Source organism: Stenotrophomonas sp. HMSC10F07 (genome assembly GCF_001807895.1).
GTDB lineage: Bacteria > Pseudomonadota > Gammaproteobacteria > Xanthomonadales > Xanthomonadaceae > Stenotrophomonas > Stenotrophomonas sepilia.
The window spans coordinates 1-56142 of sequence record NZ_KV791407.1; the positions used below are offsets into that span (position 1 = coordinate 1).

Genomic DNA, 56142 nt, shown 5'->3' on the forward strand with positions numbered 1-56142 from the left:
CACGGCGTGTCCTGCCAACCCACACCGCCCCGCCCAACCCTCAGAAAACCAGCGCCGGCTGTTGCGGTTGCTGTTGCTTCGGCGGTTGCCTTCGCCTTTAGCGGGTGCAGGGCTGCAAGCCCTGCCGGAATCCAACACCCCTCAGCAGGCTTCAGCCACCGCAGTGCGCGGACGCCCCAGCCATGCCAGCAGCAGGCCCGACGCGGCCAGCAGGCCACCGGCCACCGGAATCGCGGCGTAGCCCAGTCCCGAGCTGATCACCGCCCCCCCCAGCGCAGCACCTACCGCATTGCCCAGGTTGAATGCACCCACGTTGATCGACGACGCCAGGCCCGGCGCCTCGCTGGCCACCTGCATCACCCGGATCTGCAGCGGCGGCACGAGGGCGAAGGTCGCCGCACCGAACAGCAGTACACCCAGCGCCGCGGTGGCGTGGCTCATGAAGGCCAGCGGCAGCACGAACATCAGCACCGCCAGGACGGCCAGCAGGATCCGTGTGGCGCCATCGAGCGACCAGTCAGCCATCCGTCCACCGATGCCGTTGCCGAAGGTGAAGCCGATGCCGATCAGGGCCAGCGACATCGCGATGAAGGCATTGGAGGCGCCGGTCAATTCGGTCAGCACCGGTGCGACGTAGGTATAGAGGGTGAACATCGCACCCGCACCAAGCACGGTGGTGGCCATCGCCAGCAGCACCTGCGGCTGCAGGATCGCCTTCAGTTCGCGGCGCACGTCCGGGCGCGGCCCCGGTGCAGATGCCGGCAGCGCGAAGCCCAGCGCAGTGATCGCGATCAGGCCCAGCGCCGCAGTACCGGCGAAGGACAGGCGCCAGCCCAGCTGCTGGCCGACCCAGGTCGCCAGCGGCACACCGCCGATGTTGGCGATGGTCAGGCCCATGAACATGGTGGCCACGGCTGCGGCCTGCTTTTCCTTCGGCACCAGGCTGGCGGCGACCACCGCACCGATGCCGAAGAAGGCACCATGGTTGAGGCTGGTGACCAGGCGCGACAACAACAGCAGCCCGTAGTTCGGCGCCAGCGCAGACAACAGATTGCCGGCGACGAAGATCGACATCAGCAGCATCAGCGCGGTGCGCTTGCCGAAACGCCCCATCAGCAGGGTCATCACCGGCGCGCCCAGCATCACGCCCACGGCATAGGCGGTGATCAGCATGCCCGCAGTGGGGATGCCAACGCCGACGCCGTCGGCGATGACCGGCAACAGGCCCATCGGGGCAAACTCGGTGGTTCCGATGGCGAAGGCGCCAACGGCAAGCGCCAGCAAGGCGGCTCTGGAATTCATGGGGGGTCCTGGGGGCGGGAATCGGGAGTGCGTAGCCTGCGCGCTTTGCTGCGCCGGATTAAGCCTCGCCCCGGGAAAACACTGTTGATCCTGGTTCACAAGTGGAAGCCGGAACGCAGCCACAAGTGCAAAAACCGCGGTTCCGGTGTAGAGCCGAGCCCATGCTCGGCTGCTTCCGGCCGGTCAGCCGAGCACGGGCTCGGCTCTACAAGGCAGAACGCAGAACCCCCGGAATGCCGGGGGTTCTGAGGGACTCACACGCCAGTGGCGCACTTACCAGTTGCCGGCGCCCGGCACGTTGTGCTCGCGGGCGCGGCGGCGCATCAGCAGGTTCAGCCACTCCACCAGCACCGAGAAGCCCATCGCGGCGTAGATGTAGGGCTTGGGCACGTGCACGTCCAGGCCGTCCAGGATCAGCACCGCGCCGATCATCAGGATGAAGGCGAGCGCCAGCATCTTCACGGTCGGGTTGGCATCGATGAAGCGGCCCAGCGGGTTGGCGGCCAGCAGCATCACCATCACCGACAGCAGGATCGCGGCGACCATCACCGGAATGTGGTCGGCGATGCCGACGGCGGTGATCACCGAGTCCAGCGAAAACACGATGTCGATCACCGCGATCTGCGCGATCACGTAGCCGAACACGGCCGAGGCCTTGGTGGTGCTGGGATCTTCATCCTCGCCACCGCTGATCAGTTCCTTGATCTCCATGCAGCCCTTGATGATCAGGAACAGGCCGCCAACGATCAGCACCAGGTCGCGGATGGAGATGCCCATGCCGGCCACGGTGAACAGGTTTGCCGCCATGTGCGCCAGGTAGGCCAGCGATACCAGCAGGCCGATGCGGGTAATGCAGGCCACCGCGATGCCGAGCTTGCGGGCGAACGGGCGGCGCTCTTCCGGCAGCTTGCTGACAGCAATGGAAATGAACACCAGGTTGTCGATGCCGAGCACGATTTCCAGCGCGCTGAGCGTGAACAGGGTCACCCAGGCATTGGGGTCGGCGAGGAACTCAAAGGACATGGAAACTCTTCAAGGCAGTGGGGGAATGGGGTTTCAGCCGTAGTTGCCGGCCAGCGCGTGCGGAACCACGACCAGCGCCCAGCACAGCAACACGTTCATCATCAGCACGAACACCGCCGCCGAGCCCATGTCCTTGGCGCGGCCGGCCAGCTCGTGAATCTCACTGCCGTAGCGTTCGATCACCGCTTCGATGGCCGAGTTGGCCAGCTCCATCGCCAGCACCAGCAGCATCGAGCCGATCAGCAGCGCGCGTTCGACCGGCGTCTGGCCCAGCCAGATCGCAATCGGCGTCAGCAGGATCAGCAGGTAGACCTCAAGCCGGAACGAGGACTCGTGCAGCCAGGCAGCGCGCAGGCCCTGCCAGGACCAGCGGGCGGCCTGGAAGATGCGGCGCGGGCCGCGCGGCAGGTGGCCGAACTGATCAGCCACGGGTGGAACATCCAGCAACGGGGGCGCGGCGCAGCGACCGCTCAGACGCACGGCAGGGAATCATGGGTGCACAGGAATAGGCAGATGGCGGCCATTTTGCCACAAGGCCGCCAACCGCAGCCCGCGCCGGCCCGCTGAACGGCCTGCCAGGGGCAAGCAACGGCCCGGGCATGCTCCTATGATGGATGCCCCTTGCCTGCTGGAGCGCCTGATGTCCCGTCGCCGTACCTGCCTGTTGATGCTGGGCCTGCTGACTGCCGCACCGCTGGCCCAGGCGCTGAGCCCGGCCGAGTCGCCCCGGGTGCCAGAACAGGTCTCCAACGTGGCCTGGGCCGGCGACATGGCCCGCTTCGCCAGCGCCGACCAGTCCACCCCGCCGCCGCGCGGTGGTATCGAGTTCATCGGCAGCTCCTCGATCCGCTTCTGGGAGAGCCTGGCCACCGACTTCCCTGGCCAGCCAGTGTTCAACCGCGGCTTCGGCGGCTCGGAAGTGCGCGACAGCACCTGGTACGCCGACCGCATCGTGGTGCCGTATGCGCCATGCAAAGTGTTCTTCTACGCGGGCGACAACGACCTCAACAGTGGCCGCAGCGCCGTGCAGGTGCGCGACGACGTGGTTGCCTTCGTGCAGCGCGTGCACCGCGACCTGCCGAAGACCAAGGTGGAGTACCTGTCGATCAAGCCGAGCCCGTCGCGCGCGCACCTGCTGCCGGCGATCAACGAGGCCAACACGCTGATCAAGGCCGCGCTGGCCAAGCTGCCCAACACCGGTTTCACCGACATCTACACGCCGATGCTCGGCGCAGACGGCCAGCCGGATGCGACGCTGTTCCGCGAGGACATGCTGCACATGACCCCGGCCGGCTATGCGATCTGGACCAGGGCGCTGGCGCCGAAGGTCAACTGCAACTGAGGGACTGCGGACGCCGGGCATGGCCCGGCGCTACCGCAACCCCATCCACGCATGGCGTGGATCTACTGAATCACGGGCAATGGGGTCGGAGGATCAGCGGAAGATCACCGTGGCCTCGGTGCCCTGCCCCGGCTCGCTGGCCAGGCTGACCTTCCAGCCGAAGCGGTCGCACAGCCGGCGCACGATCGACAGGCCCAGGCCGGTGCCCTGCGGACGGCTCGGCTCGGCGCGGTAGAACGGTTCAAACGCGCGCGACAGCGCCTCGGCGGACATGCCGATGCCGGTATCGCGCACCACCACCCGGTCATTGAGCACGTGCACGTCGATACGCCCTTCGTCGGTGTAGCTGCAGGCATTGCGCACCAGGTTGCTGACCACCACCTGCAGCACCCGCGGCGGTGCGTGCAGCTGTACCGGGCCGTCGCCGTGCAGGTGCACCGATACGGGCCGGTTGCCCAGCAGCTCGTTGGCGTTGTCCACCTCGTAGCGGACGATGTCGTTGACGTCGAACAGCTCGATCTGCGGTTCGACATCGGCCTCGCGGGCCAGGATCAGGAACGCATCGATCACCGCCTCCATGTCACGGCCTGCACGCTGGATGCGCTGCAGGCTGCGGCGCAGGCGCGGTTGCAGGGTTTCATCGCCAAGCGCCATGTCGCTGGCCACGCGGATGACGGTCAACGGCGTGCGCAGCTCATGGCTGGCATCACGGGTGAAGTTGCGCTCGCGCGCCACGTGCGCGCTGACCCGGTTGGCCAGCGAATGCAGTGCGGCCGCCAGCTGGCGGGTCTCGCCCTGCATGTCCGCCGGCAGCTTGTTCGGCTCCAGATCGGCCGCTTCGGGGTGGCCCGGGTCCCAGCGCGAGACCCGCCGCGCCAGCCAGTTCACCGGCGACACCAGTCGCTTGGAGGCACGGTAGGTGACCCAGCTGGCACCATACACCGCCAACAGGGTCAGCAGCACCGGCACGATGCCGAACCAGAACGCCAGCATCTCCGCGCGCGAGCGCAGGAACACCAGGTACAGGCGACCGGCAGGGCGCACGTCGACCAGCACCAGCTGGTCGTCCTGGGGCAGCTCGTGGAAGCCAGGCTCCAGGGTGCGCAGGTTGGCCGGCAATGACAGTGCCGACTGCCCGCTTTCCAGCAGGTAGCCGCGGATGTTGTGGGTGTTGGGCGGCGGCTGCACCGGCGACGCCTCGTGCAGCGTCCAGTAATAGGCCGCTTCCTCGCGCAGGGCGGCGCCGACCAGGCTGTGCTTGATCACCAGCGAGACCAGCCAGGCACCGAGCAGGATGCCCAGGCTGGCCAGGACTGCCTGCAGGATGAAGGCGATACGGATCTTGCGCGGCAGGCCGTGCGGCATTGCGGGGTCCCGGTCAGAGCGCTGCGATTATAGGCAGCGCGCTGCGCCGTAGTCGTGCACGGACGCTGACCGGCGGCAGCGCCGGCCGGTCATCCGTGCCCGGTGCGGGGTCGTTGCCCGGCCAGGCCTGATGCTGCACAGGCCGGGCCCCGATCAGGCCATCGGCTGGGCAATATCGGCAATGCGATAGCCGGCGCTCTGCACGGTGTGCAGCAGCGGACGGTCGAACGGCTTGTCGATGATCTTGCGCAGGTTGTACAGATGGCTGCGCAGGGTGTCCGAATCCGGCAGGCCATTGCCCCAGATCTCGCGTTCGATCTCCTGGCGGGTGACCACGCGCGGCGATTCGCGCATCAGGATGGTCAGCAGGCGCAGGCCGATCGGCGACAGCTGCAGCTCGGTACCGGCACGGGTAGCCCGCATGCTGACCGGATCGAGCACCAGGTCGGCGACCTTCAGCACCTCCGAACCGACCTGGCGACGTTCGCGACGGATCAGCGCGCGCAGGCGGGCTTCCAGCTCCTGGATCGCGAACGGCTTGGTCAGGTAGTCATCGGCACCGAACCCGAGGCCGGTGAGCTTGTCGTCCAGCGTGTCGCGTGCCGTGAGCATCAGCACCGGCGTGGACTTGCGCGCATCGTTGCGCAGGCGACGGCACACTTCGATGCCATCCAGGCGCGGCAACATGAGATCGAGCACCACGACGTCATAGCTGTTCTCCGCCGCGAGGCGGTAGCCATCCAGGCCGTCCTGTGCATAGTCGACTTCGAAGCCGCGACCTTCCAGGTATTCCCCGATCATCTCGGAGATGTTGCGGTTGTCTTCGACCACCAGCACCAAGCCGGAGGTCTCCTTCGTCTGACGCATGTGATTCCCTCTAACTTCAGCTTTGTGAAACATGCCGGATCGACGGTGGACGCGATGTGAAGTTCCGTCAAGAGGTACACAAACGGTTCAGAGCAGCGGCCTGAGCAGCGGCCAGACGTTGTCCAGCACCTTCGGCTGCGCCTGCGCCGTGGGGTGCAGGCCGTCGCCCTGCATCATGCCCGGCTGCAGGGCCACGCCCTCCAGCAGGAACGGCAGCAGCGGCACCTTGTACTGCGTGGCCAGCGCCTTGTAGGCCGCGGCCAGGCGCTGGCGGTAGGCCGGTCCGTAGTTGGGCGGCACGTCGATGCCCAGCAGCAGCACCTTGGCACCGGCCTTCTGGCTGGCCTGCACCATTTTTTCCAGGTTGCCCTGCACCTGCGCCGGGGTCAGCCCGCGCAGCGCGTCATTGCCGCCCAGCGCGATCACCACCACGGTCGGCTTCTCCCTGGCCAGCAGGCCCGGCAGGCGGGTCAGCGCGCCGGCGGTGGTTTCCCCGCTCATGCTGGCGTTGACGATGCGCGCCGGGGTTTTCGACTGCTGCCTGACCCGCTGTTGCAGCAAGCTGACCCAGCCGGCGTCGGCAGGGATATTGTGGGCGGCACTGAGGCTGTCGCCGAGCACCAGCACGGTGCCAGCCGGACCTTTGGCACAGGCCAGCCCCGGCAACAGCAGGAACCCTAGCAGCAGCACCATCATCGCGCCGGCTCGCCGGCTCCATCCCGTCTTGCGCATTGGAGTCTCCTCATCGACAGCCTGTCCCCCCGCAGCGCGCCCGTCGCCATCGCCGTCGACCAGGTCGGCAAATCCGTGCAGGGCCCGGAGGGTGAAGTCCACATACTGGACAACATCACCCTGACCGTCCATGAAGGCACCAGCGCGGCCATCGTCGGCGCCTCCGGTTCGGGCAAGACCACCCTGCTCGGCCTGCTGGCCGGGCTGGACCTGCCCAGTCGGGGCCGCATTGCGCTGTCGGGCCAGGATCTGGGCGACCTCGATGAAGAAGCGCGGGCCCAGCTGCGCGCGCGCGAGGTTGGCTTCGTGTTCCAGAGCTTCCACCTGCTGCCGGCGCTGACCGCCGCCGAGAACGTCGCGTTGCCACTGGAACTCGCCGGGCGCGAGGATCGCACGCGGGTCGATGAAGTGCTGGCGCAGGTCGGCCTGGCCCATCGCGCCCGCCACTACCCGCGCCAGCTGTCCGGTGGCGAGCAGCAGCGCGTGGCACTGGCGCGTGCCTTCGTCACCCGGCCGCGCATCCTGTTCGCCGACGAACCGACGGGATCGCTGGACCATGCCACCGGCCAGCACGTCAGCGACCTGCTGTTCGAACTCAACGCCGGCAGCGGCACTACCCTGGTACTGGTCACCCACGACCTGCGCCTGGCGCAGCGTTGCCAGTACATCCATCGTATCGACGACGGCCGCCTGCTGCCGGTTGAGCGCGGAGCCCAGGCATGAACCTGCTGCGGCACGCGTGGCGCGCGCTGCGTCGCGAGGCGCTGGCCGGCGACCTGCTCACCGTGTTCGCCGCACTGGTGCTGGGCGTGGCGGTGATGACCGCGGTGGGCACGCTGGTGAACCGGGTCAACCTGGCGCTGACAGGCAGCGCGGCGGAAATGCTCGGTGGCGATCTCGGCATCGCCGGGCGTGATGACCCGCCGCAGGCATTCGCCGACGAGGCACAACGGCGTGGACTGGCCTACACCCGCATCGCCAGCTTCGGCAGCGTGCTGTTCCATGGCGAGGCCAGCCAGATGGCGAGCATCAAGGCGGTGCAGGCGGGCTATCCACTGCGCGGCGCGCTGCGGGTACGGGCCACGCCCGGCGGTACGTTGATCACCGATGCCGGCATGCCGCCCAAGGGCCAGGCCTATGCCGACCCACGCCTGCTGCAGGGGCTCGGGCTGAAGGCCGGCGATGATCTCGAGTTCGGCGCCGGCACGCTGCGCATCGCCGGCATCATCGAGGCCGAGCCGGACACCGGCGGCGACCTGCTGACGCTGTCCCCCACCCTGCTGGTCAACCGCGCCGATGTGGAAGGCACGGGACTGCTTGGCCCCGGCAGCCGCATCAACTACCGGCTGATGTTTGCAGGACCGCCCGGGCAGGTCGCGTCCCTGCGTGAGTGGCTGCTGCCACAGGTGAAGGGCCTGCGCCTGCTGAGCGTGGATGACACCCAGCGCGGCGTGCGCCAGGCCTTCGATCTGGCCGGGCGCTTCCTCGGCCTGAGCGCGCTGCTGGCCGTGCTGCTGGCCGGTGTGGCCACGGCGCTGGCGGCCAACCGCTTCGCGCTGCGCCGCATCGACCAGGTGGCGATCCTGCGCTGCCTGGGTGCGCGCCAGCGCGACATCCTGCTTGGCCTGGCACTGCAGTTGCTGATGCTGGCGGTGCCGGCCTGTGCGCTCGGCATCGGCCTGGGCATGGCCGCGCAGGAAGGCCTGGTGCAGGTACTGGGCAGCCTGGTGCCGCAGCGCCTGCCGTTGCCCGAGGCGATGCCTGCGCTGACCGGCGCCGGCATCGGCCTGTTGCTGCTGTTCGGCTTCGGCCTGCCACCGCTGCTGCGCCTGCGCGGGGTGCCGCCGATGCGGGTGCTCAACCGTTCCTTCGCTGCCCTGCCGCCGGCGTCACTGCTGGCCTATGTGGCAGCGCTGGCGGCCAGCCTGCTGCTGGCGGTGCAGGTCACCGGCGACCTGAAGCTGGCGTTGTGGGTGCTGGGCGGCCTGGCCACGCTGGCACTGGCCGCCGGGGTGGTCGGCTTCGTGCTGCTGCAGCTGCTGCGCGGCCTGCAGCACCGCCTGCACGGCCACTGGCGGCTGGGCCTGGCCGCGCTGACCCGGCGCCGGATGCTGGCGGTAATGCAGCTGGTCGGGCTGTCGCTGTCGCTGTGTGCGCTGTTGCTGCTGGCGGTCACTGGACCGGGCCTGCTGCAGCAATGGCGCGAGCGCCTGCCCGCTGATACGCCCAACTACTTCCTGATCAACATCCAGCCCGAGCAGCGCGACAGCGTGCTGGCCACGCTGCGTGGACTGGGCGCCGGTGACGCCAGCATCGAACCGATGGCCACCGGCCGCCTGATCGCGATCAATGGCAAGCCACCGCTGCGCGTGGACCGCGAGCCCGGTCAGGACGGACAAGCGGCACAAGGCGAAGGTCAGCGCGATGACGACGACGAGAACCGGCCGTTGAACTTCAGCTGGCGCAGCACCTTCCCCCCCGCCAACACGCTGGTCAACGGCACCTTCTGGAAGAACGACAGCACGGCGCCGGAGGCATCAGTGGAGATCGGCTGGGCCAAGCGTTACGGCGTGTACCCGGGCGACCGCATCACCATTGCAGTGGGCGAGCAGGAACGCGAGTTCACCGTCACCAGCGTGCGCAAGGCGGACTGGAACACCTTCCGGCCGAACTTCTTCGTGTTGCTGAACCCGAATGCGGTGGGCGAAACCCCGCACAACCTGCTGTCGGCCTTCCATCTGCCGGCCGGCAAGGCGGCGGGCCTGGGCGAACTGGTGCGCGCGCAGCCGAACCTGTCGCTGCTGGACGTGGATGCGGTGATTTCGCAGGTGCGCGATGTGATGGAGCGCGTGGCGCAGGCGGTGCAGCTGGTGATGGTGTTCAGCCTGCTGGCCGGCGTGCTGGTGCTGCTGGCCGCGCTGCAGGCCACCGCCGGCGAGCGCCGCTACGACAGCGCGGTACTACGCACCCTGGGTGCGACCCGGCGCCAGTTGCGTGGCGCGGTACTGGTGGAGTTCGGCGCGCTGGGCACGCTGGCGGCGATGCTGGCGGTGGGCGCGGCCGCTGCGATCGGCGTGGCGGTCTCGCAGAAGGTGTTCGAGCTGCCATTGCTGCCGCCGTGGCCGGGGCTGCTGATTGGCGGCGTAGTCGGCATCGGCTTGAGCCTGCTGGCGGGCTGGTGGGGCACGCGGGCGATCCTGCATACGCCGCCGGCATTGGCGTTGCGCGAGGCCTGACGCCGTTGTGAAAGCAAAGGCATCCACGCATGGCGTGGATGCAGTGCCGAGCAAGCTCGGCACCCACCGGTACAATGCACGTCCGGCACCCTACCGCGCCGATCAGCCTTCCTTCGGCGCCTTTTCCACGTACTTGGCGAAGACCTCGTCGATCTGCGCGTCCTTCACCTGTTTGCCGGACTGGATCTCTTCGGCCTGGGTGAACAGCGGGATGATCATCGCCATGCCATCGAGCTTGGTCTTCAGGTGCACGCCCGGGGCCTGGCCGAGGAAGCCGTCCCAGCGCTGGCGCACTTTGGCCCAGTAGCCGGCGGTGGCCTTCCAGTAGGCGCGGGCCGGGGTGAAGTCGACCTCGGTTGTCTTGACGTAGTCGTTGAAGCCGAACTCGCGGGCGATCTCCACCTGGCTGCCGTCGGCGTTGCGCTGCACCTTGGTATTGAACTGCTCGTGGGTCCAGCCATTGGGCGTGAGCGTGTGGCGGTTGACCACGGCCAGCGCGTTGTAGTCGCTGCGCTTTGTGTATTCACGACGCGGCAGCGGGCGCCAGCTCAGGTCGCTGGTCCAGCTCGGCACGTTGTTGGTGTACGTCCATTTGCCGGTGCCACAGTAGCGCGGTGCATCGCTCACTTCATACACGCACTGGGTCCAGGCGCCCTGGTTCACCGCTGCGGGAATGCGGCGTACCTGCCAGGTCTGGTCGGCGCTGAACTCGAAACGGCTGGGCGCTTCGTAGACCCAGTCCTGGCGCCAGTGCTTGGTGATGTGGCCGCTCTTCTCATCGAGCAACAGGTGCTGCAGCACGATGCGCTGCGGGGTGTCCTCGACCACGATGACCACTTCGCTGCCGCCGCTGCGCATCGCCGGCGCACGCTCGTAGCCGGGCTTGAGCAGCACGGTCTCGTCGAACGCGAAGTCGACGGTGTACTCGCCCTGCATGGCGAGGATGCTGTCGTGGTCGCGGGCGATGTCGGAGGGCTGCGCGCTGGCCACGCCGCTGGCAGCGAGCAACAGCATGACGCTGGCTGTCTGGAACTTCATCGGGTCTTCCTTCGGGGTTGCAGGTTCGTTGAGAGGCCTTCCAGGGCCGGCGGGCGTTCCATCAGGAAAGGATCACAGGCGGATCAGCGGCAGGTCGCCGGGAATACGGGGTGTCGGCCGGCGCGCGGCGTCGGCGCAGCAGCAATCGTCGATCGCCAGCTCGCCTTCGGCACCTTCCAACCGCGCGATGCGACGCGCGGTGGCCGCGCCCAGCGAGGACAACGTCGACAGGCTGGCTGCCAGCGTGCGGCCCTCGTCCGCGGCATGCAGGCGCAGCGTGCACAGGCGCCAGCGCTGGCCACCGAGGTGACCGGCCAGGCGACGCCACAGGCGTTCGCCGACACTGCCATCGCTGTCGTGCTCCGGGCCCGGCGGCAGCGCCGCGACCAGCCGGTCCCAGGCCAGGAAATCGCTGTCGGGCAGCAGGTACAGGCGCCACACGCAGCGGCCGCGGGTATCAAGGAAACACAGGCTTTCGCGTACGCCTTCGCTGTCCACGCCCTGGCAGGCGTGCACGCGCACCGCCTGGCGCCAGCCACCGAGCTCGTTGCCGTCGGCGCGGTACAGGCACAACACGGTGCCAAGCGTGGCCAGCTGTGCCGGGGTCGGCCAGGCCGCGCTGCCCTGCACGGTGATGGCGTCATTCCTGCGTGCGGACAAGGCGCGGCTCATGAGGTCACCAGGAAACGGCAAGGCTGGCGGAAAGGGTGCGGCCCGGGCTGGTGTAGCGATCCAGCACGCGGCTGGTCGCCGACAGCGTCGAACCCACGTTGGACCAATCGATGTAGCGCTTGTCGCCCAGGTTGAACACGCCGACGTTGAAGGTCGCGCCCGGGGCGAAGTTCCAGTGCGCCATCAGGTCGGCCACGCCGTAGCCGGCCGGGCGGTACACCGTCGCTGCAGTGACGCGGTCCTTGCGCTTGACGAAGGTACCGGCCAGTTCGACGCCCCAGGCGTCGGTGTCGTACATCAGGCCGACGGTGCCGCGCAGCGGGTCGACCGAATCCAGCGGAGCGTCCTCGGTCTTGTTGTCGCCGCGCGACCAGGCCACCGAGCTGCGCAGCGCCCAGCCCTGCAGCGCCGGGTTGATCTGGCCGAAGTCAACGCCAGCCTTCAGTTCGGCACCGTAGATGCGCGCATCGGCGATGTTGCGCGACTGGAACACCATCAGGCCCTGGGCGTTGGTGCCGACCAGCGACTGCGACTCGATGAAATCCTTGTACTCGTTGTAGTAGCCGCTGACGCTGACGTAGGCGGCAGGTGACAGGAAGCGCAGGCCCAGCTCCATGCCATCACTGGTTTCCGGCTTCAGGTCCGGATTGGGGATGGCGGTGTAACCGAAGGCGAAGTTGGTGAAGCCCAGGTTGACGTCGTTGTACGGCGGCGAGCGGAAACCATGCGAGTAGCCGGCGAACAGCGACCATTCGTCGGTGAAGCGATAGACCACGCCCAGCTTCGGCGAGACGCTGGTCTTGGTCAGCCTGGCCACCGCAACGCCGGGATTGTCGTCGGCGAAGATGCTGTCCACTTCCGGCTTCAGCTCGTAGCGATCCACGCGCACGCCCGGCACCAGCGACAGCTTGCCGCCGGCCATGCGCATTTCATCCTGCGCGTACAGGCCCAGCTCGGTGGTCTTGCTGATCGGGAAATCGCGTACCGGGAAGGCGTCGGGCAGGATGGTGGTGCTGGTCTGGCCATTGGCCAGAACCTGATAGCCGTCGCGCTTCTGGCGGATCTCGGTACGCGCACCTTCGAAGCCGTAGGTCAGCGCGTGTTCGACACTGCCGGTGCTGAACGCCTTGTTGAATTGTGCCTGCAGGCCGTACACGCGCTGGTCGAAGTTGAACTCGCGGTGGCGGCGGCTGCGGTTGGCGCGGTCTTCGTCGGTGATCTGGTGGGTCTCGCTGTGCTGGGTATACAGCTGCCAATGCAGGTTGTCGGCGAAGCCCTTGTCCAGCGCATCCATTTCATGGGCGAACGACACGCGGGTGCGGTTCTGCGTGTCGCGCGCCTTCATGCCGGTGGTGGTGGTGCGGTCGATCGAGGACAGCACGTTGGTATCGGTGTTGTCTTCGTTGCCTTCCACGGTCAGGCGGAAGCGCTGGTCCTCGCTCGGTGCATAGACCAGCTTGGCCAGGCCACTGCGACCGTCGCGGTCCTGCGGGTTGGGCGCGGTACGGGTGTTGTCGAGGCTGCGAACATCGCCCTTGTTACCGGTTTCCTGGCCCTGGCGATGGTTGATGTTGACCATGCCGCTCCAGTGTTCGCCGCCGAACGCGCTGGTCACGCCGCCGAGCAGGCCCTTCCACTCACCGTCGTAGCCGAACTTCAGGCCGACGTAGCTGTCCTTGCCATCCTTCAGGTAATCGGCCGGATCCTTGGTGACGAAGGCCACCACGCCCCCGAGCGCGTCGGAACCGTACAGCGAGCTGGCCGGGCCGCGCACGATCTCCACGCGCTTGAGCGTGTCCAGATCGGTGAAGTTGCGGTTGGCGTTGGAGAACGAGCCGATGTTGAAGCTGGTGGGCATGGCGATGCCATCGGTCTGCACGCGCACGCGGTTGCCGTCCAGGCCACGGATGCGGATGCTGCCAAGGCCGAAGCGCGCGGCGCTGCGGCTGACCGACAGGCCCGGCTCGTAGCGCAGCAGATCCTTGATGTCCTGCACCAGGTGCCGGTCCATCTGCTCGCGGTCGATGACATCCACGGTGGCCGCCACGTCACTCACTGCCCGCTCGGTGCGGGTGGCGGTGACCTGCACGCGGTCGAAGTCGCGCGCATCAGGCGCGGCGGTGGCCGCGGCAGCAGCATGGGCGGACAGCGGCAGGGCCATCCAGACGGCGAGGCAAAGGGCGGTAGGGCGGGTCATCGGGTTCGTTCGGTCAGGCAGGGGAACCCCCGGTTACCGGCACACCCGGGAGGTGCACGCGGTAGACCGAGGGGGAGAGAGCGGGCGCGGACGGGTCGCCCACCCTGCCGGCGCTGCCGGCAGGAGGGAGGGAGGCGGGCGACCAGGCCGCGATTACTTGGTCAGGATCAGCTTGTCGTTGCTGGTGTGCCGCAGGCGGTAGAAGCGGTCGCCGTGCTGGATCAGGATTTCACGACGGCCCTTGAGCAGGGCTTCGCTGTCGATGACCTCTTCCGGCGGAACGACACGGACCGGACGATCGCGGAGGGTCAGCGTTTCGGGGCGCAGCAGTACAGGTTGAGCATTCATGAGCATCTGGACTCGTGCGAGGGACGAGTCAAATGATAATGATTCTCAGTTGACAATCAACAACCATTCTCAATTTGATTGATGGGATTAATGATCGAATTCGAAAATTCGATAGTCACCATCAATCAAAAGACGGGCACAGCGCTTTTGTAGAGTCGAGCGATGCTCGACTGCTCCTGGCACCGTCGCCTGGAAACGCACGCGCTGCGCGCGGAGTCGAGCATGGCTCGACTCTACAAAGACCTGGTCAATCTGAAGTCCAGCATGGCTCGACTCCGCAAAGGGCTGTCAGGCGAAGGCGGCTTCGACCTGCGCCCAGCCAGCCGCATCGACCTGCTCCAGCACCTCCAGCGCCTGCAGGTTCTGCAGCAGCTGGCTGACCCGGCTGGCGCCAAGAATCACGCTGGAGACGTTCGGGTTGCGCAGGCACCAGGCAATCGCCAGCGCGGCCGGGGCGTGGCCCAGCTTACGCGCTGCTTCGCTGAAGCGGCGCACCTGGGCCAGGCGGGCCTCGGCGTCGTCACCCAGTACCAGCGCCTGCAGCCATTCCATGCCCTCGCGGCCCAGCCGCGCATCGGCCGGAATGCCCTGGTCGTACTTGCCGGTCAGCAGGCCCGAGGCCAGCGGCGAGAAGATGGTGGTGCCCAGGCCGGCACCGGCATACAGCGGCGCATACTCGACCTCGACGCGTTCGCGGTGCAGCAGGTTGTACTGCGGCTGCTCCATCGACGGGCCCTGCAGGTTGCGTGCTTCGGCGATGTCCAGCGCCTGCTGGATCTGCACCGCCGACCACTCCGAGGTCCCCCAGTAGAGGATCTTGCCCTGCCGCACCAGGGTATCCATGGCATGCACGGTCTCGGCGATCGGCGCGTCCGGATCCGGGCGATGGCAGTAATAAAGGTCCAGGTAGTCCACCCGCAGGCGCTTGAGCGCGGCATGGCAGGCGTCGGTCACATGCTTGCGCGACAGGCCGCGCTGGGTCGGCCGTGGGTCCTTGGCGCTGCCGAAGAACACCTTGCTGGAGACGCAGATGCCATCGCGCGGCAGGCGCAGGTCGGCGATCACATCGCCCATCACCTGTTCGGCGCGGCCGTTGGCATAGCCCTCGGCGTTGTCGAAGAAGTTGACGCCGTGGTCCCAGGCGGCCGCCACCAGGTTGCGGGCCTCGTCGCGCGGGATCTGGTCACCGAAGGTCACCCAGGCGCCGAAGGACAGGGCGGAAATCGGCAGGCCGGTGGAGCCCAGGCGACGGTATTGCATGCGAATCTCCTGCTGCGGGCCCGCATCCGGGCCGGGATCGAGCCCCATTCTACCTGCCGCCGCCGGCCGCAAGCCCTTGCCGTTGCTGGCCTGATCGGTACCGATGGGCGCGCGCACGCTGCTTTTTCTTGCCCCGGCCCCTGCCCTGCACTAGGCTTCCCGTTTTTCGCGACGCCCCAGGGGAGTCACTCACATGGTCGAAGGTTTGGGCAGGATCGGCTTCGGCCTGTTCGGGTTGGCGGTGCTGATCGGCATCACCTGGCTGTTTTCCAACAACAAGCGTGCGGTTGACTGGAAGCTGGTTGCCACCGGTATCACCCTGCAGATCGCCTTCGCGGCGCTGGTGATCCTGGTGCCGGGCGGGCGCGACGTGTTCGATGCGCTGGGCAAGGGCTTCGTCAAGGTCCTGAGCTTCGTCAACGAGGGTTCGGGCTTCATCTTCGGCTCGTTGATGGACACCAAGAACTACGGCTTCATCTTCGCCTTCCAGGTGCTGCCGACCATCATCTTCTTCTCGGCGCTGATGGGGGTCATGTACCACCTCAACGTCATGCAGGCGATCGTGCGCGTGATGGCCTGGTCGATCACCAAGGTGATGCGCGTGTCCGGCGCGGAAACCACCAGCGTCTGCGCCAGCGTCTTCATCGGCCAGACCGAGGCGCCGCTGACCGTGCGCCCGTACATCGCCAGGATGACCCAGTCCGAGCTGCTGACCATGATGATCGGCGGCATGGCGCACATCGCCGGCGGCGTGCTGGCGGCCTACGTGGGCATGCTCGGCGGTGGCGACCCGGCGCAGCAGGCCTTCTACGCCAAGCACCTGCTGGCGGCGAGCATCATGGCCGCACCGGCCACCCTGGTCGTGGCCAAGCTGCTGATTCCGGAAACCGGCACCCCGCTGACCCGCGGCACGGTGAAGATGGAGGTGGAGAAGACCTCCAGCAACATCATCGACGCGGCCGCTGCCGGTGCCGGTGACGGCCTGAAGCTGGCGCTGAACATCGGCGCGATGCTGCTGGCCTTCATCGCCCTGATCGCGCTGCTGAATGCACCGCTCACCTGGTTCGGCGAAGTGACCGGCCTGGCCGCTGCCATCGGCAAGCCGACCAACCTGTCGACCATCTTCGGTTACGTGCTGGCCCCGATCGCCTGGGTGATCGGTACCCCGTGGGCTGATGCCACCACCGTCGGTTCGCTGATCGGCCAGAAGGTCGTGATCAACGAGTTCGTGGCCTACACCGAGCTGTCGCAGATCGTGAACGGCCAGGTGGCGGGCGTGAGCCTGTCCGACGAAGGCCGCCTGATCGCCACCTACGCGCTGTGCGGCTTTGCCAACTTCAGCTCGATCGCGATCCAGATCGGCGGCATCGGCGGCCTGGCGCCGGAACGTCGCCACGATCTGGCCAAGTTCGGCCTGCGCGCGGTGTTGGGCGGTACCATTGCCACCTTCATGACGGCGACCATCGCCGGCGTGCTGACGCACTTCAGTTGAACCCCTGGTTGAGAAAAGATTTCCTATGAGCAGCAGTGTCGTTGTCGTCGGTTCCTTCAATGTCGATCACGTGTGGCGGTGCGAGTCGCTGCCGGCACCGGGTGCGACCATTGCCGGCCGCTACAGCACCGGCCCGGGAGGCAAGGGCTTCAACCAGGCCGTGGCCGCCTGCCGCGCCGGCGCCGAGACGCACTTCGTGTGCGCGCTGGGCGATGACGCCGGCGGCGCCACCGCACGCGAACTGGCCGCGCAGGATGGCTTCGGCCTGATTGCCGAAGCCAGCAGCGAGCCGACCGGCACTGCGGGCATCTACGTGGACGCGCGTGGCCGCAACACCATCGTGATCGGCCCGGGCGCCAACGCCGCGCTCAGCACCGACTTCCTGCAACAGCAGCAGGCATTGCTCACCAGCGCCAAGGTGGTGCTGGTGCAGCTGGAATCGCCGGTGCAGACCATTGAAGCGGCGCTGGCCACGGCCCGCGAGGCCGGTGTCACCACCGTGCTCAACACCGCACCGGCGGACGCGCCCTCGACCATCGGCCTGCTCAAGCTGGCCGATGTGATCACCCCGAACGAGACCGAGTTCGCCGCGCTGCTCGGCCGCCATGTCGGTGAGCGCGTGGATGCCAACGATGTCGCCGCGCTGGATGGCGCCAGCCTGCATGCGCTCTGCCGCAAGCTGGTCGGCAACGGTACCGTGGTGGTGACCCTGGGTTCGGTGGGCGTGTTCGTCTCGCATGCCGACGAGAACCTGCGCGGCGATACCCAGCCGTACTACCGCGTCGGCGCCGAGCAGGTGCAGGCCATCGACACCACCGGTGCCGGTGATGCCTTCAACGGTGCGCTGGCCGCGTCGCTGGCGCAGGTGGCCGACGCCCCGTTCGCCCGCCACGTGCGCTTTGCCAACCAGTTCGCCGGTCGCTCGACCGAGAAGGAAGGCGCTGCAGCGGCGATGCCGCGCTTCACCCCGGCCGAGGCCGAAGCCAAGTAATTCCACGCCACGCGTGGATGACAAGGCCCGGGTGCACAGGCACCTGGGCCTTTCTTTTGCCCATTGCCCAGCCCCTGCGACCGCCTGTCGCATTGCCCACACCCTGCCCCTCGCTCACGATCCGCGCAGCTTCCTTGCACGGGCAGGACATGGACGGATTCCCCTGGTTGCTGGTCGCGGCCGCAGGCAGTGCCGCTGCGGCGCTGCTGCATATCGGCTGCATCGCCTTCGGCGCCGCGTGGTACAGATACTTCGGTGCCGGCCAGCGCGTGGTCCGGCTCGCGCATGCGGGGCACTGGTGGCCACCGTTGATGACCGCCGGCATCACGGCCGTGCTGGTGGCCTGGACCCTGTACGCACTGGCCGCCGCGGGCTGGCATTCGCCGCTTCCGGCCAGCCGCCTGGTCCTGCCCGCCATCGCTGCCTTGCTGCTGCTGCGCGCCGCGACGGGCTTCGGCCTGGCGCTGTTCCGGCCGGGGTACAACGGCCGGCGCTTCTGGGTGGTCAGTTCGCTGGCCTGCCTGGGCCTGGGGCTGGCCTTCGCCCTGGGTACCCGCCAGGCCTGGCAGAGCCTGGGTTAGCCGCCCACCATCGCCCGCCCTTGGGGGCGACGGAAGCAACCGTCAAGCATCTGCTGATGCCGGTACGGCATGAGGTCGGTGCCGATCGGCCTGAACCGGACCGTACCCGACACGGCCGTACCGCCGCCCGCGCCCTACAATGGGCGCATGCAGATCGGCCCGTACACCATTGCCCCCAACGTCGTGCTGGCGCCCATGGCCGGCGTCACCGACAAGCCCTTCCGCCTGCTGTGCAAACGGCTGGGCGCGGGCCTGGCCGCCTCGGAAATGACCATCAGCGACCCGCGCTTCTGGAACACGCGCAAGTCGATCCACCGCATGGACCATGAGGGCGAACCGGCACCGATCAGCGTGCAGATCGCCGGCACCGAGCCGCAGCAGCTGGCCGAGGCGGCGCGCTACAACGTCGACCACGGCGCGCAGATCATCGACATCAACATGGGCTGCCCGGCCAAGAAGGTGTGCAACGCCTGGGCCGGCTCGGCGCTGATGCGCGACGAGCAGTTGGTGGCGCGCATCCTCGAAGCCGTGGTCAACGCGGTGGACGTGCCGGTCACGCTGAAGATCCGCACCGGTTGGGACTGTGACCACCGCAATGGCCCGCTGATCGCGCGCATCGCCGAGGACAGCGGTATCGCTGCACTGGCCGTGCACGGCCGCACCCGCGACCAGCATTACACCGGCCAGGCCGAGTACGCCACCATCGGTGAGATCAAGGCCGCCCTGCGCATTCCGGTCATCGCCAACGGCGATATCGATTCGCCGCAGAAGGCTGCCCACGTTTTGAAGGAAACCGGCGTGGACGCGGTGATGATCGGCCGTTCCGCACAGGGCCGGCCGTGGATCTTCCGCGAAGTGGCGCATTACCTGGCCACCGGGCAGGAACTGCCGCCACCGTCGCTGGCCGAAGTGCGCGACATCCTGCTTGGCCACCTGCACGCACTGCATGCCTTCTATGGCGAACCGCAGGGCGTGCGCATCGCGCGCAAGCACCTGGGCTGGTATGCCAAGGATCGGCCGGAGAACGCCGCCTTCCGTGCGGTGGTCAACCGTGCCGAAGACCCGCAGAGCCAGATCGCGCTGACCACCGAGTACTTCGACCGCTTGATTGACGGGGAACCGGCGCTGTCTTCGGCGGCCTGACCGCCCTGCCGCGTCACAACGTCGAGCCTGCTCGACCGAATTGAACTCCCAGAGCCCGCCTCCATGACCCCGCCGATTTCCTCCCCGACCTACCTGCACGGGTTCTCCGGCACCGAGCAGCAGCGCCTGATGACCCAGGCGCGCCTGCTGGAGTCGAGCATCTTCGGCCAGATCGACTACAGCGGCGCGCGGCGCCTGCTGGAAGTCGGCAGCGGCGTGGGTGCGCAGACCGAGATCCTGCTGCGCCGCTTCCCCGAGCTGCACGTGACCGGCGTGGACCTGAGCGAGACCCAGCTGGCCACCGCGCGCGAGAACCTGGCGCGCACCCCGTGGTGCAGCGACCGTTACACCCTGCAGCAGGCCGATGCCGGCGAACTGCCGTTCGAGGCGCGCAGCTTCGATTCGGCCTTCCTGTGCTGGGTGCTGGAACACGTTCCGTCACCGGCACGCGTGTTGAGTGAAGTGCGCCGCGTGCTGGCGCCGGGTTCACCGGTCTACATCACCGAGGTGATGAATGCCTCGTTCCTGCTTGATCCGTACTCGCCGCACCTCTGGCGCTACTGGATGGCCTTCAACGACTTCCAGTACGACCACGGTGGCGACCCGTTCGTCGGCGCCAAGCTGGGCAACCTGCTGCTGGCCGGCGGCTTCCGCGACGTGCACACCGAGATCAAGACCATCCACCTGGACAACCGCGAGCCTGCCCGTCGCAAGACCATGATCGCGTTCTGGGAGCAGCTGCTGCTGTCGGCGGCCGACCAGCTGCTGCAGGCCGGCTCGGTGGACGAGGAAACCGTGGAAGGCATGCGCCGCGAGTTCCGGCTGGTGCAGAACGACCCGAATGCGGTGTTCTTCTACTCGTTCGTGCAGGGCCGCGCGACGGTGTACTGAGCCGACGCGGCGCTGCTGATGTTCCCGCCATCCACGCAGGGCGTGGATCTACTCGGGCGCATGCCAGATCCGCTGCCACATGGCCGCCAGCCGGCGACTTGCGTCGGCGCGCGCGGCCGGGCTGCTGTAATCCGCCCGCACCTGCTCGGGCGTTATCGGCCGCCACTGCCCGTCGGCCTGCTCGGCGACGACGAAGTTGAAGGTGTAGTCCGGCTCCAGCCCCATGCGCAGGTCGCTCAGTACCAACTGGCCGTCCACGACCTGCGCACGCATGAAGCCACGGTTGAACCATTGCAGCTGCTGCACCGCCGGGATGGCCCGCGCTTCGCGCAAGGCCTGCAGGTTGGACGCATGACCTTCGAACCGCATCGGCCCATGGTCGGCCACCAGTGAGCGATCACCCACCACGTAGCCATTGGGCGTCATCGCTACCACCCGCCACAGCAGCGTATTGAACGGCATCGGCACCGAGAAGCGCGGCGCGTCACCCAGGCCCATCGCCGCCAGGCTCTGCTGGGCGGCCCAATCGACCTGCGCCTTGGCGATCAGCCCCCAGCCCAGGTAGCCACTGCTGAACAGCAACGCCGCGCCCAGCACCTTGCCCGCCCAGGGCCGCGCACGACCAAACCAGGCCAGCACGCAGCCCAGCAGCAGCCACACCGTGTAGCCAGGGTCGATGATGAAGACGCTGGAGCCCATGGTTGGGTGTGGCCGCAGCGGCCACCACAACTGGGTACCGTAGACGGTGAACGCATCCAGCAAGGGATGGGTAACCAGCGCCAGCTGGATCGCCCAGAACCAGCGCAGCGGTGACTGCGCGACGCGACCATTGCCGAAGCGCTTGAACAACCACCAGATCAGTGCGGCCACCCAGGGCAGCACCAGCAGCGAATGGCTGAAGCTGCGGTGTTCGGTCATGTTCGCCACCGGGTCGGCCGCAGTGAAGCCAAGCCACAGGGCGTCGAGGTCCGGCAGGGTGCCGAGCGCGGCACCGGCCAGCAGGGCCGCGCGGCGATGGCCGGGCGGAGCGATGGCAGCAGCGACGGCGCCACCGAGCACGATCTGGGTCAATGAATCCATGGGCCGATGCTAGCGGCTTGCGCGCGGTGTATGTAGAGCCGAGCCCATGCTCGGCTGCCGTTACACGCAATGAAGAGCAGCCGAGCATGGGCTCGGCTCTACAAGGGCACACGCGGGCTATGCCGCCTGCGACAACCGCGCGCCCGGCAGCTCCACCAGCGTCTGGCCGTTGTGGTCCAGCAGGCGCAGCGCGCCGTCGTGGTCTTCGACCAGCGCGGTCAGGCTTTCCACCCAGTCCCCATCGTTGGCATAGACCAGGCCATCGCGTTCGACCAGCGAGGCGCGGTGGATATGCCCGCAGACGATGCCGTCCAGGCCGCGCCGGCGCACGTCGTCCAGGCCGGCCTGCACGAAGCGCTCGATGTAGCGTTCAGCCGCACCACTGCGCTTCTTCAGGAACTCCGATAGCGACCAGTAGCGCATGCCAAGCTGGCGGCGCACCGCGTTCAATGCCTGGTTGCCGGTGAGGATGCGGTAATACAGCCAGTCACCGAACTTTTCCTGCAGGCCGCCGAAGTGGGTCACGCCGTCGTAGTCGTCGCCGTGCGCGACCAGCAGCCGGCGGCCATCGGCGGTCACGTGGATGGCGCGGCGGCGCACCTGCATCGCCGGCAGCATCAGCCCGCACACCTGGCGCAGCGATGCATCGTGGTTGCCGGGGATGTAGATGATCTCGGTGCCAGCGCGACGCAATGCGTGCAGCGCCTGGATGACCTCGCTGTGCGACTGCCGCCAGTTGGCACGGCGGTGCGCCATCCACCACAGGTCGATGATGTCGCCGACCAGGTACAGCCGTTCACAGCGCAGTTGCGAGAGAAAGCGCGCCAGCTCGGTGGCATGGCAGTGACGTGATCCCAGGTGCACGTCGGAGACGAACACTGCGCGCCGGTGCGGCGACAGGTTCGCCAGCGTGCTCATGCCGGCGTCCCCGCGTCGCGCAGGTAACGTTTGCGCTTGTTCGGCCGGATCGCACACAGGTCCACCTCGATCAGGCCGTCGATCGAATCGCTGAAGTCCGGATCCACCCCGAAGGCGAGGAAGCGCGCGCCGCCCGGTTCGCACAGATCGGTGTACTGGCGATACAGCGTGGGTACGCCGGTACCGAGTGCAGCCAGGTTGGCCTTGAGCACGTCGAACGCGGCGCCTGCATCCAGCTCACCGAAACTGGGCGGTGCGGCGAAGTACTGGAACGGCCGGTTCGATTCGGCCATGCCGGCGGTGCCGCTGTAATAGCGCTGGTAGTACGCCACCAGCTGCTCGCGCGCATCGCGCGGCAGCGCCGCACTGATCGACACCGCGCCGAACAGGTAGCGGATCCCCGGCCGGCACTGCAGGTAGGCACCGATGCCCTGCCACAGGTAATCCAGGCTGCGGCTGCCCCAGTAGTCGGGCACCACGAAGCTGCGGCCCAGTTCCAGGCCTTCGGCGATGTGGCTGATGGCGTCGTCGGAATAGCGGAACAACGACGCACTGTAGAGGCCGGACAGGCCGTGCCGGGCCAACGCGTGGGCACCACGCATGATCCGGTACGCGCCAGCGATGCGCTGCGCGGCGGCGTCCCAGATCACGATGTGCTCGTACTGCGGGTCGTAGTTGTCGAGGTCACGGCTGCGGCCGGTGCCCTCACCCACCTGGCGGAAGGTCAGTTCGCGCAGGCGGCCCAGTTCCAGCAGCAGTGGCGAATCGGCAGTGCAGGTGGCCAGCAGGATCTGCTTGCCGTCGGCGGTCTGGCCCAGCCGGGTGGCGGCTGCGATGCCAGCGGCGACCTGCGAAGGTGGCACCGGGGCGGCCAGCGGCTCAGGGCCTGCGCAGGCAGCGGCATTGCCGGCCGCGCCATTGCGGCCCAGCGCATAGAGTGCCCGGCGTACCGCCAGCAGTTGGGCACCCGGATCGCCGCCGTCGCCCAGCCGCATCGGCTCGCCGATGCTCAGCCGCAGTGGGCGGCCACGACGGGTGAACATCTCGCGCGCCAGCAGCGCGGTACCGGCCGGCTTGAACAGGGTCGAGGCGCCATAGAACAGTGCCGAGTTGCGCGCTTCCACCCGCACCGGCAGCACCGGCGCACCGGCCGCGCGGGCAAAGCGGACAAATCCCCGCTGCCAGCGGCCATCGCGGATGCCGCGCAGCGACAGGCGCGAGACCTCGCCAGCCGGGAACACAATCACGCACTGCTCGGCGGCCAATGCCTGCTCCACCGCATGCAGGCTGCCGCGCTGCGCCTTGCCGCCCAGGATGCGCACCGGCAACAGCAGATCCTGCAGCGGCGCGATCGCCCCCAGCAGGTCGTTGGCCACGATCCGCACATCGCGGCGGATACGGCCGACCGCGTCCAGCAAGGCCAATGCGTCCAGAGCCCCGGAAGGGTGGTTGGCGACGATCAGCAGGCGGCCGGTGGCCGGAATCTTCGCCAGCGCGGCCGGATCCACCTGGTACTGGCCGCCGATGAACTCCAGGCCGGCGGCGACGAAACCGAAGCCGCGCAGGCCTGAGCTGCGCTGCAGGAAGGCTTCGATCTGGTCCAGGCGCGACCAGCGGCCGACGCTGCGCAGCAACGGCCGCGCCAATTGGCCGCGACGGCCATGGAACCAATCGGGGAAACGTTGCTGGAGACGCTGTTCGAGTTCCTGCATGGCGGATCCACTGATGCCCGTCGGCCGGATTGGCCGACAGCCTGCGCCCGGCAGGCGGCAGCCAGATGGCGGTTTCGGGGCAGAACGATGACGGCCGGCCCGCCTTGACGGCCGGGTCGCGGACTGCGCGGTCGGGAGGGTTGGGCAGCCCCGTCTGTTGTCACGCTGGTGGAACACTGGGCCTCGAGGCTGGCCCCCAATCCCGTCATGACGGCCCCTGCCGGGCCTACGCGGGCTTAACCACCGGCAACCGGTACGGGTTCACAATGCACAGGCGGCGCACCCCGTGTATCATTCGCGCCCATCTTTCCATCCGAATCAAGGGATATTACGCCTGATGTCCAGCTATCTCTTCACCTCCGAGTCGGTCTCCGAAGGCCATCCGGACAAGGTTGCCGACCAGATCTCCGATGCGGTGCTGGACGCGATCCTGACCCAGGACCAGCGCGCCCGCGTGGCCTGCGAGACCATGGTCAAGACCGGCGTTGCAATCGTGGCCGGTGAAATCACCACCAGCGCCTGGATCGACCTGGAAGCGCTGACCCGCAAGGTCATCACGGACATCGGCTACGACAGCTCCGACGTCGGCTTCGACGGCGCCACCTGCGGCGTGCTGAACCTGATCGGCAAGCAGTCGCCGCACATCGCCCAGGGCGTGGACCGCAAGAAGCCGGAAGAAATGGGCGCTGGCGACCAGGGCCTGATGTTCGGCTATGCCACCAACGAGACCGACAGCTACATGCCGGCCGCGATCCACCTGTCGCACCGCCTGGTCGAGCAGCAGGCCAAGATCCGCAAGAAGAAGAACTCGCCGCTGTCGTGGCTGCGCCCGGACGCCAAGAGCCAGGTCACCCTGCGCTATGAAAACGGCGTGGTCTCGGCCATCGACGCCGTGGTCCTGTCGACCCAGCACGCCCCGGGCATCAAGCAGAAGGACCTCATCGAGGCCGTCCGCGAAGAGATCATCAAGCCGGTGCTGCCGGCCAAGTGGCTGCACAAGGGCACCAAGTTCCACATCAACCCGACCGGCAAGTTCGAGATCGGCGGCCCGGTGGGCGACTGCGGCCTGACCGGCCGCAAGATCATCGTCGACACCTACGGCGGCTGGGCCCGTCACGGTGGTGGCGCGTTCTCCGGCAAGGACCCGTCCAAGGTCGACCGTTCGGCCGCCTACGCGGCCCGCTACGTGGCCAAGAACGTGGTTGCCGCCGGCCTGGCCGACCGTTGCGAAGTGCAGGTCTCCTACGCCATCGGCGTGGCTGAGCCGACCTCGATCTCGGTCACCACCTTCGGCACCGGCAAGATCAGCGACGACAAGATCGAGAAGCTGATCCGCAAGCACTTCGACCTGCGCCCGTACGGCATCATCAAGATGCTGGACCTGATCCACCCGATGTACCAGCAGACCGCGGCCTATGGCCACTTCGGCCGCAAGCCGAAGGAGTTCAGCTACCTCAACGGCGAAGGCGAGACCGTCAACGCCACGGCCTTCTCCTGGGAGAAGACCGACCGCGCCGCCGCCCTGCGCGCCGATGCGAAGCTGAAGTAAGCAACACGAAGGGCCGCGCAAGCGGCCCTTCTCTTTTCTGGTAGAGCCGGCCGCTGGCCGGCTTTTTCATGACCTCCGGAAACAATCGCGTGGTTGCCGGCCGGCGGCCGGCACTACCGGTTGCCGATACAATCGCCGCATGTCGACCGAACTGAAAACCCACCAGCTGTCCATGACCGTGCTGATGTCGCCGGAAATGGCCAATTTCTCCGGCAAGGTCCATGGTGGCGCCATCCTGCGCCTGCTTGACCAGGTGGCCTACGCCTGCGCCAGCCGCTATGCCGGCAGCTACGTGGTCACCCTGTCGGTGGACCAGGTGATGTTCCGCCAGCCCATCGCGGTGGGCGAGCTGGTCACCTTCCTGGCCTCGGTGAACTACACCGGCACCTCATCGATGGAGATCGGCATCAAGGTGGTGGCTGAGGACATCCTCAAGCGCAGCGTGCGCCACGCCAACAGCTGCTTCTTCACGATGGTCGCAGTGGATGAAGAAGGCCGGCCGACGCCTGTCCCGCCCTTGCAGCCGGCAACGTCCGACGAAAAGCGCCGCCAGGCCGCAGCACAGATCCGCCGCCAGTTGCGCCAGGAAATGGAGCAGCGCCACCTGGAACTGCTGGCGTCGAACCCGCCGTCGCCGGAAGAATAAGGACGTGCGGGGCAAGCCCCGCCCCCACCGAGGCCGCAGTTGCCGGCCAGCGGCCGGCACTACCCTTTCGAGTTCGCCGGGCCATGCCCGGTGGATGCGGATCAACCGGTGTTCTGCACACCCTGCGAAACGCCGTTCACGCACGCCACCAGCGCGCGCAGCAGATCGTCATCCTCGCGCCCGCTGGCCCGCCAGCGCTGCAGCAGTTCCACCTGCAGCACGCTGATCGGATCGACGTAGGGATTGCGCAGGCGGATCGACAGCGCCAGCCGCGCGTCGTGGTCCAGCAGCGTCTTCTGGTCCATCAACCCCAGCAGCCAGCGCCGGGTGAGTTCCAGTTCGCGCTGCACCTGCGGGAAGAAACGCCCGTGCAGTTCACCCGACAACAGCGAGAACTGCTCGGCGATGGTGATATCGCCCTTGGACAGCACCATTGCGATATCGTCCAGGAACGTACGGAAGAACGGCCAGTCCCGCGCCATATCGCGCAGGGTCTGTTCGTGGCCGGCATCGACCGCGGCCTGCAGGCCACTGCCCACGCCGTACCAGCCGGGAATCACCGCACGCGCCTGGCTCCAGGCGAACACCCAGGGAATCGCACGCAGGTTGCCCAGCGCTGCGTCCTGGCCGAGCCGGCGCGACGGCCGCGAGCCCAGCGTCATCCGCTCGATCACGTCGATCGGCGTGGCGGTACGGAAATAATCCATGAAACCGGCCTGGCCAACGAACCGGCGATACACCTCGCTGCTGGCCGCAGCCACCGCATCCATCACCGGCCGCCACGCATCCTCGCGCGGTTCGGCCGCGCGCGGGCGCAGGCTGGCGCGCAGCACTGCACCGGTAGCCTGCTCCAGCGACCGCAGGGCCAGCGCACGGATGCCGTACTTGCGATGGATCACCTCGCCCTGCTCGGTCACCCGCAGGCGGCCATCGATGCTGCCGCGCGGCGATGCATCGACCGCGTGCGTGGTCTTGCCACCACCACGGCTGATCGAGCCGCCCCGGCCATGGAAGAAGGTCAGGCGGATGCCGGCTTCGGCCGCCACCTCCAGCAGTTCCACCTGTGCACGCTGCAGGCCCCAGCGCGAGGCGGCGATGCCTCCGTCCTTGCTGCTGTCCGAATAGCCCAGCATCACCATCTGAACATCATCGCGTGCACGCAGGTGCGCGCGGTACACCGGATCCTCCAGCAGGTCGCGCAGCGTGGCGGTGCCGCGCTTGAGGTCGTCCACAGTTTCAAACAGCGGCGCGATATCGAGCGGCACGCCGCCATCGGCATCGACCAGGCCACCACGCCGCGCCAGCGCCAGCACCGCCAGCACGTCGCTGCGGTCGTGCGCCATCGAAATGATGTAACTGCCCAGTGCATCGCCGCCATGCCGCGCACGGGCATCGGCCAATGCAGCGAACACGGCGTCCAGCCGCCGGTTGCCTTCGTCGTCGCCTTTCGGCAACGGCACCTCGCCACTGGCATGCGGTGCCAGCAGGCGCGCGCGGCCCAAGGCATCCAGGCCCTCCCACGCCGGGTCGCCGCCCAGCACCGCCGCCAGCGCGCGCGCATGCACGCTCGATTCCTGACGCACGTCCAACCGCGCCAGATGGAAGCCGAACGTCTTCACCCGCCACAACAGCCGCTGCACGGCGAAGCCGCCAGCGTGTTCGCCGCGATTGGCGCGCAAACTGTCGAGGATCAGCTGCAGGTCGTCGATCAGTTCATCCGGGCCGGCGTAAGCGCCCTCGCCGTCTTCCAGCGTGGCCTGCAGGCGCGCGCGCATGCGATCGTTGAGCAGGCGGTAGGGCATGTCGGCATGGCGCGGGCGCGACTGTACCTGCGGCAGCAGCTGCTGGTAGTGCGCCACGCGCGCCTGCAGCGCATCGCTCACGCCCACCCGCTCGGTGGACTGGCTGAGCAGGCTGGCCAGCTGCAGCAGTTCCTTCTGATAGCGCGCCAGTACCGCCTGCCGCTGCGCATCCAGCGTAGTGCGGATGGTGTGGGCATCCACGTTCGGGTTGCCGTCCATGTCTCCGCCCACCCACGTCCCGAAGCGCAGCAGGCGCGGCAGTGGCAGCTCTTCACCATAGGTATCGCGCAGCGCCTGCTGCAGCGATTCGTACAGCACGGGAATCACGCGGTACAGCACCTGCACCAGATAGAAGCCGACGTGCTCGCGCTCGTCATCGACGGTGGGCCGCACCGGCGAGGAATCAGTGGTCTGCCACGACGCGGTCAGCGCCATGCGGAAGCGCGCAGCATCGGCGGCCGCTTCCCCCGGCGTGCGCTGGCCGTCGAGGTTGTCGACCAGGCTGGCCACCATCAGCTGCTCTTTCTCCAGCAGCGCACGGCGCACCGCTTCGGTCGGGTGCGCGGTAAACACCGGTTCGATGTCGATGCGCGGCAGCCACTGCGCCAGCTCGTCCAGGCCCACGCCCTGCGCCTTCAGGTGCTGCAGCGCATCCTGCAGGCCGTCGGGCTGCGCCCCTGCGGTACCGGCACGCTGGTAGTCACGGCGGCGGCGGATGCGATGCACGCGCTCGGCAATGTTGACCACCTGGAAGTAGGTGCTGAAGGCCCGCACCATGGTCTCGGCCTGCTGCGGCGTGCGCCCGGCCAGCCCTTCGGCCAGCTCCGACAGCGGCGCCTGGTTCTCGCGACGGGCGATGGCGCGGGTGCGCACGTCCTCGACCTCGTCGAGGAAGGCCGCCGATACCTGCTCGACCAGCAGGTCACCGACCAGTGCGCCGAGCCGGCGCACGTCATCGCGAAGCGGAAGATCGGGGGAAGCAAACTCGATGCTGCTGCGGTACTCGTTCATCGGCGACGCACAGGCCTCGGTCAACGGATCCAGACCCCAAGCCTAAACCAGAACGGGCAGCGTGCTGCGATGCAAAAATGGTTTCATCTGCACGCATCCCTGGCGGACGCAGCCGAGCAGGGGCTCGGCTCTACAAGCGTCGTGGCGCGTGACACCGTGTAGCGCCCGAGCCCATGCTCGGGCGGCGGCGCAGCCGCACAGGCGGCCCCTGTTACAGGGGCCGCCCTCATGCAGGTATCAGCGCTTCTTCTTCGCCTTGCCCTGCTCGGCCGGGCCGATGGTCTGCTCCAGCCAGCGCTCGCTTTCAGCCAGCATGGTCATGATCGATTCGCGTGCCCGGTAGGCATGCGATTCGTTGGGCAGCATCACCAGCCGCGCGGTGCCACCCAGGCCCTTCACCGCGGCGAACATGCGCTCGCTCTGGATCGGGAACGTGCCGGAGTTGTTGTCGTCCACGCCGTGGATGAACAGGATCGGATCCTTGATCCTGTCGGCGTAATTGAACGGCGCCATCTTCTGGTAGACGTCCTGCGCCTGCCAGTAGTTGCGCTCCTCGGCCTGGAAACCAAACGGAGTAAGCGTGCGGTTGTAGGCACCGCTGCGCGCGATGCCGGCCTTGAACAGGCGGGTGTGTGCCAGCAGGTTGGCCGTCATGAACGCACCATAGGAGTGGCCACCGATGGCGATGTGATCGCGATCGGTCACGCCTCGGCGCACCACTTCATCCACCGCCGCCTGCGCATTGGCCACCAGCTGTTCGATGTAGGTGTCGTTCGGCTCCTTGTCACCCTCGCCGATGATCGGCATCGACGGGCTGGCCAGCACTACGTACCCCTTGGCCAGGAACGCCTGCGGGCCCCAGTAGCTGACCGCGTTGAAGCGGTACGGCGAATCGGTCACCTGGCTGGCTGCGGCCGCGCTCTTGAACTCGCCCGGGTAGGCCCACATCAGCAGCGGGCGCGGGCCGTCGCGCTTGGGATCGTAGCCCGGCGGCAGCAGCAGGGTCGCGGTCAGGTCGACGCCATCCTTGCGCTGGTAACGGATCTGCTCCTTCTGCACGCCCTTCAGCTGCGGCAGCGGATGGGCGAAACGGGTCAGCGCGCGCGGTGCGGCACCGGCATCGGCCAGCGACTGCACGTAGAAGTTGGCCGGTTCGTCCGGGCTCTCGCGGCTCAGCAGCAGCGAATTGCCCTGGTTGTCCAGCAATGCCACCGGCAGCGAATAGCTCGGCGCCTGCGAATGGAACAGGCGCGTCGCCTTGCCCGTGGCGATGTCGAAGCGGTCCACGAACGGGCGGTCGCCTTCCGGCGAAGCGCCGGCACCGGCCAGGTACAGGCTGCTGCCTTCCGGGCCGGTCTGCAGCAGCGAGCGACCACGTTCATCGCTGGCCAGCAGCGGCCGCCCCGGATCGGCATAACGGTCCTGCGCGTCACGATCCCACAGCAGGCGCGGCTCGGCACCGGCGTTGTCCGGGGCGATCAGCCAGGTCCTGGTCCTGCGGGTCTTCCACCACGACTCGGTCAGCAGGGCCAGGTCGCCACGGCCCCAGTTGATGCCGCTCAGGCGGCTGCCAAGCTGGGCCAGGGTCACCGGCGGCTTGTCGAACGGCGCAGCCTGCATCAGCACCGCATCGCGCACCTTGGCTTCCCGGTTCGGATCACCACCGTCCTGCGCTTCGGCCCAGACCAGGGTGGCATCGGCATCACCGCGCCAGCTGATGTCGCGCACGCCGGTCACTTCGGCATCGTTGCCGGTCGGCAGGCCTTCCACCAGCGGGCGCACCGCCACGGTATGCACCAGCTTGCCGGTGGCACGCTCGATCACTTCAATGCGGCGCGGAAAACTGCTTACCGGCACCACGTAGGAGTACGGACGCTGCACCGGCTGGCGCAGCACGAAGCGGCCGTCAGGCGACACCGAGAAGCCCATGAAGATGCCGGCCGCACCGATCGCGCGGGTACTGCCATCCAGGCCGACTTCCATCGGCTGGGTAGTCGCGTAGTAATCGAACTGGCGGGCGTCGGCTTCGTTCTTCAGCAGGTCCTGATAGGTACGGATCGACACCACGCCGCCACCCTGGCTGGTCTGCTGCACAGCAGGGCCGGTCGGGACGCCGTCGGCAGCCGGGGCCGGCCCCAGGTTGGCCGGGCGGGTGAACACCACCAGCCCGCGGCTGTCCGGCAGCCACTGGTAGCCGCTGCCGATCACCGTGTTCAAGCCGGCAACCAGGCGGCGGGCGCTGCCACCGGCCACATCCACCAGCCACAGTTCATTGGCGCCGCTGGCGGCGTCGACCTGGTTGAAGGCCAGCCACTTCTGGTCCGGCGACCACATCACACTGGCGATCGACAGCGTGGCCGGCAGGCCACTGATCTGCCGCTCCTTGCCATCGGCCACGTTCATCAGCCACAGCTTCTCACCGAAGCTGAAGCGGCTGTCGGAGAACGTGCGCGGGTTGATGCGCAGGCCGGCCAGCTTCAGTTCCGGCTGCGCCACCACCTGGATCGACGGCAGCGACGGCATCTGCATCATCGCGGCCACGTCGCGGCGCGGCGACAGGAACAGCGACGGCGCGCGCGGCGCGTCGACCACTGCCTGCAGTGCGGCCGATGGCAGTTCGTAGCCATTGACGCCCTGCGCCTGCGCCGGAGCTGGCTGCGAGGCGGCCGCCCAGGCCAGCGGGGCCACCGCCAGCAGCCCCATCGACAGGACCAGGCCGGTCCAGCGCCGTGTGCGGCGCGCGTGCATGCTCATCGTTCCACCTGTGTGATGCGTGAAAACTCCGACCTTAACAGGCCGTGCACGTGGCCCCATCTGCCGATGGTTGGGTCATGCCGATGTCACGCTGGGGCCGCGATATAATGGGGGTTCTCCCCTGCCGAGGGGCGCTGCGACCGGATCCCACGAGGCCCGGCCAGGCTCGGTAAGGTGGCTTTGTAACAACGGCGCCCGGCTAGATGCGAGCATCCGCTCGCCCACAACCGGAGCACACGAATGAACGCTGTTGCCAAGACCTTCTCCACCGAAGGTGATTACAAGATCCGCGATATCACGCTGGCCGACTGGGGCCGCAAGGAACTGGACATCGCCGAGCACGAAATGCCGGGCCTGATGTCGATCCGCCGCAAGTACCAGGCCGAGCTGCCGCTGAAGGGCGTGCGCGTGACCGGCTCGCTGCACATGACCATCCAGACCGCAGTGCTGATCGAGACCCTGAAGGACATCGGCGCCGATGTGCGCTGGGCCTCGTGCAACATCTTCTCGACCCAGGACCACGCGGCTGCCGCCATCGCCGCCACCGGCACCCCGGTGTTCGCCTGGAAGGGCGAGACCCTGGAAGAGTACTGGGACTGCACCCTGGACGCGCTGACCTTCACCCTGGCCGACGGCACCCTGACCGGCCCGGAACTGGTGGTCGACGACGGCGGTGACGTGACCCTGCTGATCCACAAGGGCTACGAGCTGGAAAACGGCAGCGACTGGGTCAACACCGCGTCCGCCTCGCACGAAGAACAGGTCATCAAGAACCTGCTCAAGCGCGTGGCCAAGGAGCGCCCGGGTTACTGGGGCCGCGTGGTCAAGGACTGGAAGGGCGTCTCCGAAGAGACCACCACCGGCGTGCACCGCCTGTACCAGCTGGCCCAGGCCGGCACCCTGCTGATCCCGGCGATCAACGTCAACGACTCGGTCACCAAGAGCAAGTTCGACAACCTGTACGGCTGCCGCGAGTCGCTGGCCGACGGCCTGAAGCGCGCGATGGACGTGATGCTGGCCGGCAAGGTGGCCGTGGTCTGCGGCTACGGCGACGTCGGCAAGGGCTGCGCGGCCTCGCTGCGTGCCTACGGCGCGCGCGTGATCGTCACCGAGATCGACCCGATCTGCGCCCTGCAGGCGGCGATGGAAGGCTATGAAGTCAACACCATCGAATCGACCCTGGGCCGTGCCGACCTGTACGTCACCACCACCGGCAACCGCGACATCATCCGCATCGAGCACCTGAGCGCGATGAAGGACCAGGCCATCGTCTGCAACATCGGCCACTTCGACAACGAGATCCAGGTCGACGCACTGGTGTCCTACCCGGGCATCAAGCACGTCAACATCAAGCCGCAGGTGGACAAGTACATCTTCCCGAACGGCAACGCGATCTTCCTGCTGGCCGAAGGCCGCCTGGTGAACCTGGGCTGCGCCACCGGCCACCCGAGCTTCGTGATGTCCAACAGCTTCGCCAACCAGACCCTGGCACAGATCGACCTGTGGGCGAACAAGGACAGCTACGAGAAGAAGGTCTACCTGCTGCCGAAGAAGCTGGACGAAGAAGTGGCCCGCCTGCATCTGGAGAAGATCGGCGTGAAGCTGACCACCCTGAGCCAGGAACAGGCCGACTACATCGGCGTGCCGGTGGAAGGCCCGTTCAAGCCGGACCACTACCGCTACTGATGCCTGTGGGGTGCCGGCCAGCGGCCGGCACTACCGGCGTACGCGGGGTCGGATCCCTTTCCGCATGAAAGGGCTCTGACCCCGGCAACGGATGCAGACAGGACGGGCGCCTTCGGGCGCCCGTTCTGCGTTGCGGCACCCGGCAACCGATCCGCGCACCCTGTCACGGAGCACTCAGAAGCCGCTTGCTAGGCTTTACGCCCGCGTGGGCTGCCAACGGCAGGCCATGCGCCGGGACGCAGACACCAAAGGACAGGACATGCCGCGCAACCGTGAACGACTGAACCGGGCCATGAAGCCCCTGATGACCCTGTGCTGGGTGGCCCTGCTGGCCGCCTGCACCCCACCTGCCGGCGACGCCGGCGCTACGGCTCCGGCTGCGGCCAGCGGACAGGCCAGCCCCGCAGGCAAGGCCGCCGACGCGCCCGCCACGGTTGCCGACACGAGCGCTGGTTGCGCCGATGCAGCGTCGCCGGCACAGACCCTGGTCTGCAAGGACCCGACCCTGACCGGCCTGGATGCGGACATGGGCAAGGCGGTCACTGCCGCACAGGCCACGCTCGATGCAGCAGGGCAGAGCAAGCTGCACGCCGAACAGCAGCGCTGGCAGGAGCACACCCGCGACCTGTGCACCGATGCACAGTGCCTGCGGCAGGTGTACGCCGATCGCCTCAAGGTGCTGTCCGCTACGCGTGACGGCCTGGTCGATCAGGATGCATGCGAAGCCCCTGACGGCCAGCAGCAGTGCGTGGACCTGCTGGTGCTGCGCGATCCCAACAGCCAGCTGGCTAACTTCAACACGCTGCTGGGTGAGAACGGCCAGGAAGGCCGCCTGCTGGGCTGCACGGCCGCCACGAACATGGGCGGCGGCGCCAACGCCCTGCTCGCAGCCAACTGCACCCAGGAAACCTCCGCCGGCAGGCGCACCGTACAGCTGTGCAGCAACCAGATGGTTGGCCAGTTCGCCCTCGAACCGGCGCCGGCTGCTTACGGCACCCAGGCTATCCGCCAGCTGCTCGGCTTCACCCAGCAGCACTGCGCCGGCTGACAATCGCCGGGCACGCCCGGCGCTTTTCTCTCATTGAAGGACGATGACCATGGCAACGGATTCCACCATTACGCGCGAACAGCTGTCCACGCTGTTCCTCAACACCGAGCTGGGCGGCGACACCCGCCACCTGGACCACTTCTCATACGCACAGAAAGGCGCAAGCACCTATTCGTTCGGGCTGGTGCAGTTCGATGTCGGCGGCAATCCGCAGGCCAGGCGCTTCCTGCGCGACAACGGCTTCACCGATGGTGACATCGCACTGTTGTCCCAGCAGGGCGGCTTGAGCACCCAGCAGCTGGCGGCGCTCGACGCCAAGTTGCAGGCCATTCCGCAGGCCAGGATGGACGAGCTCACCAACGCCAAGCTGGACAGCGCCATCGAGCGTGTCGATCAGGCCATCGCCAAGGTGCGTGCAACCAATCCGGCCGCGGCCGATGCCATCGCCGCCAACCCGGAGTTGCAGTTGGCCATGGCGGACTATGACAACCAGTTCGGCAGCATGGGCCCGCAGTTCATCAGCTATCTGGCCGGCAATGCGGAAAAGCTGCAGGGCGGCACGGTCCAGGCCGGCAATCCGCCGACGCGCGGCGACGTGCAGAACTTCGTCGATGCCACCAAGTACGGCATCCAGTCGCAGGCCGCCGTAGCCAGCCGCGATGAGCGCTTCGACCGGGCCATGGTCCAGATCGGCATCACCCCCACCCATGCTCCCTCGCACGGGTCACCGGGCACGCCTGCGGGCAACGGCGTGCTGGTCAACGGCAGCAAGGGCGATGAGGTGCAGGCCATGCAGCAGAAGCTGTCCGACCTGGGCTATCTGGGCAAGGACGGCAAGCCGCTGGTGGCCGATGGCGATTTCGGCCCCGGCACCCTGGAAGCGGTCAAGCAGTTCCAGCGTGATCACCACCTCACCGTAGACGGCAAGGCTGGCGGCACTACCCTGGCCGCACTGGATGCGGCCACGCAGCAGCGCGCACCGGCTGCCGAACCGACCATGGCCACCCCGGGCCACGCCGACAACCCGCGTTACCAGCAGGTCGTAGAAAAGCTGGAAGCACTGGAAGAACAGCGGCGCCAGGGCGGCCTGTCGCCGCTGTTCAATGACCGCAGCCAGCTCGAGAACGCCGCAGGCCAGGTGGCTTACGAGTCAAAGTTGGCCGGCATGAGCCAGGTCGATACCGTGCTGGCGCGGCCGGACAACCAGGGCGTGTTCGCGGTGCAAGGCCAGCTCGGCGATCCCGCCATGCATCGCACCTACGTCGACCTGTCGCAGGCGGTGAACCACAATCTGCAGGACAGCACGCGGCAGAGCCAGGCCCTGGACAACGAACTGTCGCAGCGGCAGACCCAGGAACAGATGCAGACGCAGCAGTCGATGTCGCGCTGATGCTGGATGCAGCCGATCGCAGCCGGGACGGGCGCCTTCGGGCGCCCGTTCTGCGTTGACGCGCGAGTCTCGGTCAAGGCAACGCCCCCGCCCCGCGCTAGGATGCGTCCATGACCCCGGCCATCAACCTGCTCAAGCGCGAGAAGATCGCCCACACCGTGCGCAGCTATGTGCACGACGCCCACGCCGAATCGTATGGCGGCGAAGCCGTCGACAAGCTCGGCCTCGACCCGGCCCAGGTCTTCAAGACCCTGCTGGCCAGCACTGAAGCACATGAACTGCTGGTGGCGATCGTGCCGGTGGCCGGCCACCTGGACCTGAAGGCGCTGGCCGAAGCGGCCGGCTGCAAGAAGTGCGAGATGGCCGCCGCCGACGCCGCGCAGCGTGCGACCGGCTACCTGGTCGGCGGCATCAGCCCGCTGGGGCAGAAGAAGCGCCTGCGCACGTTCCTGGATGCCAGCGCGCAGGTGTTGCCCACGCTGCACGTCAGCGCCGGCCGCCGTGGCCTGGAAGTGGAACTGGCGCCGGCCGACCTGCTGCGCCTGACCGCCGGCCACTACGCTGCCATCGGCAAGGCACGCTGATGCGCTGGCCGTGGTCTGCGGCACCGCCGCCCAGGCTGGAAGACGCGCAGGCCGATGTGCTGCTGCAGGACCTGCTGTCGCGCGACGCGACGCGCATCACCGACGCCGCCCGCATCGTCGCACGACTGTTCAGTGCACCGTCGCTGGACGCATTGGCCGCGCATGTGGACCTGATTGAACGCAGCTGCCACGGCATCACCCTCGGCGGCATGCTGATCAGCAACCAGGCGCATCTGGAGGCGGCCCTGAAACGGCTGCGTCACTGGCAGGCGCACGCAGGCTGCCTGTGCGCGCTCAATCCCGGCTACCCGTTCTTCGATCCGCGCCGCCTGATCGAACAAGGGCAGATGCAGCTGCTCGCGTTGCAGGAGGCCGAGGATGGTTGGGGCGATTGCCACAACGTTGCCTGCATGCACTGCGGCCAGCATTGGCAGGCCATCGACCGCGAGTACCACTACCCGTGGTGGGAATGGAAAGCTGCCTGAAGGCCAGGCAGCCAAGCATGGCGTGGCTCTACTGCGGTCCGTACACTCACGCGATGCGTGGATGACCAATATCGCTCACGGCCGCCAGTTCGCGTTGCTCTCCCAGAACTCGACAGAACGCCGGTAGGCCTCGCGGTCCAACGGCACGCCGGAACCGCCCTCTTCCACGCCCAGCGCATTGCGCATCATCGTGATCGGCGCCATCGGCACCTCTTCCGGCTCGGCGGTATAGATACAGCCGACGATGCCCCAGTCGGCCTCGATCGGCGAGCCTTCCTTCGCCAGCTGCTCGGCGCTGTACAGGATCACCACCAGATAGTTCGCACGCGGCGACTCCACGCCCTCGAACCAGCGCACCAGCACCGGCAGTTCGTCGCGATTGCGTGCCTCGTAACCACTGCGCAGCAGATGGCGGTTGGCCTCGGTGATCGGCACGGTCAGGCAGCGCGTGCTGGTCCAGTTCTCGTAGACGAACAGTTTGCAGAACGGCGCATAGCCGTCCAGTACCTTCATCGGCGCGTGCGCGTTGAGGTGCGCTTCGAACTGTTCGGCAGTGCAGTCCTGGATCGTGTTGCCACGCGGTACGCGCGGGAACAGGCGGGGACGGGCGAAATCGGTGAGAACGATGGACATGGCACGGCGTGATCAGGGAATCCGCTGCACAGGGTAACCGCTGGTAGCGCCTACAACGCCATCCGCTCGCGCAGCTCCCGCGCCTGCCGTCGCGACACTTCCACCTCGCTGCCATCATCCAGCGTCAGATCGTAGCCGTCGCCGATGCTGGGCGACACCCCACGGATACGGCGCAGGTTGACCAGTGTGTTGCGGTTGGCGCGGAAGAATAGATCCTGCGGCAGGCGTGCTTCCAGCGCGCTCAGGCTGCGGGTCAACAGGGCGTTCTGGTCGCGGAACCACAGGCGCGTGTAGTTGCCATCCACCACCAGCCGGCGAATCTCGGAGACCGCCACGAACCAGCAGCGTTCACCCTCGCGCACGAACACCTGGTCCTGTGCGCCCAGCGTGTTTCGCAGTTCCGACGCCCCGCTCGCCACCACGTCGCGCTCGCGCGCCCGCTCCAATGCTTCCAGCAGGCGCGGCGCCTCCACCGGCTTCACCAGATAGTCCAGCGCATTGGCCTGGAATGCGCGTACCGCGTAGGTGTCATAGGCGGTAACGAATACCACCGCCGGCACCGCCTCCAGGCCGTCCAGCACATCGAAGCCGCTGCCGGAGGGCATCTGCACATCCAGCAGCACCAGGTCCGGCGCCAGTGCGGCGATCGCCGCGCGTGCGGCGGGCACATCATCGGCCTCGCCCACGCACTGCACCCAGGGCAGCGCTGACAACAGCGTACGCAGCTCCTGCCGCGCCAGCCGCGCATCATCAACGATCAACACGCGCAGCACGCCACTCATTGCGCAATCTCCAGCAGGGCCTGCATGCGGTCGCCGACCGGCTGCAGCACGAATCGGCCACGCGTGCCCAGCTGCGCACGCAGGTAGGCCAGGCCGACGCCATGGCCATGGGTGGGTTCGCTGCCGGTTGCACGTGGATTGTCCACCTGCAACCGCAGCACATCATTGGCCAGCGAGGCATGGATCCGCACCTCGCCACCGCCCGGGCGACTGGCGATGCCGTGCTTGATCGCGTTCTCGACCAGCAGCTGCAGCGCCATTGCCGGCAGCAGCGCCTGCGTCGCGCCCGCATCGATATGCCGCAGCACCTGCAGGCGCTGCTCGAAGTGGATCGCCTCGATGGCCAGGTAGTCGTCCACCACTGCCAGTTCCTCGGCCAACGTGACCTGCTCACTGCGGTTGTGCGCCAGCGCCTGGCGCAGCGTGCGCGACAGCCGCGTGACCATGTCGCGCGCACCTTCCGGATCCTCCAGGATCAGCGCGCGCAGATTGTTCAACGCATTGAACATGAAATGCGGGTTGAGCCGCGCACGCAGCGCATCACGTTCCAGCGCACTGCGTTCGGCTTCGGCGCGCAGACGGGCCAATTCGGCCTGGCGCGCGCTGCGCATGCCGTGCAGGCCGGCCCACATCGCGGTCCATAGCCCCAGCATCAGCACGGTGTTGAGCCAGTAGAGCAGGCGTGCGACCGGGCGGAAATCACCCGATCGGCCGCCAAAATCCACCCACCCCAGCGCCAGCGCCGGCTGCAGCACCGCCGTCAGCAGCAGTTGCGCCAGTGCTGCACCCAGCAGCACCGCCAGCGCCAGCCGCAGCACCAGCGCGCCCAGGTCCAGCCGCCACCAGTGGCGCCGCAAGGCCAGCGCGCGCAGGCTGCCGCTGATGCCATACAGCAGCACGCCGAGGCCGACGCTGATGAGCGTACTTCCACTGCTGCTGGCGCCACCGAACGCGCCGGTCATGGCCAGGCTGATCACGCAGAACAGCGCCCAGCCGAGGGTGTTGATCAACCAGAAGCGCAGTGCGGAAGTCGAATCGGGCATGGCCATGGCCGGAACGGTCGGAAGGATCAGCGGTGGCTGTCGAGGAACGCCTGCACCTGCCCACGCAGCCACTGCGGATCATCCCACATCAGGAAGTGGTGGCCGGTCGCGCTCAGTTCGATGCGCACGCCGGGCAGCGCGGCGTACTGCGACTGGAAGATCGCACGCGCCGATGATTCGGTCGCACCGAGTGCCTGGTAGGACGCCCAGGCGCCCAGGACCAGCGTAGGCGAGTGGATGCCGGCCACCTCGCTGCGCAGGTCGGTCACCAGCATCGAGTACATTGCATCGGCGGTGGTGGCGCGATCGCTGTCATGGCCCCAGCGCCTCAGTTCGGGCAGGCGCGCGGTGCTGCTGGTCAGCGGGGCCAGCGCCGCTTCAGCCTGCGCCTGGTAGCTGGCCGGGTCTGCAGCCAGCATCGCAGTGCGCATCTTTTCGGCCATCGGCTGCACGCTCTGTGCGGTCGCCTGCGGGTTCTGCATGCCTGCATAGAACGGCAACGAATCGACGATGACCAGCGGCCCCAGTGCGTCCGGTTCCTTTACCGCCATCTGCAGCGTCAGCACGCCGCCCAGGCTGTGGCCGATCACCGCCGGATGGTCCAGCTTCTGGTCGTGCACATAGGCCAGCAGCTGGTTGCGCATGGCCGAAAGGAAATCCGCCGGCTGCGGGTCTGCCGGCGCGGCGCCGGCAAACCCCGGCAACTGCACCAGGTGGCACTGCACGTCCTGCAACGCGCGGCAGGTCTCGCGCCAGACCTCCGCGCTGCTGTTGAGGCCGGGAATCATCAACAGCGGGCGCCCCTTGCCGACCACCTCGACCTGCACCTTGCCGGCGGTCGAGTCAGTGGCGGCATGCGCCGAGCCGGAACCGAACACGGCCATCGCCATGCCGATCATCGCCAGCCGGGCCAGGGCTTTCATCGCGTACCAAAATGCCAGGAAGATCTTCATCGTCTGCTCCTTCATCGGGTGGGTGGTGCCGGGATGGGAACAGCGTGCTGCCGGTCCAGCGCCCCCGGTTACGATTCCGGAGCAACGGCCGGTCAGCAGGGCGAACGGTCGCGCGCCACGGATGGCCCGCCCTCACACCGCAATCGCACATCCATCTTGATGAAGCGATATACTGATCCACACCCGCCGCCGCCGCCCGTGCCATGACTGCCATCAGCTTCGAGTTCTATCCGCCCAAGACCGATGAACAGCGCAGCCAGCTGGATCGCGCCGCAGCCAAGCTGAAGGACTACGGCCCCGAGTACGTGTCCTGTACCTTCGGCGCTGGTGGCTCGACGCTGAGCTATACCTCCGAGACCGTGCGCCATCTCAACCAGCACCATGGCTTCGAGGCCGCACCGCATCTGTCGTGTGTCGGCGGCACCCGCCAGGAAATCCGCGAACTGCTCAAGCTGTACCGCGCCATCGGCTGCCATCGCCTGGTCGCGCTGCGCGGCGACCTGCCCTCCGGCATGGGCTTCCCCGGCGACATGCGCTATGCCGCCGAGCTGATCGAATTCATCCGCGCCGAACACGGCGATGCGTTCCGCATCGAGGTAGGTGCCTACCCGGAGACCCACCCACAGGCCTCCGATGCATTGGCCGACCTGAAGCACTTCAAGGCCAAGATCGATGCCGGCGCCGACGCGGCGATCACCCAGTATTTCTACAACCCGGATGCGTACTTCCACTTCGTCGATGCCGTGCGCCGGCTCGGCGTACAGGTACCGATCACGCCCGGCATCATGCCGATCGCCAACTTCAGCCAGCTGCGCCGTTTCTCCGAGCAGTGCGGTGCGGAGATCCCGCGCTGGATCAGCCGCAAGATGCAGGCCTATGGCGATGACGCCGAATCGGTGCGGGCGTTCGGTACCGAAGTGGTCGCCAGGCTGTGCCAGCGCCTGGTCGAGGGCGGCGCGCCGGGCCTGCACTTCTACACCCTGAACCTGGCCAAGCCGACCACGTCGGTGCTGAAGCTGCTGCACGGCTGAAAGCACGCCATGCCACCGCGATCGGCGCTACCCTGCGTCGATGAACCGGCTTTCCTTCCTGCTGTTGCTGCTGTCATTGTGCTCGGCATCGAGCGTTGTCCATGCGCAGTCCACGCGCTTGAACCGCTGCACCGATGCGCAGGGCCAGAGCGTGTATACCGACCGGCCCTGCGACAGCGTCGGCGCCCGATCACGATTGCCACCGCCCGCGCCCACCGGCAGCACCCTGCGGCGAGACACCCTGGGCGCGCGCTGCCCACGGCGCCTTAGCGAGCTGGTGGACGCGCTGCGCATCGGCATCCTCAGCAACGATGTGAACCGGTTGTCGTCGCTGTACCTGTGGGGCGCGGTCTCCGATACCGGTGCGCAGCGCATCCTCGGTCAACTGGAATCGCTGGTGCGGCGGCCGCTGGTAGACGTGGTACCGGTGTATCCAGGACAGGGCCAGGACGCAGTGACTGACGAGGGTCAGGGCCCTGCTGCGCAGGGATCCGCCCCTGAGCCGACGGATGTTCGCCATCCGGTCGGACTGCGTCTGGAGCAGACCCTGCCAGGCAGCGTGGCGCGTGCCTCGACGGTGGTGGGATTACGGCGGCAGTACGGGTGTTTCTGGATCACGTTGTGATCGCAGGCATCCATCCACGCATGGCGTGGATCTACTGCCTCCCTTCCACGCCAGCACCGGGCGATGCCCGGCGACCGACGCGGCTTTACGCCGGCCACAACCCGCCAATCGCAGCGATACCCTGCCCACCGTGGCGACGGGCTTCGGCGATATGGCCGGCGACCATCCCACCCAACGCGTAGATCGGCAGCGACACCTGCGCGCGCAGCGCGGCGAAGGCCTCCCAGCCCAGCGGCACTGCCCCGGGGTGGCTGGCCGTGGCCTGCACCGGGCCGAGCACCACGAAGTCGCAGCCCAGCCGCTGCGCCGCCTGCAGCTGCTCCAGGTCGTGGCAGGACGCGGCGACAAGCTGCCCTTCCGGCAAGGGCCGTTCCTGCAGGTCCTGCAGCTGCTCGCTGCCCAGGTGCACACCCACGCCCAGTGCGCGTGCCAGCGCGACATCGCGGTTGATCAGCCATTGCACGCCGCGACGATGCGCGCGCACGGCCTGTTCGATCATTGCCTGCCGTTGCGGGTGTTCCGGTGGCAGGCGCAGCTGGATGCGCTGCTGGCCCGCCGCGACCGCGCGCTGCAGGCAGTCATGCCAGTGCTGCACGCCGCTGGCATCGTCAGCCGGCGCCGGCGTGATCAGGTAGCGGTCCGGTTGGCGCAGTGCGGCCACCACCGGCAGGTCGGCCGGCGGCATCGAATAGCGGCCCAGCTTGTCCTGCGCCACCCAGGTGATCGCCTGGCCTTCGCGGCCGCGCGGGGTGCCCTTCCAGCTGCGCACATGGCGCACTTCCAGGGTCAGGTGCTTGTCCGGATAGCGCTGCGGCACGTCCATCAGCCAGGGCCCGACATCGGCCTCGATGCCCAGCTCTTCGCGCAGTTCACGCGCCAGCGCCTGTTCGGAGGTCTCGCCGGATTCGCGCTTGCCGCCGGGGAACTCCCACAGGCCGGCCATGTCGCGGTTCTCGGTACGGCGGTTGAGCAGCACGCGGCCACGGGCGTCGGTGATGACGGCGGCCACGACGTGGATCGATCGGGTGGGGGAAGGCATGGGGGAAGCATGCCCAGAACAGTGCGGCCGGCGCAATCACGGATCCTGTGCAACTCCCCCCGCAACAAACGAAAAGCCCCGCTTTCGCGGGGCTCTTCGGGATCAGCTCAGCTGGCCGTGGCAGTGCTTGTACTTCTTGCCACTGCCGCACGGGCACGGATCGTTGCGGCCGATCTTCGGCTCGTCGCGCTGCATCTGCGCGACGCCCTGCTGGGCAGCCTGCACCTGCGCAGCTTCCTCGTCGGCACTGTAGCCGCCCGCATCCTGGTGCTGGAACTGCGACTGGCTCAGGCGAGCCTGCGCCTGCTGCCGCTCGGCGGCCTCCAGGGCCTGCACTTCCTCGTCGCTGCGGATACGCACGCGGGCCAGCAGGGTCACCACTTCGCGCTTGACGTTCTCCAGCATGTCCGAGAACAGCTCGAAGGCTTCCTTCTTGTATTCCTGCTTGGGCTGTTTCTGCGCGTAACCACGCAGGTAGATGCCCTGGCGCAGGTAATCCATGCGCGCCAGGTGCTCCTTCCAGCTCTGGTCCAGCACGGTCAGCATCACGTGCTTCTCCAGCGCGCGCATGGTCTCTTCGCCCAGGCTGGCTTCCTTCTCGGCGAAGTGCTGGTTGACGCGCTCCTGGACCTTGCTGGCGATGGCCTCGGCGTCCAGTTCCTCATGCTGCTTGACCAGGTCGGTCAGCGACATCTGCAGGCCGAAGTCCGACTCCAGGGTCGCTTCCAGGCCACGCAGGTCCCACTGCTCGTCGATCGAGTTCGGCGGCACGAAGCGCGCAACGATGTCGAAGATCACGTCGTCACGGATGCCGTCGACGTTGTCCTTCACCGATTCGGCGTCCAGCAGCTCGTCGCGCTGGGCGTAGATCACCTTGCGCTGATCGTTGTTGACGTCGTCGAAGTCCAGCAGGTTCTTGCGGATGTCGAAGTTGTGGGCCTCGACCTTGCGCTGCGCCTTTTCGATCTGGCGGCTGACCAGGCGGTCCTCGATGACGTCGTCTTCCTTCATGCCCATCATGCGCATGGCCTTCTGCACCCAGTCGGAGGCGAAGATGCGCATCAGGTTGTCTTCCAGCGACAGGTAGAAGCGGGACGAACCCGGGTCACCCTGGCGGCCCGAACGGCCGCGCAGCTGGTTGTCGATACGACGCGACTCGTGGCGCTCGGTGCCGACGATATGCAGGCCGCCAGCGGCCTTCACTGCATCGTGGCGCTTCTGCCATTCGGCCTTGACCGCCGCCTTCTGCTCGTCGGTTGCGTCCTCGCCCAGAGCGTGGATCTCGGCTTCCAGCGAGCCGCCCAGCACGATGTCGGTACCACGACCGGCCATGTTGGTGGCGATGGTCACCGCCGCCGGGCGGCCCGCGTTGGCGACGATGGTCGCTTCGCGGTCATGCTGCTTGGCGTTGAGCACTTCGTGCTTCACGCCGGCCTTGCTCAGGTGCTCGGACAGCATTTCCGAGGTTTCGATCGAGGTGGTACCCACCAGCACCGGCTGGCCGCGCTTGGCGCACTCTTCGATGTCGGCCAGTACCGCATTGAACTTGCCCTTGCGGTTGAGGAACACCTGGTCCGGGCTGTCCTTGCGGATGGTCGGGCGGTTGGTCGGGATCACCACCACTTCCAGGCCATAGATGCTCTGGAACTCGAACGCTTCGGTATCGGCCGTACCGGTCATGCCGGACAGCTTCTTGTACATGCGGAACAGGTTCTGGAAGGTGATGCTCGCCAGCGTCTGGTTCTCGCGCTGCACCGGCACGCCTTCCTTCGCTTCCACCGCCTGGTGCAGGCCATCGGACCAGCGGCGGCCCGCCAGGGTACGGCCGGTGAATTCGTCGACGATGACCACTTCGCCATCGCGCACGATGTAGTCCACGTCACGCTGGTAGATCGCGTGCGCGCGCAGGGCGGCGTTGAGGTGGTGCACCACGGTCAGGTTCTGCGCCGCGTACAGGCCTTCGGTCTCGCCATCGAGGATGCCGGCCTCGACCAGCAGCTGCTCGGCGTGCTCCATGCCCGCTTCGGACAGGTGCACCTGCTTGCCCTTCTCGTCGACCCAGAAATCGCCTTCGCCGTCTTCCGCTTCCTGCTTGACCAGGTGCGGCACGACACGGTTGACGCGGATGTACAGCTCCGGGGAATCATCGGCCGGACCGGAGATGATCAGCGGGGTGCGCGCTTCGTCGATCAGGATGGAGTCGACTTCGTCGACGATGGCGTAGTGCAGGCCGCGCTGGTAGCGGTCGGCCTTGGACAGCGCCATGTTGTCGCGCAGGTAGTCGAAACCGAATTCGTTGTTGGTGCCGTAGGTGATGTCCGCGGCGTAGGCTTCGCGCTTGTCGCTGTGCGGCATGCCCGGGTACACCACGCCCACGCTCAGGCCCAGCCAGTTGTACAGCTTGCCCATCTGCGCGGCGTCGCGGCGGGCCAGGTAGTCGTTCACGGTGACCACGTGCACGCCCTTGCCTTCCAGCGCGTTGAGGTACACCGGCAGGGTCGCCACCAGGGTCTTGCCTTCACCGGTGCGCATTTCTGCGATCTTGCCCAGATGAAGCACCATGCCGCCGATCAGCTGCACGTCGTAGTGGCGCATGCCCAGCACGCGGCGACCGGCTTCGCGGCAGACCGCGAACGCTTCCGGCAGCACCTTGTCCAGGGCTTCACCGCCAGCAATGCGCTGCTTGAACTCCGGCGTCTTGGCCTGAAGCTGCTCGTCGGACAGCTTCTCGATCTCCGGCTCCAGCGCATTGATCTTGGCGACGATGCGGTTGAGCTGGCGCAGCTGTCGTTCGTTACGACTGCCAAATACGCGGGTAAGCAGGCTGTTGATCATTGAAGGAACCGGGTTGGATGGACACGACGCCCGGCCTCCCCCTGGGGATCCGTCCGCCGCAAACGAAACAGGGCGCCTGGCGCCCTGTCGATGGCAACACCCATTGTAGCTTGGGACGGCCCCAAGGGGTTTCAACCCTTTGGCGATGGGGTCGGATCCCATTCGCCATGGCGAATGGGCTCTGACCCCAGGCCTGGGATCAGCCGCGGCTGACGCGGCCGACCGGCGTGTTGCCGCCGTCGCCGAGGAACTTGCGCGGGTTGACCACGTTGCCGTTCTCCCACACCTCGAAGTGCACGTGGGCACCGGTCGAACGGCCGGTGGAACCGGCCTTGGCCACTTCCTGGCCGGCACGGACCAGGTCGCCGGCCTTCACCACCAGGCGCGAATTGTGCGCGTAGCGGGTGACATAGCCATTGCCATGGTCGACATCGACGACATTTCCGTAGCCGCCCTTCACGCCGGCGAAGCTGACCACGCCCTCGGCCACGGCCATCACCGGGTCACCGACCTTTGCGTGGAAGTCCATGCCCTTGTGGGTGGCGGCGCCGCGGCCGAACGGGTCGGCACGGGTGCCGAAGCCGGAGGTCACGTAGCTGTTGCGGATCGGCATGCGCGACGGCACGGCGTTCTGCTGCAGCTGGTGGTCGAACATCAGCGATTCCATCACCGACAGCTGGCGGCCTGAAGCAGCGAAGCGCTGCTCCAGCACCTGTAAGTCGGCGTTGACGTCCTTGACCGGGATGTCGCTGGTCGGGCCGCCTGCGTCACCGTCACCGAGGCCGGGGGTCTCGTTGAAGTCGAACTCGCCGTCCTCCAGCTTGCCCATCTGGGTCAGCCGTTCGCCGAGGGCGTTGAGGCGGGTCGCCTGGGCCTGCAGCTCGCCGAGGCGAGCCGCCAGCGCATTGACCTGGGTCTGCGCATCGCGCTTGACCTTGGCCAGCTCCGCATCCTGGCGCTCGACCTTGGCCTGCAGCCGGGAATCATTCAGCGCGCTGGCGCCAATGCCGCCAGCAAGGCCGATAATGCAGCCTAACCCGAGCACGCTGCCCAGCAGGGCGCGGGGGCGGTCCTCGAAATAGAACCGCAAACGCGTGATCGGCGACGATTTGGCCTGTCCTTCACGCGTTTTGATTACGATCTTTTTGAATGCCATCAGTGAGTTTTCATGTCTGAGCCGAAATCCAGCGTTCGCCCCGCGTCGGCACCGAAACCGGCGCTGGATGCGGTAATGGCGGACAAAAGCGGGAACCCGCTGCGGCGTGCCCTGTGGCTCGACGCGCTGGACCGTCAGTTGCGCCCCCAGTTGCCGCCACCTCTGCGCAGCCGTTGCCGGCTGGCCAATGTGGACGGGGAACACCTCGTTTTTCTCGTCGAGTCCCCGGTCTGGCATGCCAAGTTGCGGCTTGCCGAAGCCCAGCTGCTCGACGCGGCCCGTTCCATCGGGCTGAAGGCCACCAGGGTGACCATCAAGACTGCGTCTCCCACTCCCACGCGCTCCCCAGCGCTCGACAACCGGAATGGACCCCACGCAGTTTCAGCCGCCACGCACAAAGGGCTACGCGACGCCTTGGCTTGCCTGCAGGACGTTCCCTCGAAGCCGAAGAAACGGTCCTGATGGCAACGGAGCATCCGGCTCCGCTCCCCGTCGCGCGTGTCACCACGGCGTGAAACATTTCGGGGGCCGGGTCGCATCCTAGCGGCCATCCGGGGGCCTGTCGTTAGATTGTTGTTAAAACTGCGTTAAATTCAGGCTTCTGATCCAACAGGTTCACAAAACCGTGACCTTGAACCAGCCTTGACGTCTTTCAAGCACGCTGAATGCGTCGCCAACGCCGGAAACAAGAACGCCGCCCAGGAAGGCGGCGTTTTTATCTTTAAATTCAATAGTCTACGGAATCAGGCGTATGCTGGGGTGGCGTATTCCACCGGATCCGGGGTGGCCGGCGAGTCGAAGCTGACCCATTCCCAGGCACTGGCGTCGGCCATCAGGGCCCGCACCAGCTTGTTGTTGAGCGCGTGGCCGGACTTGAAGCCCTCGTAGGCGCCCAGCACCTGGCCACCGGCCAGATAGAGGTCGCCGATGGCGTCAAGGATCTTGTGGCGCACGAATTCGTCGGCGTAGCGCAAGCCGTCTTCGTTGAGCACGCGGAACTCGTCCAGCACGATGGCGTTGTCCATCGAACCGCCCAGGCCCAGGTTGCGCTCGCGCATGTACTCCAGGTCGCGCATGAAACCAAAGGTGCGCGCGCGGGAGATTTCCTTGGTGTAGGCCAGCGTCGAGAACTCGATTTCCTGGCGCGACTGCTTGGCCGGAATCATCGGGTGATTGAACTGGATGGTGAAACCCAGCTTGTAACCCTCGTACGGAGTGAAGCGGGCCACCTTGTCGCCCTCGGTCACTTCCACGGTCTTCAGCACGCGGATGAAGCGCTTGGGCGCATCCTGTTCCACGATGCCTGCCGACTGCAGCAGGAACACGAACGGGCCGGCCGAACCGTCCATGATCGGCAGCTCGGCCGAGGACAGCTCGACGATGATGTTGTCCACACCCAGGCCGGCCAGCGCCGACATCAGGTGTTCGACGGTCTGGATCTTGGCGTCGTTGCAGGTCAGGCCGGTGCACAGGGTCACTTCGGTGACCAGTTCGGCCTTGGCCGGCACTTCCACCACCGGGTCCAGGTCCACGCGGCGGAACACGATGCCATGGTTGACCGGTGCCGGGCGCAGGGTCATGTAGACCTTGTCACCACTATGCAGGCCAACGCCGGTGGCGCGGATCGTGTTCTTGAGGGTGCGTTGCTGGATCATGGGGATGGACCGGAAGTGACACATTAGATTAACACGCGCACTCCCCTACCCTGGCTGAAACGCCAGTGACAGCCACCGGCAGGACACACCGGCACGCAGCTGGGAAAGCCCGTGAAGCAGGGCGGCCGGGCCCATCCTGGCCCGGCGCCCGCATTTTCAGGACATGGTGGCGCAACCCGGGGAGGACAACCCCGGGCCGCCCCGCTTAGTCCGCCTGGCGGCGCAGGAAGGCCGGGATGTCCAGGTAGTCGTTCGGCAGTTCCGCCGCTGCCGGGGCCGAAGCCGCCGGGGCCGACGCCGCCGCGGTATCGCTGCTGGCGCGACGCAGGCCCAGGCCCATGCCGCCCACGGCCTTGGACACGGCGTCGCCGCCGTTGTCGAACTCGCCGAACTCCGGCTGGCCGGTGGTGGCGTTGCGGACCAGCTTGATCGGTGCACGCTCGCCCGGACGCTGGGTCTTGCTGGCCGAGACGCGGTTCAGGCCAGTGGCCACCACGGTCACGCGCACTTCGTCCTGCATGTCCGGGTCCAGCACGGTGCCGACCACGACGGTGGCGTCTTCCGAAGCGAAACCGTCGATGGTGCGGCCGATCTCGTCGAACTCGGCCATGGTGAAGTCGGCGCCGGCGGTGATGTTGACCAGGATGCCGTTGGCACCGGCCAGGTTCACATCGTCCAGCAGCGGGTTCTGGATCGCCGATTCGGCAGCGGCCTGGGCGCGGTCATCGCCCCGTGCGGTGCCGGTACCCATCATCGCCAGGCCCATTTCGGACATGACGGTGCGCACGTCGGCGAAGTCGACGTTGATCAGGCCCGGACGCACGATCAGGTCGGCGATGCCCTGCACGGCGCCCTGCAGCACGTCGTTGGCGGCGCGGAAGGCCTGGATCATGGTCGCGTTGCGACCCAGCACGGTGATCAGCTTCTCGTTCGGGATCGTGATCAGCGAGTCGCAGTGCTGGCTCAGTTCCTCGATGCCCTTCAGCGCCACCTGCATGCGGCGACGGCCTTCGAACGGGAACGGCTTGGTGACCACGGCCACGGTCAGGATGCCCATTTCCTTGGCCAGCTGCGCCACCACCGGCGCAGCGCCGGTGCCGGTGCCGCCGCCCATGCCGGCGGTGATGAACACCATGTCCGCGCCCTGCAGCGCGTCCATGATGCGCTCACGGTCTTCCAGCGCGGCCTGGCGGCCGACTTCCGGGTTCGCGCCTGCGCCCAGGCCCTTGGTCACGTTGGTACCCAGCTGCAGCTGCAGCTTGGCACCACAATTCTTGATGGCCTGCGAGTCGGTGTTGGCGGTGATGAACTCCACGCCGTCCACCGCCGAGTTGACCATGTGCGCCACGGCATTGCCGCCGCCGCCGCCCACGCCAACCACCTTGATCACCGCATTGGGTGCCATCTTTTCGATCAGTTCAAAATGCGCCATGTCCGTGTCCTCGTTGTATCCGCTTGTCGGTGGCATGGACGGTCGGGCCTCCTGCCTTCGCGTGTCATGTTGCCGTTGCGGCTGTGTGGGTTGTGTAGTGCGTTGTTGCGTTGTGATGCGGGTACTGCGGGTGTTGCGCCGGGCTGGGCCCGGAGTTACGGGTTCCGCGTCAGAACTCGCCGCGGAACCAGGTCTTGAGTTTCTTGAACATGCTTCCAGCGCGCCCGGTCGGCAGCGACGGCCGCCGCGGGTGCTCGATCTGGCTGCCCATCAGCAGCAGGCCCACGCCGGTGGCGTGCACCGGGTTGCCGACCACTTCGCCCAGGCCGGTGACGTGCTGCGGTATGCCCACGCGCACCGGCATCTGCAGCATTTCCTCGGCCAGTTCGACCACGCCCTCCATCTTCGACGCGCCACCGGTCAGCACCATGCCGGCGCGCACCAGTTCCTCGAAGCCGGAGCGGCGCAGTTCGGCCTGCACCATCTCGAAGATCTCCTCGTAGCGGCCCTGCACGGCCTGCGCCAGCGAGTGGCGCGGCATGCGGCGCGGCGGCCGGTCGCCGACCGACGGCACCTGGATGCTCTCCTCGGCCGTGGCCAGTTGGGCCAGGGCGCAGGCATAGCGCACCTTGATCTGCTCGGCTTCCGGGGTCGGCGTGCGCAGCATGTGCGCGATGTCGTTGGTCACGTGGTCGCCGGCGATCGGCAGCGAGGCGGTGTGGCAGATCGCGCCCTGCACGAACACCGCGATGTCGGTGGTACCGGCGCCCATGTCGACCAGCACCACGCCCAGCTCGCGCTCGTCGGCGGTCAGCACCGCCACGCTGGAGGCCAGCGAGGACAGCACCAGGTCGTCCACCTGCAGGCCGCAGCGCTGCACGCACTTGCTGATGTTGGCCGCCGCCGACTGCGCGCACACCACCAGGTGCGCATGTACCTCCAGGCGCACGCCGGTCATGCCGACCGGGTTGCGGATGCCCTCCTGCGAATCGTCCAGCACGTACTCGCGCGGAATCGCGTGCAGGATCTTCTGGTCGGCCGGGATCGCCACCGCCTTGGCTGCGTCGAGCACGCGATCCAGGTCGCCCCAGGTCACTTCACCGTCGCGGATCGGCACGATGCCCGGCGAGTTCTTGCACTGCACGTGGTTGCCGGAGATCGAGGCGTACACCGAACGGATCTCGCAGCCGGCCATCAGCTCGGCTTCTTCCACCGCACGCTGGATCGACTGCACGGTCGATTCGATGTCCACCACCACGCCACGCTTCAGCCCGCGCGATTCGTGCGAGCCGATGCCGATCACTTCGATCGGGTTGCCCGGCGAATACTCGCCCACCAGCGCCACCACCTTGGAGGTGCCGATGTCCAGGCCAACGATCAGCGATTTGTCACCCTTGCGATTCATGTCCTTTCCTGCGTGCTTCTGGCCGGGGTCGCCGGCGTTTTCGCCGGCGTGGCCGGGGTACCCCAGCTCAGCGTGAAACCATTGGTGTAACGGAGGTCGGCGCGCTCGATCGGCGCGTCCTGGCGGTTGAGCTGCGGCAGCACCTTGACGAAGCGCTGCATGCGCGAGCGCGCGTCGTCACGGCCGACCACCACTTCGGTGCCGTTGCTCAGCACCAGCGACCAGCTGCCGCGAGCATCCATCGTCACCCGGCGCACGTCGACGCCGGCCGGTGCGAACAAGGCACGCGAGTCGCTGTACAGCTTCATCACTTCCTGGGTCTGGCTGTCCGGGCCATCCAGCTCCGGCAGTTCCAGGTCGGACAGTTTCTTCGGCGTGGGGAACAGCTTGCCCTGCTCGGAGACCAGGCGGTCGTTGCCCCAGCGTGCGAACGGCTTGTGCTCGACCAGGGTCACTTCCAGCACATCCGGCCACTGCTTGCGTACCTGCGCGCTTTCCACCCACGGCAGCTTTTCCAGCGCGTCCTGCGCATCCTGCAGCTTGACCGCGAAGAACCCGGCGCGCGCGTACGGCAGCAGCACCTGCTGCAGCTGCTCGGCCGGTACCCGCTTGAACTCGCCATGCACGCGCAGCTTCGCCAGCGGCCAGCGCTCGGCGCCGACCCAGCCATTGACCACGGCCACCACCGGCAGTGCAACCACCGACAGTGCCAACAGCCAGACGAAGATGCGCAGCAGCGCGTTCATGCGTGCGTGGCCCCCAGGGTCTGTTCCAGCACGCGCCACACCAGTTCCTCGAAACCGATGCCGGCCTGGCGGGCCGCCTTGGGTACCAGCGAATGGCTGGTCATGCCCGGCGCGGTGTTCACTTCCAGCAGGAAGAAACGGCCGCTGGCGCGGTCACGCATCACGTCCACGCGGCCCCAGCCACGGCAGCCGGCGGCGCGGAATGCGGCCAGCGCGATGCGGCGGATCTCGTCTTCGTCGCTACCGTCCAGGCCCGGGCACAGGTACTGGGTGTCCTCGGCGATGTACTTGGCGTTGTAGTCGTACCACTGGCCCTTGGGCACGATGCGGATCGACGGCAGGGCAACGTCGCCAAGGATGGCCACGGTCAGCTCATCGCCCACCACCATCTGTTCCATCAGCAACTGGCCGTCGTAGCGCGCGGCCAGGGCCACGGCCTCGTCCAGGCCGGCCTCGTCGGTGACCCGGCTGATGCCCACGCTGGAGCCTTCGTTGGCCGGCTTCACCACCACCGGCAGGCCCAGCTCTGCCGCCAGTGCATGCACCGTGGACGCGTCGACCTTCCGGTACTGCGGCGTTGGCAGGCCCAGCGACAGCCACACCTGCTTGGTGCGGATCTTGTCCATGCTCAGCGCCGAACCCAGCACGTCCGAGCCGGTGTACGGCACGCCGAAGGCGTCCATCAGGCCCTGCACGATGCCGTCCTCACCGCCACCGTTGTGGCCATGCAGGATGTTGAACACGCGGTCGATGCCACCGGCGGCGAGCGCGCTGGCCAGCGCCGGAATGCCATCGACGGCGAACGCATCGACGCCGCGCGACTGCAGGGCTTCGAGCACGTTGCGGCCCGAATCCAGCGACACCTCGCGTTCGCTGGAACTGCCGCCGAGCAGCACGGCGACGCGGCCGAACACGGCCGGGTCGGTCACGCGCAGCGGCGGGAAAGTCAGCGCGCTCACGCCTGGCCCTCCCCCTGGAAGCCTTCCACCGCGATATGGGCGGCCACGGCACCGATATCGCCGGCCCCCATCATCAGCAGCAGGTCACCGTCCTGCAGCACGTCCGGCAGCACGCTGGCCAGCTCGGCGGCCTTGCCCACCACCACCGGCTCGCTGCGGCCACGCGCGCGGATGGCGCGGGCCAGCGCATGCGAGTCGGCACCGGCAATGGGTTCCTCACCGGCCGGATAGACCTCGCTCAGCACCAGCGCGTCGACGCTGGACAGCACCGCGGCAAACTTGTCGAACTGGTCACGGGTGCGGCTGTAGCGGTGCGGCTGGAAGGCCACCACCAGGCGCTTGTCAGCCCAGCCGCCGCGGGCGGCGGCGAACACCGCCTCCAGCTCGCTCGGGTGATGGCCGTAGTCGTCGATGATGCGCACCTTGGCACCGCTGGCGGTGGTCACTTCGCCCAGGTCATTGAAGCGGCGGCCGACACCGGCGAAGCCTTCCAGCGCGCGCGCGATGGCGTCCGGCGCCACGCCCAGCTGCCAGCCCACCGCGGCGGCGGCCAGCGCGTTGAGTACGTTGTGCCTGCCCGGCAGCGCCAGCACCACTTCCTGGCTGGTGCCCTGCGGCAGGCGCAGGGTGAAGCGCATGCGCGATCCTTCCTGCACCACGTTCTCGGCGCGCACGTCGGCCTGCGGGCTCATGCCGTAGCTCATCACGTGGCGCGGGGTCCTGGCAGCCAGCGCGGCCACTTCCGGATCGTCGATGCACAGCACCGCCAGGCCGTAGAACGGCAGGCGCTGCAGGAATTCGGCGAACGCCGCCTGCACGCGGGCAAAGTCGTTGCCGTAGTTCTCCAGGTGGTCCGCATCGATGTTGGTGATGATCGACATCAGCGGGTTCAGGCGCAGGAAGCTGCCATCGCTTTCGTCGGCCTCGGCCACCAGCCACTGCCCACCGCCCAGTTTGGCGTTGGCACCGGCAGCTAGCAGCTGGCCACCGATCACGAACGTCGGGTCCAGGCCACCTTCGCTCAGCACCGCTGCGGTCAGGCTGGTGGTGGTGGTCTTGCCATGGGTACCGGCCACGGCGATGCCGCGGCGGAAGCGCATCAGCTCGGCCAGCATCGCCGCGCGCGGCATGATCGGAATGCGCTGGCTGCGCGCTTCCATCAGCTCCGGGTTGTCCTCGCGGATGGCGCTGGAGACCACCACGCAGTCGGTGCCCAGCACATTGGCTGCCGAGTGGCCGCGCATGATGCGCGCTCCCAGGCTGGCCAGGCGGCGGGTTGCCACGTTGTCGGCGTTGTCCGAGCCGGACACTTCGTAGCCCAGCGTCAGCATCACTTCGGCGATGCCACTCATGCCGGTGCCACCGATGCCGACGAAATGCACGCGGGGGAACGCGCGCACCAGGTCGTTGGTGTCGTGCAGGCGACGGATCATGCGCGGCCTCGCGCAGGGCAGGCGCGGTGGCATGCCTTCTTCATACAGCTTCCTCGAGAATGATATCGGCGATGCGCTCGGCGGCATCGACCTTGGCCAGGGCACGCGCGGCTTGCGCCATCTGCATGCGGCGGGCGGGATTTTCGGACAGATCGCGCAGCAGTGCGGCAATGCCGTCGGCCAGCGTTCCGTCCTGCTTCAGCAACACCGCCGCGCCGCGCTCGACCAGGTACTCCGCATTGCGGGTCTGGTGATCGTCGACGGCAGCAGGGAATGGCACCAGCACGCTGCCGACGCCGGCCGCGCACAGCTCGGCCAGGGTCGACGCACCGGAGCGGCACACGACCAGATCGGCCCAGGCGAAGGCCTCGGCCATGTCCGCGATGAACGGGGTGATTTCAGCCTGCACGCCGGCCTTGGCATACGCCTCGACCGCCTCGGCATGCATTTTCTCGCCGCTCTGGTGGCGCACCTGGACCGGCACGCCGGCACCCAGCGCGGCAATCGCCTGCGGCACGCCGGCATTGAGTGCGCGCGCACCCTGGCTGCCGCCCACCACCAGCACGCGCAGCGGGCCGTTGCGGTCGGCGAAGCGCTGTTCCGGCGGAGCGATGGCAGCGATCTCCGCACGCACCGGGTTGCCGACGAACTCCTCGCGCTGGGCGAAGGTGCCCGGGAAGCCGGTCAGCAGCCGGCGCGCATAGCGCGACAGGATGCGGTTGGTCAGGCCCGGTGCACGGTTCTGCTCATGCACGATCAGCGGCAGGCCATGCAGGCGCGTGGCCATGCCACCCGGGCCGGAGGCGAAGCCACCGAAGGCCACCACCGTACGCGGCTGGCGCTTGCGGATGATCATGCCGGCCGCGCGCAGCGCGCGCATCAGCCGCCATGGCGCCGCCAGCAGCGCCAGCTTGCCCTTGCCGCGCAGGCCGGTGATCGCCAGCGTGTCGATGGCGATGTCGTGCTGCGGCACCAGGCGGGTTTCCATCGCGCCTTCGGCGCCCATCCAGGTGACCGGCACGCCACGCTCGCGCAGCACGCGGGCCACGGCCAGGCCGGGGAAGATGTGACCGCCGGTACCACCGGCCAGGATCATCACCGGGCGCACCTTCTCGTTGGCTGCACTCATGACAGCCTCCCGAAGGTCGGTTCGATGCGCGACTGCAGGCGGCTGGTGCCGCGCGCTGCGTTCGCCGCAGCGGCAGCCGTCGGCTCGGCGCTCGCCGGCACGCTGGCGGCCACCGGCGTGGCGGCGGCGTCCATCGGCTCG

General features: G+C 67.5%; 47 protein-coding genes, 2 pseudogenes and 1 riboswitch. Of the genes and pseudogenes, 18 read left to right on the top strand and 31 right to left on the bottom strand.

Annotated elements, in window-relative coordinates; translation table 11 throughout:
- Positions 1–141: 141 nt before the first annotated feature.
- From HMPREF3114_RS12590 to HMPREF3114_RS12600, 3 genes are all read right to left on the bottom strand, one after another.
- Positions 142–1302 (bottom strand): MFS transporter, encoded by a 1161-nt coding sequence (locus tag HMPREF3114_RS12590; protein WP_053500074.1) that lies wholly within the window; start codon positions 1300–1302, stop codon positions 142–144.
- A gap of 273 nt (positions 1303–1575) precedes the next feature.
- A complete protein-coding gene (locus tag HMPREF3114_RS12595) occupies positions 1576–2325 on the bottom strand; it encodes a TerC family protein (protein WP_005415336.1) in 750 nt (249 codons plus the stop codon).
- Positions 2326–2358: 33 nt separating this feature from the next.
- Positions 2359–2754: a diacylglycerol kinase gene (locus HMPREF3114_RS12600; protein ID WP_005415335.1), complete on the bottom strand. Its 396-nt coding sequence runs from the start codon at positions 2752–2754 to the stop codon at positions 2359–2361.
- 211 nt (positions 2755–2965) lie between these two features.
- Between HMPREF3114_RS12600 and HMPREF3114_RS12605 the strand changes: the two genes are divergently transcribed.
- Positions 2966–3667 (top strand): SGNH/GDSL hydrolase family protein, encoded by a 702-nt coding sequence (locus HMPREF3114_RS12605; protein WP_053500094.1) that lies wholly within the window; start codon positions 2966–2968, stop codon positions 3665–3667.
- 93 nt (positions 3668–3760) lie between these two features.
- Here HMPREF3114_RS12605 and HMPREF3114_RS12610 read toward each other — a convergent pair whose 3' ends face one another.
- From HMPREF3114_RS12610 to HMPREF3114_RS12620, 3 genes are all read right to left on the bottom strand, one after another.
- Complete coding sequence (locus HMPREF3114_RS12610) at positions 3761–5032, bottom strand: sensor histidine kinase (RefSeq protein WP_053500075.1); 1272 nt, start codon at positions 5030–5032, stop codon at positions 3761–3763.
- Positions 5033–5185: 153 nt separating this feature from the next.
- Complete coding sequence (locus HMPREF3114_RS12615; RefSeq protein ID WP_002811889.1) at positions 5186–5899, bottom strand: response regulator transcription factor; 714 nt, start codon at positions 5897–5899, stop codon at positions 5186–5188.
- Positions 5900–5986: 87 nt separating this feature from the next.
- A complete protein-coding gene (locus tag HMPREF3114_RS12620) occupies positions 5987–6631 on the bottom strand; it encodes an arylesterase (RefSeq protein WP_053500077.1) in 645 nt (214 codons plus the stop codon).
- A 75-nt stretch (positions 6632–6706) separates the two neighbouring features.
- Here HMPREF3114_RS12620 and HMPREF3114_RS12625 point away from each other — a divergent pair, with 75 nt between their 5' ends.
- Both HMPREF3114_RS12625 and HMPREF3114_RS12630 read left to right on the top strand, forming a co-directional pair.
- On the top strand, positions 6707–7354 hold the full coding sequence (locus tag HMPREF3114_RS12625) for an ABC transporter ATP-binding protein (protein ID WP_070489871.1): 648 nt from the start codon (positions 6707–6709) through the stop codon (positions 7352–7354).
- On the top strand, positions 7351–9867 hold the full coding sequence (locus HMPREF3114_RS12630) for an ABC transporter permease (protein ID WP_070489872.1): 2517 nt from the start codon (positions 7351–7353) through the stop codon (positions 9865–9867). Before HMPREF3114_RS12625 ends, HMPREF3114_RS12630 begins: the two co-directional genes overlap by 4 nt.
- A 102-nt stretch (positions 9868–9969) precedes the next feature.
- On the opposite strand, the gene HMPREF3114_RS12635 is transcribed toward HMPREF3114_RS12630, so the two are convergent.
- The 5 genes from HMPREF3114_RS12635 to HMPREF3114_RS12655 all read right to left on the bottom strand — a co-directional run bounded on the left by HMPREF3114_RS12635 (position 9970) and on the right by HMPREF3114_RS12655 (position 15382).
- Positions 9970–10905 carry a DUF6607 family protein gene (locus tag HMPREF3114_RS12635; RefSeq protein WP_053500081.1) on the bottom strand — a complete coding sequence of 312 codons (936 nt, stop codon included), beginning with the start codon at positions 10903–10905 and terminating at the stop codon, positions 9970–9972.
- A gap of 72 nt (positions 10906–10977) precedes the next feature.
- Positions 10978–11577, bottom strand: coding sequence for a Hemin transport protein (locus HMPREF3114_RS12640; RefSeq protein WP_070489873.1), 600 nt, complete (start codon positions 11575–11577; stop codon positions 10978–10980).
- Positions 11578–11581: 4 nt separating this feature from the next.
- On the bottom strand, positions 11582–13774 hold the full coding sequence (locus tag HMPREF3114_RS12645; protein ID WP_305366808.1) for a TonB-dependent hemoglobin/transferrin/lactoferrin family receptor: 2193 nt from the start codon (positions 13772–13774) through the stop codon (positions 11582–11584).
- 153 nt (positions 13775–13927) lie between these two features.
- Positions 13928–14122 carry a hemin uptake protein HemP gene (locus HMPREF3114_RS12650; RefSeq protein WP_005412278.1) on the bottom strand — a complete coding sequence of 65 codons (195 nt, stop codon included), beginning with the start codon at positions 14120–14122 and terminating at the stop codon, positions 13928–13930.
- Between the two features lie 288 nt (positions 14123–14410).
- Positions 14411–15382, bottom strand: a complete 972-nt coding sequence (locus HMPREF3114_RS12655) for an aldo/keto reductase (protein WP_070489895.1) — start codon at positions 15380–15382, stop codon at positions 14411–14413.
- 193 nt (positions 15383–15575) lie between these two features.
- On the opposite strand from HMPREF3114_RS12655, the gene HMPREF3114_RS12660 reads away from it, so the two are divergent.
- The 5 genes from HMPREF3114_RS12660 (at position 15576) to HMPREF3114_RS12680 (ending at position 20480) form a co-directional block, all read left to right on the top strand.
- The gene (locus HMPREF3114_RS12660) at positions 15576–16874 is read left to right on the top strand and encodes a NupC/NupG family nucleoside CNT transporter (protein WP_005415322.1); all 1299 of its coding nucleotides are present in this window, start codon (positions 15576–15578) and stop codon (positions 16872–16874) included.
- Positions 16875–16899: 25 nt separating this feature from the next.
- The gene (locus tag HMPREF3114_RS12665) at positions 16900–17865 is read left to right on the top strand and encodes a ribokinase (protein ID WP_053500087.1); all 966 of its coding nucleotides are present in this window, start codon (positions 16900–16902) and stop codon (positions 17863–17865) included.
- A gap of 149 nt (positions 17866–18014) precedes the next feature.
- Positions 18015–18446 carry a hypothetical protein gene (locus HMPREF3114_RS12670; protein ID WP_053500089.1) on the top strand — a complete coding sequence of 144 codons (432 nt, stop codon included), beginning with the start codon at positions 18015–18017 and terminating at the stop codon, positions 18444–18446.
- Positions 18447–18593: 147 nt separating this feature from the next.
- Complete coding sequence (gene dusB, locus HMPREF3114_RS12675; protein WP_053500098.1) at positions 18594–19589, top strand: tRNA dihydrouridine synthase DusB; 996 nt, start codon at positions 18594–18596, stop codon at positions 19587–19589.
- Between the two features lie 63 nt (positions 19590–19652).
- Positions 19653–20480 (top strand): methyltransferase domain-containing protein, encoded by an 828-nt coding sequence (locus HMPREF3114_RS12680; protein WP_070489875.1) that lies wholly within the window; start codon positions 19653–19655, stop codon positions 20478–20480.
- A 48-nt stretch (positions 20481–20528) separates the two neighbouring features.
- Here the strand turns inward: HMPREF3114_RS12680 and HMPREF3114_RS12685 are convergent, their stop codons facing one another.
- From HMPREF3114_RS12685 to HMPREF3114_RS12695, 3 genes are all read right to left on the bottom strand, one after another.
- On the bottom strand, positions 20529–21560 hold the full coding sequence (locus HMPREF3114_RS12685; protein WP_070489876.1) for a metal-dependent hydrolase: 1032 nt from the start codon (positions 21558–21560) through the stop codon (positions 20529–20531).
- Between the two features lie 117 nt (positions 21561–21677).
- Positions 21678–22478, bottom strand: a complete 801-nt coding sequence (locus HMPREF3114_RS12690; RefSeq protein ID WP_053498813.1) for a UDP-2,3-diacylglucosamine diphosphatase — start codon at positions 22476–22478, stop codon at positions 21678–21680.
- Positions 22475–24190, bottom strand: a complete 1716-nt coding sequence (locus HMPREF3114_RS12695) for a bifunctional ornithine lipid synthase OlsF (RefSeq protein ID WP_070489877.1) — start codon at positions 24188–24190, stop codon at positions 22475–22477. The genes HMPREF3114_RS12690 and HMPREF3114_RS12695 overlap by 4 nt, the downstream gene beginning before the upstream one ends.
- A gap of 337 nt (positions 24191–24527) precedes the next feature.
- Here HMPREF3114_RS12695 and metK point away from each other — a divergent pair, with 337 nt between their 5' ends.
- Positions 24528–25739 carry a methionine adenosyltransferase gene (metK, locus tag HMPREF3114_RS12700; RefSeq protein WP_005408103.1) on the top strand — a complete coding sequence of 404 codons (1212 nt, stop codon included), beginning with the start codon at positions 24528–24530 and terminating at the stop codon, positions 25737–25739.
- A gap of 139 nt (positions 25740–25878) precedes the next feature.
- Positions 25879–26385 (top strand): acyl-CoA thioesterase, encoded by a 507-nt coding sequence (locus HMPREF3114_RS12705; RefSeq protein ID WP_005415314.1) that lies wholly within the window; start codon positions 25879–25881, stop codon positions 26383–26385.
- A gap of 101 nt (positions 26386–26486) precedes the next feature.
- Here the strand turns inward: HMPREF3114_RS12705 and ppc are convergent, their stop codons facing one another.
- Together ppc and HMPREF3114_RS12715 are read right to left on the bottom strand one after the other, a co-directional pair.
- A complete protein-coding gene (gene ppc / locus HMPREF3114_RS12710) occupies positions 26487–29198 on the bottom strand; it encodes a phosphoenolpyruvate carboxylase (RefSeq protein WP_053498817.1) in 2712 nt (903 codons plus the stop codon).
- 237 nt (positions 29199–29435) lie between these two features.
- The gene (locus HMPREF3114_RS12715; RefSeq protein WP_070489878.1) at positions 29436–31952 is read right to left on the bottom strand and encodes a S9 family peptidase; all 2517 of its coding nucleotides are present in this window, start codon (positions 31950–31952) and stop codon (positions 29436–29438) included.
- Between the two features lie 120 nt (positions 31953–32072).
- A riboswitch (S-adenosyl-L-homocysteine riboswitch) is annotated at positions 32073–32156 on the top strand.
- A 36-nt stretch (positions 32157–32192) separates the two neighbouring features.
- Here HMPREF3114_RS12715 and ahcY point away from each other — a divergent pair.
- The 5 genes from ahcY to HMPREF3114_RS12740 all read left to right on the top strand — a co-directional run bounded on the left by ahcY (position 32193) and on the right by HMPREF3114_RS12740 (position 37145).
- On the top strand, positions 32193–33638 hold the full coding sequence (gene ahcY / locus HMPREF3114_RS12720; protein WP_033834449.1) for an adenosylhomocysteinase: 1446 nt from the start codon (positions 32193–32195) through the stop codon (positions 33636–33638).
- Between the two features lie 292 nt (positions 33639–33930).
- Positions 33931–34686: a lysozyme inhibitor LprI family protein gene (locus HMPREF3114_RS12725; RefSeq protein ID WP_235646836.1), complete on the top strand. Its 756-nt coding sequence runs from the start codon at positions 33931–33933 to the stop codon at positions 34684–34686.
- A 49-nt stretch (positions 34687–34735) separates the two neighbouring features.
- Positions 34736–36076 carry a peptidoglycan-binding domain-containing protein gene (locus HMPREF3114_RS12730; protein WP_229766028.1) on the top strand — a complete coding sequence of 447 codons (1341 nt, stop codon included), beginning with the start codon at positions 34736–34738 and terminating at the stop codon, positions 36074–36076.
- 110 nt (positions 36077–36186) lie between these two features.
- Positions 36187–36660 carry a Cys-tRNA(Pro) deacylase gene (gene ybaK / locus HMPREF3114_RS12735; RefSeq protein ID WP_005415308.1) on the top strand — a complete coding sequence of 158 codons (474 nt, stop codon included), beginning with the start codon at positions 36187–36189 and terminating at the stop codon, positions 36658–36660.
- Positions 36660–37145, top strand: coding sequence for a hypothetical protein (locus HMPREF3114_RS12740; protein WP_005415307.1), 486 nt, complete (start codon positions 36660–36662; stop codon positions 37143–37145). The genes ybaK and HMPREF3114_RS12740 overlap by 1 nt, the downstream gene beginning before the upstream one ends.
- 75 nt (positions 37146–37220) lie before the next feature.
- On the opposite strand, the gene HMPREF3114_RS12745 is transcribed toward HMPREF3114_RS12740, so the two are convergent.
- From HMPREF3114_RS12745 to HMPREF3114_RS12760, 4 genes are read right to left on the bottom strand one after another with little or no spacing between them, the layout of a single operon-like run.
- Positions 37221–37778: a DUF3228 family protein gene (locus HMPREF3114_RS12745; protein ID WP_053498826.1), complete on the bottom strand. Its 558-nt coding sequence runs from the start codon at positions 37776–37778 to the stop codon at positions 37221–37223.
- Between the two features lie 50 nt (positions 37779–37828).
- A complete protein-coding gene (locus tag HMPREF3114_RS12750) occupies positions 37829–38560 on the bottom strand; it encodes a LytR/AlgR family response regulator transcription factor (protein ID WP_070489879.1) in 732 nt (243 codons plus the stop codon).
- Positions 38557–39603: a sensor histidine kinase gene (locus HMPREF3114_RS12755; protein ID WP_070489896.1), complete on the bottom strand. Its 1047-nt coding sequence runs from the start codon at positions 39601–39603 to the stop codon at positions 38557–38559. Before HMPREF3114_RS12755 ends, HMPREF3114_RS12750 begins: the two co-directional genes overlap by 4 nt.
- Before the next feature lie 26 nt (positions 39604–39629).
- Positions 39630–40556, bottom strand: coding sequence for an alpha/beta fold hydrolase (locus tag HMPREF3114_RS12760; protein WP_070489880.1), 927 nt, complete (start codon positions 40554–40556; stop codon positions 39630–39632).
- A gap of 203 nt (positions 40557–40759) precedes the next feature.
- Here HMPREF3114_RS12760 and metF point away from each other — a divergent pair, with 203 nt between their 5' ends.
- Positions 40760–41587 (top strand): methylenetetrahydrofolate reductase [NAD(P)H], encoded by an 828-nt coding sequence (gene metF, locus HMPREF3114_RS12765; RefSeq protein WP_005415304.1) that lies wholly within the window; start codon positions 40760–40762, stop codon positions 41585–41587.
- A 40-nt stretch (positions 41588–41627) separates the two neighbouring features.
- Entirely contained in the window at positions 41628–42212 is a 585-nt protein-coding gene (locus HMPREF3114_RS12770; protein ID WP_070489881.1) for a DUF4124 domain-containing protein, read from the top strand.
- 85 nt (positions 42213–42297) lie between these two features.
- On the opposite strand, the gene HMPREF3114_RS12775 is transcribed toward HMPREF3114_RS12770, so the two are convergent.
- The 3 genes from HMPREF3114_RS12775 to HMPREF3114_RS12785 all read right to left on the bottom strand — a co-directional run bounded on the left by HMPREF3114_RS12775 (position 42298) and on the right by HMPREF3114_RS12785 (position 47242).
- Complete coding sequence (locus tag HMPREF3114_RS12775; RefSeq protein ID WP_070489882.1) at positions 42298–43251, bottom strand: Nudix family hydrolase; 954 nt, start codon at positions 43249–43251, stop codon at positions 42298–42300.
- A gap of 102 nt (positions 43252–43353) precedes the next feature.
- On the bottom strand, positions 43354–46086 hold the full coding sequence (gene secA, locus HMPREF3114_RS12780; RefSeq protein ID WP_005415301.1) for a preprotein translocase subunit SecA: 2733 nt from the start codon (positions 46084–46086) through the stop codon (positions 43354–43356).
- 199 nt (positions 46087–46285) lie between these two features.
- Entirely contained in the window at positions 46286–47242 is a 957-nt protein-coding gene (locus HMPREF3114_RS12785) for a M23 family metallopeptidase (RefSeq protein ID WP_070489883.1), read from the bottom strand.
- A 12-nt stretch (positions 47243–47254) separates the two neighbouring features.
- On the opposite strand from HMPREF3114_RS12785, the gene HMPREF3114_RS12790 reads away from it, so the two are divergent.
- Entirely contained in the window at positions 47255–47704 is a 450-nt protein-coding gene (locus HMPREF3114_RS12790; protein WP_049413132.1) for a DciA family protein, read from the top strand.
- A gap of 281 nt (positions 47705–47985) precedes the next feature.
- On the opposite strand, the gene lpxC is transcribed toward HMPREF3114_RS12790, so the two are convergent.
- The 8 genes and pseudogenes from lpxC to HMPREF3114_RS21490 form a co-directional block, all read right to left on the bottom strand.
- Positions 47986–48897: a UDP-3-O-acyl-N-acetylglucosamine deacetylase gene (gene lpxC / locus HMPREF3114_RS12795; RefSeq protein WP_005415298.1), complete on the bottom strand. Its 912-nt coding sequence runs from the start codon at positions 48895–48897 to the stop codon at positions 47986–47988.
- Positions 48898–49102: 205 nt separating this feature from the next.
- The gene (gene ftsZ / locus HMPREF3114_RS12800) at positions 49103–50329 is read right to left on the bottom strand and encodes a cell division protein FtsZ (RefSeq protein ID WP_070489884.1); all 1227 of its coding nucleotides are present in this window, start codon (positions 50327–50329) and stop codon (positions 49103–49105) included.
- Positions 50330–50498: 169 nt separating this feature from the next.
- Positions 50499–51734: a cell division protein FtsA gene (ftsA, locus tag HMPREF3114_RS12805; protein WP_005408083.1), complete on the bottom strand. Its 1236-nt coding sequence runs from the start codon at positions 51732–51734 to the stop codon at positions 50499–50501.
- A 71-nt stretch (positions 51735–51805) separates the two neighbouring features.
- Positions 51806–52480, bottom strand: a pseudogene (locus tag HMPREF3114_RS12810) (cell division protein FtsQ/DivIB); the annotation flags it as partial.
- Positions 52477–53439, bottom strand: coding sequence for a D-alanine--D-alanine ligase (locus tag HMPREF3114_RS12815; RefSeq protein WP_070489885.1), 963 nt, complete (start codon positions 53437–53439; stop codon positions 52477–52479). The pseudogene HMPREF3114_RS12810 and the gene HMPREF3114_RS12815, both read right to left, overlap by 4 nt.
- The gene (murC, locus tag HMPREF3114_RS12820; protein WP_005415294.1) at positions 53436–54872 is read right to left on the bottom strand and encodes a UDP-N-acetylmuramate--L-alanine ligase; all 1437 of its coding nucleotides are present in this window, start codon (positions 54870–54872) and stop codon (positions 53436–53438) included. Before murC ends, HMPREF3114_RS12815 begins: the two co-directional genes overlap by 4 nt.
- Positions 54873–54912: 40 nt before the next feature.
- The gene (gene murG, locus HMPREF3114_RS12825; protein ID WP_070489886.1) at positions 54913–56001 is read right to left on the bottom strand and encodes an undecaprenyldiphospho-muramoylpentapeptide beta-N-acetylglucosaminyltransferase; all 1089 of its coding nucleotides are present in this window, start codon (positions 55999–56001) and stop codon (positions 54913–54915) included.
- A pseudogene (locus HMPREF3114_RS21490) lies at positions 55998–56142 on the bottom strand (cell division protein FtsW); the annotation flags it as partial. The gene murG and the pseudogene HMPREF3114_RS21490, both read right to left, overlap by 4 nt.

Bases quoted from the DNA above. Each gene is read 5' to 3' on its own strand.
- HMPREF3114_RS12665 (WP_053500087.1), top strand. From the start codon at position 16,900: ATGAGCAGCAGTGTCGTTGTCGTCGGTTCCTTCAATGTCGATCACGTG.
- HMPREF3114_RS12690 (WP_053498813.1), bottom strand. From the start codon at position 22,478: ATGAGCACGCTGGCGAACCTGTCGCCGCACCGGCGCGCAGTGTTCGTC.
- HMPREF3114_RS12725 (WP_235646836.1), top strand. From the start codon at position 33,931: ATGAAGCCCCTGATGACCCTGTGCTGGGTGGCCCTGCTGGCCGCCTGC.
- HMPREF3114_RS12660 (WP_005415322.1), top strand. From the start codon at position 15,576: ATGGTCGAAGGTTTGGGCAGGATCGGCTTCGGCCTGTTCGGGTTGGCG.
- metK (WP_005408103.1), top strand. From the start codon at position 24,528: ATGTCCAGCTATCTCTTCACCTCCGAGTCGGTCTCCGAAGGCCATCCG.
- HMPREF3114_RS12610 (WP_053500075.1), bottom strand. From the start codon at position 5,032: ATGCCGCACGGCCTGCCGCGCAAGATCCGTATCGCCTTCATCCTGCAG.
- HMPREF3114_RS12620 (WP_053500077.1), bottom strand. From the start codon at position 6,631: ATGCGCAAGACGGGATGGAGCCGGCGAGCCGGCGCGATGATGGTGCTG.
- HMPREF3114_RS12770 (WP_070489881.1), top strand. From the start codon at position 41,628: ATGAACCGGCTTTCCTTCCTGCTGTTGCTGCTGTCATTGTGCTCGGCA.
- HMPREF3114_RS12730 (WP_229766028.1), top strand. From the start codon at position 34,736: ATGGCAACGGATTCCACCATTACGCGCGAACAGCTGTCCACGCTGTTC.
- HMPREF3114_RS12655 (WP_070489895.1), bottom strand. From the start codon at position 15,382: ATGCAATACCGTCGCCTGGGCTCCACCGGCCTGCCGATTTCCGCCCTG.
- HMPREF3114_RS12650 (WP_005412278.1), bottom strand. From the start codon at position 14,122: ATGAATGCTCAACCTGTACTGCTGCGCCCCGAAACGCTGACCCTCCGC.
- HMPREF3114_RS12640 (WP_070489873.1), bottom strand. From the start codon at position 11,577: ATGAGCCGCGCCTTGTCCGCACGCAGGAATGACGCCATCACCGTGCAG.
- HMPREF3114_RS12590 (WP_053500074.1), bottom strand. From the start codon at position 1,302: ATGAATTCCAGAGCCGCCTTGCTGGCGCTTGCCGTTGGCGCCTTCGCC.
- HMPREF3114_RS12615 (WP_002811889.1), bottom strand. From the start codon at position 5,899: ATGCGTCAGACGAAGGAGACCTCCGGCTTGGTGCTGGTGGTCGAAGAC.
- HMPREF3114_RS12680 (WP_070489875.1), top strand. From the start codon at position 19,653: ATGACCCCGCCGATTTCCTCCCCGACCTACCTGCACGGGTTCTCCGGC.
- ahcY (WP_033834449.1), top strand. From the start codon at position 32,193: ATGAACGCTGTTGCCAAGACCTTCTCCACCGAAGGTGATTACAAGATC.
- ybaK (WP_005415308.1), top strand. From the start codon at position 36,187: ATGACCCCGGCCATCAACCTGCTCAAGCGCGAGAAGATCGCCCACACC.
- murG (WP_070489886.1), bottom strand. From the start codon at position 56,001: ATGAGTGCAGCCAACGAGAAGGTGCGCCCGGTGATGATCCTGGCCGGT.
- HMPREF3114_RS12705 (WP_005415314.1), top strand. From the start codon at position 25,879: ATGTCGACCGAACTGAAAACCCACCAGCTGTCCATGACCGTGCTGATG.
- HMPREF3114_RS12745 (WP_053498826.1), bottom strand. From the start codon at position 37,778: ATGTCCATCGTTCTCACCGATTTCGCCCGTCCCCGCCTGTTCCCGCGC.
- HMPREF3114_RS12760 (WP_070489880.1), bottom strand. From the start codon at position 40,556: ATGAAGATCTTCCTGGCATTTTGGTACGCGATGAAAGCCCTGGCCCGG.
- murC (WP_005415294.1), bottom strand. From the start codon at position 54,872: ATGATCCGTCGCCTGCACGACACCAACGACCTGGTGCGCGCGTTCCCC.
- HMPREF3114_RS12775 (WP_070489882.1), bottom strand. From the start codon at position 43,251: ATGCCTTCCCCCACCCGATCGATCCACGTCGTGGCCGCCGTCATCACC.
- ftsA (WP_005408083.1), bottom strand. From the start codon at position 51,734: ATGAATCGCAAGGGTGACAAATCGCTGATCGTTGGCCTGGACATCGGC.
- HMPREF3114_RS12715 (WP_070489878.1), bottom strand. From the start codon at position 31,952: ATGAGCATGCACGCGCGCCGCACACGGCGCTGGACCGGCCTGGTCCTG.
- HMPREF3114_RS12785 (WP_070489883.1), bottom strand. From the start codon at position 47,242: ATGGCATTCAAAAAGATCGTAATCAAAACGCGTGAAGGACAGGCCAAA.
- secA (WP_005415301.1), bottom strand. From the start codon at position 46,086: ATGATCAACAGCCTGCTTACCCGCGTATTTGGCAGTCGTAACGAACGA.
- HMPREF3114_RS12670 (WP_053500089.1), top strand. From the start codon at position 18,015: ATGGACGGATTCCCCTGGTTGCTGGTCGCGGCCGCAGGCAGTGCCGCT.
- HMPREF3114_RS12635 (WP_053500081.1), bottom strand. From the start codon at position 10,905: ATGAAGTTCCAGACAGCCAGCGTCATGCTGTTGCTCGCTGCCAGCGGC.
- HMPREF3114_RS12645 (WP_305366808.1), bottom strand. From the start codon at position 13,774: ATGACCCGCCCTACCGCCCTTTGCCTCGCCGTCTGGATGGCCCTGCCG.
- ppc (WP_053498817.1), bottom strand. From the start codon at position 29,198: ATGAACGAGTACCGCAGCAGCATCGAGTTTGCTTCCCCCGATCTTCCG.
- metF (WP_005415304.1), top strand. From the start codon at position 40,760: ATGACTGCCATCAGCTTCGAGTTCTATCCGCCCAAGACCGATGAACAG.
- HMPREF3114_RS12755 (WP_070489896.1), bottom strand. From the start codon at position 39,603: ATGCCCGATTCGACTTCCGCACTGCGCTTCTGGTTGATCAACACCCTC.
- HMPREF3114_RS12605 (WP_053500094.1), top strand. From the start codon at position 2,966: ATGTCCCGTCGCCGTACCTGCCTGTTGATGCTGGGCCTGCTGACTGCC.
- HMPREF3114_RS12630 (WP_070489872.1), top strand. From the start codon at position 7,351: ATGAACCTGCTGCGGCACGCGTGGCGCGCGCTGCGTCGCGAGGCGCTG.
- ftsZ (WP_070489884.1), bottom strand. From the start codon at position 50,329: ATGGCGCATTTTGAACTGATCGAAAAGATGGCACCCAATGCGGTGATC.
- HMPREF3114_RS12750 (WP_070489879.1), bottom strand. From the start codon at position 38,560: ATGAGTGGCGTGCTGCGCGTGTTGATCGTTGATGATGCGCGGCTGGCG.
- HMPREF3114_RS12790 (WP_049413132.1), top strand. From the start codon at position 47,255: ATGTCTGAGCCGAAATCCAGCGTTCGCCCCGCGTCGGCACCGAAACCG.
- HMPREF3114_RS12595 (WP_005415336.1), bottom strand. From the start codon at position 2,325: ATGTCCTTTGAGTTCCTCGCCGACCCCAATGCCTGGGTGACCCTGTTC.
- dusB (WP_053500098.1), top strand. From the start codon at position 18,594: ATGCAGATCGGCCCGTACACCATTGCCCCCAACGTCGTGCTGGCGCCC.
- HMPREF3114_RS12740 (WP_005415307.1), top strand. From the start codon at position 36,660: ATGCGCTGGCCGTGGTCTGCGGCACCGCCGCCCAGGCTGGAAGACGCG.
- HMPREF3114_RS12695 (WP_070489877.1), bottom strand. From the start codon at position 24,190: ATGCAGGAACTCGAACAGCGTCTCCAGCAACGTTTCCCCGATTGGTTC.
- HMPREF3114_RS12685 (WP_070489876.1), bottom strand. From the start codon at position 21,560: ATGGATTCATTGACCCAGATCGTGCTCGGTGGCGCCGTCGCTGCTGCC.
- lpxC (WP_005415298.1), bottom strand. From the start codon at position 48,897: ATGATCCAGCAACGCACCCTCAAGAACACGATCCGCGCCACCGGCGTT.